The 57,313-nt window shown below is 63.7% G+C and carries 50 protein-coding genes (2 of these 50 only partly in view); 33 read left to right on the top strand and 17 right to left on the bottom strand.

Annotated elements, in window-relative coordinates; translation table 11 throughout:
* The 12 genes from GEV01_RS13650 to GEV01_RS13595 all read left to right on the top strand — a co-directional run.
* A protein-coding gene (locus tag GEV01_RS13650) for a UDP-N-acetylmuramoyl-L-alanyl-D-glutamate--2,6-diaminopimelate ligase (protein WP_328595515.1) crosses the window boundary here: on the top strand, positions 1-831 show its 3' portion. It extends 726 nt beyond the left edge of the window; only the last 831 of its 1,557 coding nucleotides appear in the window; the start codon falls outside the window, past its left edge; the stop codon is at positions 829-831.
* Positions 831-2,228, top strand: a complete 1,398-nt coding sequence (locus GEV01_RS13645; RefSeq protein WP_152805084.1) for a UDP-N-acetylmuramoyl-tripeptide--D-alanyl-D-alanine ligase — start codon at positions 831-833, stop codon at positions 2,226-2,228. The genes GEV01_RS13650 and GEV01_RS13645 overlap by 1 nt, the downstream gene beginning before the upstream one ends.
* Positions 2,229-2,230: 2 nt before the next feature.
* Entirely contained in the window at positions 2,231-3,400 is a 1,170-nt protein-coding gene (mraY, locus tag GEV01_RS13640; protein WP_152805082.1) for a phospho-N-acetylmuramoyl-pentapeptide-transferase, read from the top strand.
* Positions 3,400-4,908 carry a UDP-N-acetylmuramoyl-L-alanine--D-glutamate ligase gene (murD, locus tag GEV01_RS13635; RefSeq protein ID WP_152805080.1) on the top strand — a complete coding sequence of 503 codons (1,509 nt, stop codon included), beginning with the start codon at positions 3,400-3,402 and terminating at the stop codon, positions 4,906-4,908. The genes mraY and murD overlap by 1 nt, the downstream gene beginning before the upstream one ends.
* Positions 4,908-6,128, top strand: coding sequence for a putative lipid II flippase FtsW (gene ftsW, locus GEV01_RS13630; RefSeq protein WP_008445434.1), 1,221 nt, complete (start codon positions 4,908-4,910; stop codon positions 6,126-6,128). The genes murD and ftsW overlap by 1 nt, the downstream gene beginning before the upstream one ends.
* Entirely contained in the window at positions 6,125-7,192 is a 1,068-nt protein-coding gene (murG, locus tag GEV01_RS13625) for an undecaprenyldiphospho-muramoylpentapeptide beta-N-acetylglucosaminyltransferase (protein ID WP_235914351.1), read from the top strand. The genes ftsW and murG overlap by 4 nt, the downstream gene beginning before the upstream one ends.
* Positions 7,189-8,580 carry a UDP-N-acetylmuramate--L-alanine ligase gene (murC, locus tag GEV01_RS13620; RefSeq protein WP_152805078.1) on the top strand — a complete coding sequence of 464 codons (1,392 nt, stop codon included), beginning with the start codon at positions 7,189-7,191 and terminating at the stop codon, positions 8,578-8,580. Before murG ends, murC begins: the two co-directional genes overlap by 4 nt.
* A gap of 2 nt (positions 8,581-8,582) precedes the next feature.
* On the top strand, positions 8,583-9,557 hold the full coding sequence (locus GEV01_RS13615; RefSeq protein WP_328595514.1) for a D-alanine--D-alanine ligase: 975 nt from the start codon (positions 8,583-8,585) through the stop codon (positions 9,555-9,557).
* A gap of 8 nt (positions 9,558-9,565) precedes the next feature.
* A complete protein-coding gene (locus GEV01_RS13610; protein WP_070267205.1) occupies positions 9,566-10,357 on the top strand; it encodes a cell division protein FtsQ/DivIB in 792 nt (263 codons plus the stop codon).
* A 10-nt stretch (positions 10,358-10,367) separates the two neighbouring features.
* The gene (ftsA, locus tag GEV01_RS13605) at positions 10,368-11,600 is read left to right on the top strand and encodes a cell division protein FtsA (RefSeq protein ID WP_008445439.1); all 1,233 of its coding nucleotides are present in this window, start codon (positions 10,368-10,370) and stop codon (positions 11,598-11,600) included.
* Between the two features lie 109 nt (positions 11,601-11,709).
* Entirely contained in the window at positions 11,710-12,936 is a 1,227-nt protein-coding gene (gene ftsZ, locus GEV01_RS13600) for a cell division protein FtsZ (protein ID WP_152805074.1), read from the top strand.
* A gap of 82 nt (positions 12,937-13,018) precedes the next feature.
* Positions 13,019-13,522: a peroxiredoxin gene (locus GEV01_RS13595; RefSeq protein ID WP_008445441.1), complete on the top strand. Its 504-nt coding sequence runs from the start codon at positions 13,019-13,021 to the stop codon at positions 13,520-13,522.
* A gap of 83 nt (positions 13,523-13,605) precedes the next feature.
* On the opposite strand, the gene GEV01_RS13590 is transcribed toward GEV01_RS13595, so the two are convergent.
* Entirely contained in the window at positions 13,606-14,070 is a 465-nt protein-coding gene (locus GEV01_RS13590) for a DUF2244 domain-containing protein (RefSeq protein ID WP_152805071.1), read from the bottom strand.
* Positions 14,071-14,132: 62 nt separating this feature from the next.
* Positions 14,133-14,909 carry a class I SAM-dependent methyltransferase gene (locus GEV01_RS13585; RefSeq protein WP_152805069.1) on the bottom strand — a complete coding sequence of 259 codons (777 nt, stop codon included), beginning with the start codon at positions 14,907-14,909 and terminating at the stop codon, positions 14,133-14,135.
* Positions 14,910-14,999: 90 nt separating this feature from the next.
* Here GEV01_RS13585 and GEV01_RS13580 point away from each other — a divergent pair, with 90 nt between their 5' ends.
* The 5 genes from GEV01_RS13580 to lpxC all read left to right on the top strand — a co-directional run bounded on the left by GEV01_RS13580 (position 15,000) and on the right by lpxC (position 18,823).
* Complete coding sequence (locus GEV01_RS13580) at positions 15,000-15,770, top strand: helix-turn-helix transcriptional regulator (RefSeq protein WP_152805067.1); 771 nt, start codon at positions 15,000-15,002, stop codon at positions 15,768-15,770.
* A gap of 55 nt (positions 15,771-15,825) precedes the next feature.
* The gene (locus tag GEV01_RS13575) at positions 15,826-16,269 is read left to right on the top strand and encodes a hypothetical protein (protein WP_217428395.1); all 444 of its coding nucleotides are present in this window, start codon (positions 15,826-15,828) and stop codon (positions 16,267-16,269) included.
* 71 nt (positions 16,270-16,340) lie between these two features.
* Entirely contained in the window at positions 16,341-16,808 is a 468-nt protein-coding gene (locus GEV01_RS13570) for a hypothetical protein (protein WP_152805063.1), read from the top strand.
* 182 nt (positions 16,809-16,990) lie between these two features.
* The gene (locus tag GEV01_RS13565) at positions 16,991-17,833 is read left to right on the top strand and encodes a DMT family transporter (protein ID WP_152805061.1); all 843 of its coding nucleotides are present in this window, start codon (positions 16,991-16,993) and stop codon (positions 17,831-17,833) included.
* A gap of 54 nt (positions 17,834-17,887) precedes the next feature.
* Complete coding sequence (gene lpxC, locus GEV01_RS13560; RefSeq protein ID WP_152805059.1) at positions 17,888-18,823, top strand: UDP-3-O-acyl-N-acetylglucosamine deacetylase; 936 nt, start codon at positions 17,888-17,890, stop codon at positions 18,821-18,823.
* Position 18,824: 1 nt separating this feature from the next.
* On the opposite strand, the gene GEV01_RS13555 is transcribed toward lpxC, so the two are convergent.
* Positions 18,825-19,304, bottom strand: a complete 480-nt coding sequence (locus GEV01_RS13555) for a DciA family protein (protein ID WP_235914350.1) — start codon at positions 19,302-19,304, stop codon at positions 18,825-18,827.
* Between the two features lie 223 nt (positions 19,305-19,527).
* Between GEV01_RS13555 and secA the strand changes: the two genes are divergently transcribed.
* Entirely contained in the window at positions 19,528-22,314 is a 2,787-nt protein-coding gene (secA, locus tag GEV01_RS13550) for a preprotein translocase subunit SecA (RefSeq protein ID WP_152805055.1), read from the top strand.
* Between the two features lie 39 nt (positions 22,315-22,353).
* Here secA and GEV01_RS13545 read toward each other — a convergent pair whose 3' ends face one another.
* Both GEV01_RS13545 and GEV01_RS13540 read right to left on the bottom strand, forming a co-directional pair.
* The gene (locus tag GEV01_RS13545) at positions 22,354-24,378 is read right to left on the bottom strand and encodes a TonB-dependent receptor plug domain-containing protein (RefSeq protein ID WP_152805053.1); all 2,025 of its coding nucleotides are present in this window, start codon (positions 24,376-24,378) and stop codon (positions 22,354-22,356) included.
* 472 nt (positions 24,379-24,850) lie between these two features.
* The gene (locus GEV01_RS13540; RefSeq protein ID WP_152805051.1) at positions 24,851-25,405 is read right to left on the bottom strand and encodes a PEP-CTERM sorting domain-containing protein; all 555 of its coding nucleotides are present in this window, start codon (positions 25,403-25,405) and stop codon (positions 24,851-24,853) included.
* A gap of 218 nt (positions 25,406-25,623) precedes the next feature.
* Between GEV01_RS13540 and GEV01_RS13535 the strand changes: the two genes are divergently transcribed.
* Together GEV01_RS13535 and GEV01_RS13530 are read left to right on the top strand one after the other, a co-directional pair.
* A complete protein-coding gene (locus tag GEV01_RS13535; protein WP_152805049.1) occupies positions 25,624-26,736 on the top strand; it encodes a sensor histidine kinase in 1,113 nt (370 codons plus the stop codon).
* 5 nt (positions 26,737-26,741) lie between these two features.
* Entirely contained in the window at positions 26,742-27,494 is a 753-nt protein-coding gene (locus GEV01_RS13530) for a LytR/AlgR family response regulator transcription factor (RefSeq protein WP_152805048.1), read from the top strand.
* A 9-nt stretch (positions 27,495-27,503) separates the two neighbouring features.
* Here GEV01_RS13530 and GEV01_RS13525 read toward each other — a convergent pair whose 3' ends face one another.
* Genes GEV01_RS13525 through GEV01_RS13515 form a run of 3 tightly spaced genes read right to left on the bottom strand, consistent with a single transcriptional unit; the run spans position 27,504 to position 31,185 of the window.
* Positions 27,504-29,504 carry a sensor histidine kinase gene (locus GEV01_RS13525; protein WP_152805045.1) on the bottom strand — a complete coding sequence of 667 codons (2,001 nt, stop codon included), beginning with the start codon at positions 29,502-29,504 and terminating at the stop codon, positions 27,504-27,506.
* A 50-nt stretch (positions 29,505-29,554) separates the two neighbouring features.
* Entirely contained in the window at positions 29,555-29,956 is a 402-nt protein-coding gene (locus GEV01_RS13520; protein WP_152805043.1) for a type 2 periplasmic-binding domain-containing protein, read from the bottom strand.
* A gap of 14 nt (positions 29,957-29,970) precedes the next feature.
* Positions 29,971-31,185 carry a porin gene (locus GEV01_RS13515; protein ID WP_152805041.1) on the bottom strand — a complete coding sequence of 405 codons (1,215 nt, stop codon included), beginning with the start codon at positions 31,183-31,185 and terminating at the stop codon, positions 29,971-29,973.
* A gap of 381 nt (positions 31,186-31,566) precedes the next feature.
* Between GEV01_RS13515 and argJ the strand changes: the two genes are divergently transcribed.
* The 5 genes from argJ to GEV01_RS13490 all read left to right on the top strand — a co-directional run bounded on the left by argJ (position 31,567) and on the right by GEV01_RS13490 (position 35,491).
* Positions 31,567-32,805 (top strand): bifunctional glutamate N-acetyltransferase/amino-acid acetyltransferase ArgJ, encoded by a 1,239-nt coding sequence (gene argJ, locus GEV01_RS13510; RefSeq protein ID WP_008445468.1) that lies wholly within the window; start codon positions 31,567-31,569, stop codon positions 32,803-32,805.
* A gap of 1 nt (position 32,806) precedes the next feature.
* A complete protein-coding gene (locus GEV01_RS13505; protein ID WP_070267226.1) occupies positions 32,807-33,679 on the top strand; it encodes an ATP-binding protein in 873 nt (290 codons plus the stop codon).
* Entirely contained in the window at positions 33,676-34,092 is a 417-nt protein-coding gene (locus GEV01_RS13500; protein WP_152805039.1) for an NUDIX domain-containing protein, read from the top strand. Before GEV01_RS13505 ends, GEV01_RS13500 begins: the two co-directional genes overlap by 4 nt.
* Positions 34,092-34,538 carry an anti-sigma factor gene (locus tag GEV01_RS13495; RefSeq protein ID WP_152805037.1) on the top strand — a complete coding sequence of 149 codons (447 nt, stop codon included), beginning with the start codon at positions 34,092-34,094 and terminating at the stop codon, positions 34,536-34,538. Before GEV01_RS13500 ends, GEV01_RS13495 begins: the two co-directional genes overlap by 1 nt.
* A 65-nt stretch (positions 34,539-34,603) precedes the next feature.
* Entirely contained in the window at positions 34,604-35,491 is an 888-nt protein-coding gene (locus tag GEV01_RS13490) for a DUF3667 domain-containing protein (protein WP_152805036.1), read from the top strand.
* 7 nt (positions 35,492-35,498) lie between these two features.
* Here GEV01_RS13490 and yacG read toward each other — a convergent pair whose 3' ends face one another.
* From yacG to GEV01_RS13470, 4 genes are all read right to left on the bottom strand, one after another.
* Entirely contained in the window at positions 35,499-35,672 is a 174-nt protein-coding gene (gene yacG, locus GEV01_RS13485; RefSeq protein ID WP_152805033.1) for a DNA gyrase inhibitor YacG, read from the bottom strand.
* 9 nt (positions 35,673-35,681) lie between these two features.
* Positions 35,682-36,437: a cell division protein ZapD gene (gene zapD / locus GEV01_RS13480; protein ID WP_008445477.1), complete on the bottom strand. Its 756-nt coding sequence runs from the start codon at positions 36,435-36,437 to the stop codon at positions 35,682-35,684.
* 106 nt (positions 36,438-36,543) lie between these two features.
* Entirely contained in the window at positions 36,544-37,155 is a 612-nt protein-coding gene (gene coaE / locus GEV01_RS13475; RefSeq protein WP_152805031.1) for a dephospho-CoA kinase, read from the bottom strand.
* A gap of 6 nt (positions 37,156-37,161) precedes the next feature.
* Positions 37,162-38,037, bottom strand: a complete 876-nt coding sequence (locus GEV01_RS13470) for a prepilin peptidase (protein ID WP_152805029.1) — start codon at positions 38,035-38,037, stop codon at positions 37,162-37,164.
* A gap of 175 nt (positions 38,038-38,212) precedes the next feature.
* Between GEV01_RS13470 and GEV01_RS13465 the strand changes: the two genes are divergently transcribed.
* The gene (locus GEV01_RS13465) at positions 38,213-39,016 is read left to right on the top strand and encodes a sensor histidine kinase (protein ID WP_152805027.1); all 804 of its coding nucleotides are present in this window, start codon (positions 38,213-38,215) and stop codon (positions 39,014-39,016) included.
* Positions 39,017-39,022: 6 nt separating this feature from the next.
* Here GEV01_RS13465 and GEV01_RS13460 read toward each other — a convergent pair whose 3' ends face one another.
* The 5 genes from GEV01_RS13460 to uraH all read right to left on the bottom strand — a co-directional run bounded on the left by GEV01_RS13460 (position 39,023) and on the right by uraH (position 45,552).
* A complete protein-coding gene (locus tag GEV01_RS13460) occupies positions 39,023-40,246 on the bottom strand; it encodes a type II secretion system F family protein (protein WP_070267232.1) in 1,224 nt (407 codons plus the stop codon).
* A gap of 10 nt (positions 40,247-40,256) precedes the next feature.
* The gene (gene pilB / locus GEV01_RS13455; protein ID WP_152805025.1) at positions 40,257-41,990 is read right to left on the bottom strand and encodes a type IV-A pilus assembly ATPase PilB; all 1,734 of its coding nucleotides are present in this window, start codon (positions 41,988-41,990) and stop codon (positions 40,257-40,259) included.
* Positions 41,991-42,122: 132 nt separating this feature from the next.
* Positions 42,123-43,412, bottom strand: a complete 1,290-nt coding sequence (locus GEV01_RS13450) for an HlyC/CorC family transporter (RefSeq protein ID WP_043479782.1) — start codon at positions 43,410-43,412, stop codon at positions 42,123-42,125.
* A gap of 213 nt (positions 43,413-43,625) precedes the next feature.
* Positions 43,626-45,155, bottom strand: coding sequence for a tetratricopeptide repeat protein (locus GEV01_RS13445; RefSeq protein WP_152805023.1), 1,530 nt, complete (start codon positions 45,153-45,155; stop codon positions 43,626-43,628).
* Positions 45,156-45,198: 43 nt separating this feature from the next.
* Positions 45,199-45,552, bottom strand: coding sequence for a hydroxyisourate hydrolase (uraH, locus tag GEV01_RS13440; RefSeq protein ID WP_152805021.1), 354 nt, complete (start codon positions 45,550-45,552; stop codon positions 45,199-45,201).
* A 109-nt stretch (positions 45,553-45,661) separates the two neighbouring features.
* On the opposite strand from uraH, the gene puuE reads away from it, so the two are divergent.
* The 7 genes from puuE to GEV01_RS13405 form a co-directional block, all read left to right on the top strand.
* Complete coding sequence (gene puuE / locus GEV01_RS13435) at positions 45,662-46,615, top strand: allantoinase PuuE (RefSeq protein ID WP_152805019.1); 954 nt, start codon at positions 45,662-45,664, stop codon at positions 46,613-46,615.
* A gap of 7 nt (positions 46,616-46,622) precedes the next feature.
* A complete protein-coding gene (gene xdhA / locus GEV01_RS13430; protein WP_152805017.1) occupies positions 46,623-48,092 on the top strand; it encodes a xanthine dehydrogenase small subunit in 1,470 nt (489 codons plus the stop codon).
* Between the two features lie 11 nt (positions 48,093-48,103).
* Complete coding sequence (xdhB, locus tag GEV01_RS13425) at positions 48,104-50,437, top strand: xanthine dehydrogenase molybdopterin binding subunit (protein ID WP_152805015.1); 2,334 nt, start codon at positions 48,104-48,106, stop codon at positions 50,435-50,437.
* Between the two features lie 10 nt (positions 50,438-50,447).
* The gene (gene xdhC, locus GEV01_RS13420) at positions 50,448-51,515 is read left to right on the top strand and encodes a xanthine dehydrogenase accessory protein XdhC (RefSeq protein WP_152805013.1); all 1,068 of its coding nucleotides are present in this window, start codon (positions 50,448-50,450) and stop codon (positions 51,513-51,515) included.
* A 28-nt stretch (positions 51,516-51,543) separates the two neighbouring features.
* On the top strand, positions 51,544-52,860 hold the full coding sequence (gene guaD, locus GEV01_RS13415) for a guanine deaminase (RefSeq protein WP_152805011.1): 1,317 nt from the start codon (positions 51,544-51,546) through the stop codon (positions 52,858-52,860).
* A gap of 16 nt (positions 52,861-52,876) precedes the next feature.
* A complete protein-coding gene (locus tag GEV01_RS13410; RefSeq protein WP_152805009.1) occupies positions 52,877-54,352 on the top strand; it encodes an adenosine deaminase family protein in 1,476 nt (491 codons plus the stop codon).
* 602 nt (positions 54,353-54,954) lie between these two features.
* On the top strand, positions 54,955-57,313 hold the 5' portion of the coding sequence (locus GEV01_RS13405) for a TonB-dependent receptor (RefSeq protein WP_152805007.1). 35 nt of this gene lie beyond the right edge of the window; the window shows 2,359 of its 2,394 coding nt (coding positions 1-2,359); the start codon lies at positions 54,955-54,957; its stop codon lies beyond the right edge, outside the window.

Here is a 57,313-nt window from a genome sequence, read left to right as displayed (position 1 = left end):
GACCCGATGGGCCTGCGCCTGATCGCCCACCTGCAGGCGCGCGCGCCGCTGGCCGGCACGATCCCGCTGATCGGCTACACGCTGCAGGACGCCGTCGCGCAACCGGACATCGCCGGTGTGCTGATGCTGCGCGCCAGCCAGTTCCGCAGCAGCCGCAACGCCGGCACCGAATTCCACCTGGAGTGCGCGCTGGGCGTGGCGCTGGTCAAGACTCACCTGGTCGGCAACTTCAACATCAGCAACGCGCTGGGCGTGATGGGCGCGATGCTGGCCAAGGGCCTGGGCCTGCGCGCCGCCATCGAAGCGGTCGAAGCGCTGCTGCCTGCCCCGGGCCGCATGCAGCAGGTCGGCGGCCAGGACGCGCCGATGATCGTCATCGACTACGCGCACACGCCGGACGCGCTGGAAAAAACCCTGGCCGCACTGCGCCCTGTGGCCACCGACCGCGGCGGCCAGCTGTGGTGCGTGTTCGGCTGCGGCGGCGACCGCGATCCGGGCAAGCGTCCGCAGATGGGCAAGATCGCGCAGATGGCCGACCACGTGCTGGTCACCAGCGACAATCCGCGCAGCGAAGATCCGCACTCGATCATCGAGCAGATCGTCGCCGGCATGGACCGCAACAACCCGGCATCGACGGTGCAGACGCTGGACGACCGCGCCGCCGCCATCCTGTCCGCGATCAAGCACGCCGGCAAGCCGGACGTGATCCTGCTGGCCGGTAAAGGCCACGAGCCGTACCAGGAAATCAAGGGCAAGAAACTGCCATTCTCCGACGCCGACCACGCGCAGCTGGCGCTGTCGGCCCGCTTAACCATGATGAGGACGAATTGATGCGTGCAGCACTCGCACAGATTCTGCCTTCTGTGTCCGGCGCCGAGTTGATCGGCTCCGGTGAAATTGTATTCAACGGCGTCTCCACCGACAGCCGTAGCGTATCCGCAGGTTCGCTGTTCGTCGCCTTGCGCGGCGAGGTTTTCGACGCCCACAACTTCCTGGCGCAAGTCGCGGAGAAGGGCGTCGCCGCTGTCGTTGTCGAAGAACTGCCGGAAGGCTGGACCGCATCGACCGGTATCGCGGCCATCGTCGTGCCTAACACGCTGGTGGCCCTGGGCCAGATCGCCAACTACTGGCGCCGCCAGTTCGCCATGCCTGTCATCGGCGTCACCGGCAGCAACGGCAAGACCACGGTCAAGGAAATGATCTCCGCCGTCCTGGCAGCAGCCCACGGCGAAGAAGGCCGCCTGGCCACGCGCGGCAACCTGAATAACGAAATCGGCGTGCCATTGACGCTGTTCCGCATGGACGCGCAGCAGCAGTCGGCCGTGGTGGAACTGGGCATGAACCATCCCGGCGAGATCGGCCGCCTGAGCGCCATCGCCGCACCGACCATCGCCATGGTCAACAACGCCCAGCGCGAACACCAGGAATTCATGCACACCGTGGAAGCGGTGGCGCGTGAGAACGGCGCCGTGCTGGCCAGCCTGCCCTCCGACGGCGTGGCCGTATTCCCGCATGGCGACGAGTTCACGCCGATCTGGGAAGAACTGTCGGCCGGCCGCCGCGTGCTGCGCTTCGGCCTGACCAAGGATGCGGAAGTAAGCTGCACCTTCCGCGCCAACGATTTCGGCAACGAGATGTTCGTCACCATCCGCGAGGGCGACGCTGAACCCGAACAGTTCTTCGTCAATCTGCAAGCGGCGGGCGAGCACAATGTGCGCAACGCGCTGGCCGCCGTGGCTTGTACGTACGCCGCCGGCATCGCGCTGGACAAGATCAAACTGGGCCTCGACACCTTCGCACCGGTCAACGGCCGTCTGCAAAAGAAGGCCGCGGCCAACGGCGCCGTCGTCATCGACGACAGCTACAACGCCAACCCGGACTCGGTGCGCGCCGCCATCGACGTGCTGTCCAAGGCCGCCGCCCCGCGCGTGCTGGTGCTGGGCGACATGGGCGAAGTCGGCACCCAGGGCCGCGAGTTTCACGAAGAAATCGGCGCGTATGCGCAGATCAAAGGCATCGAACAGGTGCTGGTAACCGGCGAGCTGGCCGCGCATATGCATGGCGCGACCATCCGTCATTTTGAAAACTTCGGCGATTTGCTGGCTGCTGTCGAAGCAGCCGTCACGCCGGATGCAACCGTATTAATCAAGGGCTCCCGCTTCATGAAAATGGAACGGGTCGTGCAGCATTTGATTGGATCGCAACAAGCTAACAAGGAAAGTCACTAATCATGCTGCTCTGGCTCGCTCAGTATTTTCAGCAGGACCTCGGGCCACTCCGGGTCTTCAACTTCATCACCTTCCGCGCGGTGTTCGCCACCGCGACCGCGCTGCTGATCGGCCTTTCGGCCGGCCCGGCCGTGATCCGCAAACTGACCGCCATGAAGTACGGCCAGGCCGTGCGCACCGACGGTCCGCAGACCCACTTGAAAAAACACGGCACCCCGACTATGGGCGGTGTGCTGCTGCTGATCGCCATCGGCGTCTCCACGCTGCTGTGGTGCGACCTGTCGAACCGCCTGATCTGGCCTGTGCTGATCGTCACGCTGGGCTTCGGCGCCGTCGGCTGGGTCGACGACTACCGCAAGGTGGTGCGCCAGGATCCTGAAGGCATGCGCTCGGCGGAAAAATACTTCTGGCAGTCGCTGGTCGGCATCGGCGCCGCGCTCTACCTGGCGTTCTCGGTGTCCGCACCCAATGCCGGCAAGGTGTTCGAGCTGTTCTTCGCCTGGGTACAGTCGGGTTTCTCGATGGACCTGCCGCCGAAGGCCGACCTGATCGTACCGTTCTTCAAGACCATCAGCTACCCGCTGGGCGTGTGGGGCTTCATCGCGCTGACCTACTGTGTCATCGTCGGCACCAGCAACGCCGTTAACTTCACGGACGGCCTGGATGGCCTGGCGATCATGCCGACGATTATGGTCGGCTCCGCGCTCGGCCTGTTCGCCTACCTGACCGGTAGCGCCACGTATTCGAAGTACCTGTTCATCCCGCACATTCCTGGCGCTGGCGAACTGATTATCTTCTGCGGCGCGCTGGCCGGCGCTGGCCTGGCCTTCCTGTGGTTTAACACCCACCCGGCACAGGTGTTCATGGGCGACGTCGGCGCACTGGCGCTGGGCGGCGCGCTGGGCACCATCGCCGTCATCGTGCGCCAGGAAATCGTCCTGTTCATCATGGGCGGCATCTTCGTCGCCGAGACGGTGTCGGTGATTATCCAGGTGGGCTGGTTCAAGATCACCAAGAAGCGCTACGGCGTTGGCCGCCGCGTATTCCTGATGGCGCCCTTGCACCACCACTTTGAACAAAAAGGCTGGAAAGAGACCCAGGTCGTCGTGCGCTTCTGGATTATCACGATGATGCTGGTGCTGATTGGTCTCTCTACTTTGAAACTGCGCTGATGATCTACGAAGGCAAAAACGCACTGGTACTGGGACTGGGTGAATCCGGTCTGGCGATGGCGCTGTGGCTCGCCCGCAGCGGCGCGCGCGTGCGCGTGGCCGATACCCGTGAAGCGCCCGAGCGCCTGCCGGCGCTGCGCCTGGCTGTGCCGGACGCGGAGTTCGTCGCAGGCCCGTTCGGCGCATCGTTGCTGGACGGCGTGGACTTTGTCGCCGTCAGCCCGGGCCTGGCGCCGTACCGCGAACTGGCCGAGATCGCGCCTGCCGCTGCCGCCGCCGGCGTGCCGGTATGGGGCGAGATCGAACTGTTCGCGCAGGCGCTGGAAGCGCTGGAACAAGAACGTGGCTACACACCGAAGATCATCGCCATCACCGGCACCAACGGCAAGACCACCGTCACCACCCTGGTCGGCCAGCTGTGCGAACGCGCCGGCAAGACCGTGCGTGTGGCCGGCAACATCAGCCCCGCCGCGCTCGACGTGCTGCGCGAAGTGATGGACGCCGGCACGCTGCCGGAAGTGTGGGTACTGGAGCTGTCGTCCTTCCAGCTGCAAACCACCTTCACGCTGGAAGCCGACGCCGCCACCGTATTGAACGTGACCCAGGACCATCTGGACTGGCACGGCGACATGCCGTCCTACGCGGCCGCCAAACACCGCATCTTCGCGGCCGACACCGTGCGCGTATTGAACCGCGACGACGCCACCGTGATGCGCATGGCCAGCGCCACCGGCCAGAACGTCACCTTCGGCACCGACGCGCCGACCCTGCGCGACGACCTGGGCCTGAACAGCGAACGCGGCGTGCTGTGGCTTGCCACCGCCGTTCCGGCCGAGGAAGAGGGCGAACCGAAGAAACGCAAGAAGAACGATCCGCCGCCACCGCCGGTCGAGTGCATGGTCAAGAACCTGATGCCGGCCGACGCGCTGCAGATCCGCGGCGTGCACAACGCCGCCAACGCGCTGGCCGTGCTGGCCCTGTGCCGCGCCATCGACCTGCCACTGGCGCCGCTGCTGCACGGCCTGCGCGAATATCGCGGCCAGCCGCACCGCGTGGAACTGGTCAGCGCCATCAACGACGTTGAGTACTACGACGACAGCAAGGGCACCAATGTCGGCGCCACCGTGGCCGCCTTGAACGGCTTGGGCAAGGCCTTCACCGGCGCCAACCAGCGCCTGGTGGTCATCATGGGCGGCGACGGCAAGGGCCAGGATTTCTCGCCGCTGGCCGAGCCGGTATCGCGCTACGTGCGCGCCGTGCTGCTGATCGGCCGCGACGCGCCGCAGCTGCGCGCCGCGCTGGCGCCGTCCGGTGTCGATCTGGAAGACTGCGGCACCGACCTGCCGCAAGCCGTCAAGCGCGCCAGCGAACTGGCGCAAGCCGGCGACGCCGTGCTGCTGTCCCCGGCCTGCGCCAGCATGGACATGTTCAAGAACTACGCGCATCGCGCCCAGGTGTTCATCGACACCGTGCGCGAGATCGCCCTCGATGCAGGACAGGAGCTCTGATGGCCTTCCAGATGCCGTTCCGCTTTGCTGACAAGTCGACGCCACCGTCGATGGACAGCCGCGCGCGGCAATCGAAGATGATGGAGTACGACCAGCCGCTGGTCTGGGTCACGCTGCTGTTGATGCTGCTCGGGATGGTGATGGTGTACTCGGCCTCGATCTCGCTGCCGGATTCGCCCAAGTTCGCCAACTACGTACGCTGGCAGAACACCTACTTCCTGCAACGGCAGGCGATGTTCATCGGCGTCTCGCTGCTGGCCGGCCTGTTCGTGTTCCGCATCCGCATCTGCGACCTGCAGAAGGCCGCGCCCTATCTGTTCATCGGCACCCTGGTGCTGCTGGTGATGGTGCTGATCCCCGGCCTCGGCGTGGTGGTCAACGGCGGCCGCCGCTGGCTGTCGCTCAAGGTATTCAACGTGCAGCCGTCGGAGCTGATGAAAGTGGTCGCCGTGCTGTACGCCGCCGATTACACCGTGCGCAAGCAGGAATACATGCACAAGCTGACCAAGGGCTTCATGCCGATGGCGGCGGCGGTCGGCTTCGTCGGCCTGTTGCTGTTGCTGGAGCCCGACCTGGGCGCCTTCGGCGTGATCGTCTGCATCGCCATGGGCATCCTGTTCCTGGGCGGGATCAACGCCATCTGGTTCGGCGGTATCGGCGCGGTGCTGGTGGTGATCTTCGGTTCCATCATCGCGCTGTCGAAGTTCCGCCGCGAGCGCTACTTCGCCTACCTGAACCCGTGGGAAGAAGACAACGCATTGAACAAGGCCTACCAGCTGACCCACTCGCTGATCGCTTTCGGGCGCGGCGAGATTTTTGGCGTTGGCCTGGGCGGCAGCGTGGAAAAGCTGCACTACCTGCCGGAAGCGCATACCGACTTCCTGCTGGCGGTGATCGGCGAAGAACTCGGCCTGGCCGGCGTGCTGGTGGTGATCGCGCTGTTCTACTGGCTGATCAAGCGCGCCTTCGACATCGGCCGCCAGGCCATCGCCATCGACCAGACCTTTGCCGGCCTGACGGCCAAGGGCATCGGCATCTGGATCGGTGTGCAGACGTTTATTAACATGGGTGTCAACCTTGGCCTGCTGCCGACCAAGGGCTTGACCTTGCCGCTGATGAGCTATGGCGGCACGGGTGTAGTGATTAACTGCGTCGGACTCGCGATCCTGCTCCGGATCGACTACGAGAACCGGGTTCTGATGCGTGGTGGCAGATTATGAAACGATTGATGATTATGGCGGCCGGCACCGGCGGCCACATTTTCCCCGGCCTGGCGATTGCGCAGACGCTGCGCGCGCGCGGCTGGGAAGTAACGTGGCTGGGCACCGCCGCCGGCATGGAACAGGACCTGGTGCCCAAGCACGGCATCGCGATGGACAGCATCGACTTCACCGGCATGCGCGGCAAGGGCTTGAAGCACACGCTGGGCGGCGCGCTGAAGATGGTCAAGGCCTTCGCCGCCTGCTTCGGCTATATCGGCAGCCGCAAGCCGGACGTGGTGCTGGGCATGGGCGGCTACGTCACCGTGCCGGGCGGCCTGATGGCGCGCATGCGCGGCGTGCCGCTGGTGCTGGTCAATGCCGACGCCGCGCTGCTGCTGTCGAATAAAACGCTGGTGCCGTTCGCCGAACGCGTGTGCTTCGGCTTCCCGGCCAATTTCGGCAAGGCCGCCAGCAAGGCCGTCGTCACCGGCAACCCGGTGCGCAAGGAGATCCTGGACATGACCACGCCGGCCGAGCGTTTCGCCGGCCGCGAAGGTCCGCTGCGCATCCTGGTGGTGGGCGGCAGCCTGGGTGCGAAAGCGCTGAACGACAACCTGCCGGCCGCACTGGCGCTGATCCCTGCCGCGCAGCGTCCGCAGGTGACGCACCAGTCGGGCAAGAAGAACATCGATGCGCTGCGTGCGGCGTATGCGCAGGCTGGCGTGCAAGCCAATGTGGTCGACTTCATCGACGACATGGCCGCCGCCTACAGCCACGCGGACGTGGTGATCTGCCGCGCCGGCGCCATCACCGTGTCGGAGCTGACCGCCGCCGGCGTGGCCAGCGTGCTGGTGCCCCTGGTCGCATCGACCACCAGCCACCAGCGCGACAACGCGCAGTGGATGGCGAAACAAAACGCGGCGATCCACATGCCGCAATCGGAAATGAGCGCGCAGAGTGTAGCGACGCTGTTGGAAACGCTGACCCGCGGCGCCTGCCAGACCATGGCAACGGCGGCGCGCAGTGTCGGCAAACGCGATTCGAACGACGCTATCGCACAGGTATTGGAACAACTAGCATGAAGCACAAAGTACAGAATATTCACTTCGTCGGCATCGGCGGCAGCGGCATGAGCGGCATCGCCGAAGTGCTGCTGACGCTTGGCTACACCGTGTCCGGTTCGGACCTGGGCAGCAACGCCGTCACCCAGCGCCTGGCCGACATGGGCGCCACCGTATTCCAGGGCCACGACGCCGCCAACATTGGCGAAGCCGACGCTGTCGTCACCTCGACCGCCGTCCAGCAGGATAATCCTGAAGTCGTGGCTGCGCGCAGCCGCAAGATTCCTATCGTTCCGCGCGCCGTGATGCTGGGCGAGTTGATGCGCCTGAAGCGCGGCATCGCCATCGCCGGCACGCACGGCAAGACCACCACCACCAGCCTGGTCGCATCGGTGCTGGCGCAGGGCGGTCTCGATCCGACCTTCGTCATCGGCGGCCGCCTGACCGCCGCCGGCGCCAACGCCAAGCTGGGCACCGGCGAGTACCTCGTGGCCGAAGCCGACGAATCGGACGCCTCCTTCCTGAACCTGACGCCGATGATCGAAGTGATCACCAACATCGACGCCGACCACATGGAAACCTACGAGCACGATTTCGAAAAGCTCAAGCAGGCCTTCGTCAACTTCACGCACCGCCTGCCGTTCTACGGCCGCGCCATGTTGTGCATCGACGATCCGCACGTGCGCGCCATCCTGCCGCAAGTGACCAAGCCCGTGACCACCTACGGCTTCCATGAGGAGGCGGAAGTGCGCGCCGTGAACGCCCGTGCCGTCGGCGTGGAGATGCACTTCACCGTGATCCAGGAAGGCTACCCTGATCTGGACGTGGTGCTGAACCAGCCCGGCCTGCATAACGTGCAGAATGCTTGCTCGGCCATCGCCATCGCACGCGAAATCGGCATCGAAGACAAAGATACGCAAGCCGGCCTGGCCGCCTTCGCCGGCGTCGGCCGCCGCTTCACCAAATACGGCGATGTCGCCATCCCAGGCGGCGGAACGTTCACGCTGGTGGACGATTTCGGCCACCACCCGCTGGAGATGGACGTAACCACCGCCGCCGCGCGCGCCGCCTATCCCGGCCGCCGCCTGGTGCTGGCCTTCCAGCCGCACCGCTACAGCCGCACGCGCGACCTGTTTGAAGATTTCGTCAAGGTGCTGGGCACCGTCGACGTGCTGGTGCTGGCGGAAGTCTACGCCGCCGGCGAAGCGCCTATCGTGGCCGCGGACGGCCGCGCGCTGGCGCATGCGCTGCGCGCACGCGGCAAGACCGAACCGATTTTTGTTGAGGCGATCGGCGATATGCCGGAAACCATCATGGGTGTGGTACGCGACGGCGACGTCGTCATGACCATGGGCGCAGGCTCGATCAGCGGCGTCCCTGCCAAACTGACTAACTATCCAAAGGTCTGAAAGTGAATCACCTTACTCCTGTTGACGCAAAAGCTTTCGGCAAAGTCGGCGTGCTGTACGGCGGTCGTTCCGCCGAGCGCGACGTGTCCATCATGTCCGGCAACGGCGTGCTGAAGGCCCTGCAAAGCAAGGGCGTGGACGCCCACCTGTTCGACACCGGCGTGCGCACGCTGGCCGAACTGGCCGCAGAAAAATTCGACCGCGTGTTCATCGCGCTGCACGGCCGCTTCGGCGAAGACGGCAGCCTGCAGGGCGCGCTGGAACTGCTGGGCATTCCGTACACCGGCAGCGGCGTCATGGCCAGCTCGGTGGGCATGGACAAGATCACCACCAAGATCGTCTGGCTGGCGGCCGGCCTGCCGACGCCGCGCTACGCGGTGATCAATGCGGGCTCCGACCTGGACGCCGTGGCGGCCGACCTGGGCCTGCCGCTGATCGTCAAGCCGCCGCATGAAGGCTCGACCATCGGCATCACCAAGGTCAGCGCCGCCAATGAATTCAAGGCCGCCTTCGATATCGCCGCCGCGCTGGACGACTCGGTGCTGGCCGAGGAATTCGTCACCGGCCGCGAGTTCACGGTAGCCATGCTGGGTTCGGGCGCCAATGCGCGTCCGCTGCCGGTGGTGGAGATCGTGGCCCCGCAAGGCAATTACGATTACCAGAACAAGTACTTCACCGACGACACCCAGTACTTCTGCCCGGCCGTGCTGCCGGAAGCGCTGACGCAGGAGATGCAGCGCCTGGCCGTGCTGGCCTATCGCGCCATCGGCTGCGAGGGTTGGGGCCGGGTCGACTTCCTGCTGCGCGAAAGCGACCAGAAGCCGTTCCTGCTGGAGGTGAACACCTCGCCCGGCATGACTGGGCACTCGCTGGTGCCGATGGCGGCGCGCGCGGAAGGCATCAGCTATGAAGACCTGTGCGTGGAAATCCTGCGCACGGCGCGCCTGAAGTTAGCTCAACCTCAGATGAAGGGTTAAGCAAGGAGATGTGGCAAGACGCTAAAGCTTTGAATGCGACCGCCAGTGGCATTTTCGCCTTGACGGTATTGGCATCCATCGCCGCAGGCGTGTGGTGGGTAGCGCAACGGCCGATGTTCAACCTGCGCACCATCCGTATCGAGACGATCGGGCAGGACGAGTTAAAGCATGTGAATCACCTGACGCTGCGCAGCAACGCGTTGGGCCGCATCAAGGGCAACTTCTTCACGACGAATCTGGATGCGGTACGCCAGGCGTTTGAATCGGTGCCCTGGGTGCGCCGCGCAACGGTGCGCCGCGAGTGGCCGGACCAGCTGATCGTGGCGCTGGAAGAGCATGAGGCGCTGGGCACGTGGGGCGAGGACGGCAAGCTGCTGTCGACCAAGGGCGATGTGTTCACCGCCAACCTGGCCGAAGCTGAAGAGGATCACACGCTGCCGGAGTTCGATGGACCGGACGGCAGCGAGAAGGAAGTACTGTCGCGTTACGACGAGCTGCGCACCTGGTTTGCGCCGCTCAAGCTGGTGCCCGAGTCGTTGTCGCTGTCGGGACGCTATGCATGGACGGTGCGGCTGAATAACGGCATGAGCGTGGCGCTGGGGCGGGAACAGACCAGCACCACGTTGAAGGAAAGGGTGGACCGCCTGATGGGAATTTATCCGCAGCTGGTGGAGCACTTGCAGAACATCGAGACCATCGATATGCGTTACCAGAACGGGCTGGCCCTGAGCGCGACGGGATTGAAGATTCCGGCCGAGGGAGCCAAGCCAAAACCGATCGTGAAGAAAAAAATACAGTAGGCAGAGATAAATGACTAAAGACGCTAAAAACCTGATCGTTGGCCTCGACATCGGCACCTCGAAAGTGGTGGCCGTGGTGGCCGAGGTGATGGGCGATGGACGCCACGAAGTGATCGGGCTGGGCCAGCACGAATCGAAAGGCCTGAAGAAGGGCGTGGTGGTCAACATCGAAGCGACCGTCGAATCGATCCAGCGCGCGCTGGAAGAGGCGGAGCTGATGGCCGACTGCAAGATCCGCAATGTCTACGCCGGCATCGCGGGCAGCCATATCCGCAGCTTCAATTCCAGCGGCATGGTGGCCATCAAGGACAAGGAAGTCACGGCCACCGACGTGGCGCGCGTCATCGAAACGGCAAAAGCGGTTAACATCCCGACCGACCAGCAGCTGCTGCATACGGTACCGCAGGAATTCATCGTCGACAGCCAGGAAGACGTGCGCGAACCGATCGGCATGAGCGGCATCCGCCTGGAAGTCAAAGTCCATATCGTCACCGGCGCCGTGTCGGCGGTGCAGAACATCGTCAAGTGCGTGCGCCGTTGCGGCCTCGAAGTGTCGGACCTGATCCTGCAGCCGATGGCATCGGCCGACGCCGTGCTGACGCCCGATGAAAAAGAACTGGGCGTGGTGTTGATCGACATCGGCGGCGGCACCACCGACGTCGCGGTGTTCTCCGACGGCGCGATTCGCCACACGGCCGTGATCCCGATCGCCGGCGACCAGATCACCAACGACATCGCGATGGCGCTGCGCACGCCGACCTCGGAAGCGGAAGAGATCAAGATCCGCTACGGCGTGGCCAAGCAGGTGCTGGCCGATCCGGGCGAGACGCTGGAAGTGCCGGGCCTGGGCGACCGCGGTCCGCGCAACCTGTCGCGCCAGGCGCTGGCCGCCGTGATCGAGCCGCGCGTCGAAGAGCTTTTCGCCATGGTGCACCAGGTGGTGCGCGAGTCGGGCTACGAAGGCGTGCTGTCCTCGGGCATCGTGCTGACCGGCGGCACCGCGATCATGCCGGGCATGGTCGAGATGGCGGAAGACATATTCCTCAAGCCGGCGCGCCTGGGCACGCCGGACTACCGTGGCCAGCTGGCCGACGTGGTGCGCAGTCCGCGCTACGCGACCGTGCTTGGCCTGTTGTTGGAAGCGAAAAAGCAGTACCTGCGTGGCCATATCGTTACGCGGCAGGATGGTTCGGTGAAGGCAGTATGGCAGCGCATGAAAGAATGGTTCTTGGGTAATTTTTAAGCTTATTTTTCTAAACTATTTATATTAAAACCGCAGTTTTCAATCCCCAGTTCTTCTAACGATATGAGGACTGGCGCTTGAAAACCGCATTCTGATAGGGAGTCACATCATGGAGTTTGATATGGTCGATAACGCAGCTTTGGGCACCGTCATCAAGGTCGTCGGAGTCGGCGGCGCAGGTGGCAATGCAGTTCAACACATGATTAACAAAGGTATGGTCGGCGTAGAGTTCATCGCCGCCAATACCGATGCCCAGGCGCTGTCGACCTCCAAGGCCGACAACGTGATCCAGATCGGCGAGACCGGCCTGGGTGCGGGGATGAAGCCTGACGTCGGCCGCAAGCTGGCCGAGGAATCGCGCCAGCGCATCGAAGACTCGCTGCGCGGCGCGCACATGGTCTTCATCGCCGCCGGCATGGGCGGCGGCACCGGCACCGGCGCCGCACCGATCGTGGCGGAAATCGCCAAGTCGCTGGGCGCGCTGACCGTGGCCGTGGTGTCGAAGCCGTTCTCGCACGAAGGCCAGAAGTGCATGGACATCGCCGACGAAGGCCTGGAGCAGCTGTCGGCCAACGTCGACTCGCTGATCGTGATCCTGAACGAGAAGCTGGAAGAGATCTACGAAGACGAATCGCTGATCGAGTGGCTGCAGCACGCCGACGATGTGCTGAACAACGCCGTCGCCGGTATCGCCGAGATCATCAACGTGCCGGGCCATATCAACGTCGACTTCAACGACGTCAAGACCATCATGGGCGAGCAGGGCAAGGCCATGATGGGCACCGCGACCGCGTCCGGCGTCGACCGCGCGCGCATCGCCGCCGAGCAGGCCGTGGCTTCGCCGCTGCTGGACGGCGTCGACCTGTCGGGTGCACGCGGCGTGCTGGTCAACGTGACCGCGTCGCGCGGCCTGAAAGGTAAAGAGATCAAGGAAGTCATGGCCGCCGTGCGCGCCTTCGCCGCGCCGGATGCGTCGATCGCCCAGGGTATCGCCTACGACGACAACATGGGCGACGACATCCGCGTCACCGTGGTCGCCACCGGCCTGGGCAAGGCCAAGAAGCACGTGCAGCTGGTTCCTCAGCAGATGCTGCGCACCGGCACCCACAACAGCCCGATGATGCCATCGGCTGCACTGGGCGGCGGCGCGGCTTCGTCGTCGGTCTCGATGGGCGCGACCAGCGGCATGGGCGGCGGTGCATCGCCAGCCTTCGACGGCATGAAGGCGCCGGCCGTATGGCGTCGCGAGTCCGCTTCCGAGCAGGTGCGCGCGATGGAAAAGAATGGCATGGAAACGTACGACATTCCTGCCTTCCTGCGCAAGCAGGCGGATTAAGGCATACTGCTGGCTCTAAGCCGGTGAAAGCCGCGCCTGGCGCGGCTTTTTTACGTTCAACATTTTATAAAAGGAGTCATCCATGACCATCAAGATTGGCGACACCCTGCCAGAAGGCACCCTGTCCGAATTCATCGAAACCGAAACCGAAGGCTGCTCGCTGGGCCCGAACACGTTCAACGTACAAGACCTGGTCAAGGGCAAGAAGATCGCGATCTTCGGCCTGCCAGGCGCCTACACCCCGACCTGCTCGGCACAGCATGTGCCAGGCTACGTCAAGCACGCCGCCGACCTGAAAGCCAAGGGCGTCGACGAAATCTGGTGCATCTCGGTCAATGACGCCTTCGTCATGGGCGCGTGGGGCCGCGACCAGAAAGCCACCGGCATCGTCCGCATGATGGCCGACGGCAACGCCGCTTACTCCAAGGCCCTGGGCCTGGACGCCGACTTCAGCAAGTTCGGCATGGGCACCCGCTCGCAGCGCTACTCGCTGCTGGTCGACAACGGTGTTGTGACCCAGCTGAACATCGAACAAGGCGGCAAGTTCGAAGTCTCGAACGCCGAAACCCTGCTGGCCCAGGCGTAATCGCCGGACTGGTTGGATGCAGTAACGAAACGGCGCCATGAGGCGCCGTTTTTGTCTTGGCCGGTCGCGTTGTAAAGCGAGGATCAGTAACCCTGCACGCGCAGGCACAGGGCCAGTTCGTCGGCCAGCCGGCGCCGCTGGGCCGCGCCGATGAAGCGGCCGACTTCGATTTGCTCGCCGCAGTCTTCAAGATGAATGAGGTCGCCGTCGCGCCGGGGCGGCAGCAGGCGGGTGGTGCGTGGACGCAGACTGCGCTCGCTGCGCTTGCGTCCCCGGCATTGCTCCACCACGATGGCGCCGGGCGAAATCGCGATGCGGTCGTAATCGCCCCGGTGGCGCGCGCAGTAGTGCAGGCAGGCCGCCAGCGCAGCCTGCTCCAGCGTGGCGTAGACCAGCACATACCAGTACCCCTGCCACAGGAAGGCCAGCGCCACCAGCGCCGACGGCACGCACAGCGTCACGAACACCAGCACCAGTTGGCGCTGGGTCAGTGTGCAGCGGCGCTCCAACAGCCAGCTGCGCGGTTCCGATGGCACATCGCGCGGCATCGCCTGCTCCCGGGATAGCAAGCCTCAAGTATATCCCCGTTCACAGGCGTGGCGCCGCTACGTCAGTAGATGTCGCCGAAATCGTGCTTGGCCTTGAACAGGGTCGAGTCGATGGAAAACGAGCAGTCGGCCTGCACGGCGAAGTATTTCAAGGTCTCTTCGGGCGCGGTCGCGAACAGGCTGCGGATGGCTGTCACGCGTTCGGCCGGCGTGCGCATGCGGGCCGTCCAATCGTCGAATTTCATTTCCAGCTTCCAGTCGCCGGCGCGCTCGCAGGTGAAGCCGGCGTCCGCCAGCATCGCCAGCCATTCGGACGGCCGGTAGTCGCGCACGTGCGATGCGTCGCGCAGCAGTTCGACCGCCTGCAAGGTGGTGTCGTGCAGCGCGTTCTCCGGCGCGGTGATGTCGATGACGACCAGCACGCCGCCTTTCTTCAGTACCCGCTTCACTTCGCGCAGCGCGGCCGGCACGTCCAGCCAGTGGTGCGCCGAGAAGCGCGTGACCACCATGCAGAACGAGGCGTCCGCAAACGGCAGGCTGGCGACGTTGCCCTGTTGCGTGGCGATGTTGTCCAGCCCCCGCTCGGAGGCGGCGCCGCGCACCACGGCCAGCATCTGCTCCGACAGGTCGAACGCTGTCACGGACTTCGCCACCGGCGCCACGGCGAAGCTGGCGTGGCCGGCGCCGCAGCCCAGGTCCAGCACCGTCGGATGCGGTCCCAGCAGGCGGACGACCTCGCGCAGCGCGGCCAGGTCGGCGCCTTGCGCGTGGACGGTGCTGGTCAGGTAGGCGCTGGCGGTATTGCCGAACTGCTCGGCGACGACGGCTTGCTGTTTCATGTTTTTCTCCTGGAATGGGCGAGTCAGGGCAGAATAGGCGTATTTTTATCCTGTAACAAGACAAGTACTTATCCTGGTATAAGAACTACCATGCACAGCAAACTCGGCGAATTTATCCGCGCCCATCGCGAGCGCACACTGCCCGACAGCGTCGGCCTGCCCGGTGGCGGACGGCGCCGCACGCCCGGCCTGCGGCGCGAAGAGCTGGCGCAGCTGTGCGATGTCAGTCCGACCTGGCTGACGTGGCTGGAGCAGGGCAGGGAAGTGCAGGCGTCCGGCAAGATGCTGGCGCGGCTGGCGGAAGTGCTGCATCTGTCGGCCGCCGAGCGCGCCTACCTGTTCAGCCTGGCCGACCGGCTCGACCCGCATCACGACGACGACGGCGGCAGCGCTGAGGAGGCGCTGGACGCGATCGTCGCGGCCATCGACGCGCCGGCCTACATCCTGGACCGGCAATGGGATGCGGTAGCGTGGAATCCGCAGGCGGAGCGGCTGCTTGCCGGCTGGCTGTCGCCGTCACCGCAGTCACGGCCGAATCTGTTGCGCTACATGTTCCTCAGCGCGGCGGCGCGCGAGCTGATCGTCGATTGGCCGGAGCGCGCGCGGCGTCTGGTGGCCGAGTTTCGCGCGGACATCGGCCGGCACGCCAGCGAGCAGGTGCTGGCCGGGCTGATCGTTGAACTGTCCGACGCCAGCGCGACCTTCGCCGAACTGTGGACCTTGCAGGACGTGGTCGGCAGGGAAGGCGGCCTGCGCCGCTTCCGCCATCCGCGGCGGGGCGATCTGGACTTCAACCAGGTGACGCTGCACCTGGCCAAGCGCCATGATCTGAAGCTGGTGATGCTGCTGCCGCAGACTTGACAGGCCTGACAGCGATGACAGGAATTTGATGTTATAGTTTCTGCATCATTGCGCCTTGAGCGAAGGCCGGGCGGCTTGGCATCTTCAAGGTCTACCGCACCAGCGCAACCGAGATTTTTATCGCGCCCATGCACCGCATGGTCATCAAAGCCAGCCTGCGCCGTGCTGCGCAGATCGGCTGGCCTGGCATTTTTCAGGATGGAAGTGGATGGATGATCTGATCAGGGGCGAGATACTTTCCTTGGCGCGCACTGCGCATGGTTTAACCGAACTGTCCTATCAAAATGATCCAGCCCGGCGAGGCGAGTCGGGATGGAATGAAAAGCAGAGGGTGCTCCTCGCCGATATGGCGCTCCATTTGCTGCAAACTTCGCTCGGCCGCGGCGAGCTTTCAGAAGCCGATCTAAAAAGAAATCTGTTTTCAATTCTGACGATTTCAGATCAGTTGATGCCGGACCATGGTTTGAAAGCTGTTGCTGAGGAGTTGTATTCCTCCTAGCCTCTGAGCATAGACCTTGCGCTGTTTGATTGGAACGGTGCGTGCGGACTTGGCACTTTATAATGCCGGGCATGAAACCTTTGATCGCACTGGTATTTGCCGCGCTGTCGAGCTCGTCGGCACTGACCTGCCAGACACCAACCCCGGACAGCCTGCGCGCCGCCTGGATCACCTGGCGGGCGGCCGCGCTGAAAGACGAGCCGGGCACGTCGGCGCGGCTGTACAAATTCCCCTTCCTGCTGCTGTCCGCCTATCAGGGCGACCGGCCGCTGCGCGTGACCAAGGCCGGCTTCAACGACAACTACATCGACCTGTTCGGCGCGGAGCTGCAATTCCGCCAGGAGCTGAAGCAAACCACGGACAACGAGCACGTCGGAAAAATCGATTTCGACGACAAGGCCTGCAAGCTCAAATTCCCGGTCCGCATCCACGACACCAACTTCACCTACGACCAGAAGGCCGGCTGGCTGGTGCAGTCGATCTACATGCCGGGGGCCTACGGCATCTTCAACAAAGGCGACACCGAAGGCATACGCTGAATCGGCCTGCCTTCTGCAAGGAAAGTAGCCCCTTGCTATAATCGACACGACCGGGCACGGCCTGCCGGTCCTGGCTCCGGACGTCGCCATGATGACGTTCCCAGTGGTCCGCACGGACCTGTCGCAAGGAGCTTCCCCTGTCCACCGCCACCCGCTCAGAAAACCTGCGCAGCATCTACGCCATGCTGGCCGCAGTCGCCATGTTCTCTTTCATGGACACCACCATGAAAGTGCTGTCGTCCCACTATCCCGCCACGCAAGTGACCGCCATGCGCGCGCTCAGTTCGCTGCCGCTGCTGTGCGGCTACATGCTGTACCGCGGCGCCTTCCGCGGCATCTTCCGCGTGCGCTGGGGCATGCACATCTTCCGCAGCCTGCTGGGCATCGCCATGCTGACCTCGTTCGCCTACGGCCTCAAGGCGCTGTCGCTGGCCGAGGCGTATTCGATCTTCTTCATCGCGCCATCGCTGATCACGGCGCTGTCGGTGTTCATCCTGAAGGAGAAGGTCGGCACCGGCCAGTGGGTCGCCATCGTGGTCGGCCTGCTCGGCGTGCTGGTGGTGCTGCGGCCCGAAGGTACGGGCTTCCTGACCTTGGGCGGGCTGGCCTTGCTCGGCTCGGCCGCCTGTTACGCGATGGCCGCGATCACCAGCCGCGTGCTGGCCCGCACCGACAGCAACGAGTCGATGATGTTCTGGTATCTGCTGCTGATGGCGGCCGGCGGCCTGGCGATGTCGGCCAGCCACTGGGTGCCGGTGCGCGCCGAGGATGGCTGGGTGCTGCTGGCGCTGGCGCTGAGCGGCTTCCTCGGCCAGCTGGCGATCACGCGCGCGTTCAGCTCCGGCAAGGCCTCGGTGGTGGCGCCGTTCGAATACTCGGCGCTGGCCTGGGGCGTGGCGATCGACTGGCTGCTGTGGCACACGCTGCCGGACGGCTACACGCTGCTGGGCGCCGGCATCATCATCGCCAGCGGCATCTACCTGGTGCGGCGCGAATCGGTCCACGCCGAGGCCGAGCATCCTTGATTGTGGGAAACCCCGCCGGCAGCGCGGCGGACCCAACTTCGCTATAATCGTCGGATGTTAAAACAACGCACTATCAAAGAACTGGTCCGCACCACGGGTGTCGGCCTGCACTCCGGCACCAAGGTCGAGCTGACCTTGCGCCCGGCCGCGCCGGACACCGGCATCGTGTTCCGCCGCGTCGACCTGACGCCGGTGGTGGAGTTCCCCGCCAGCGCCATGGCCGTGGGCGATACCCGCATGGCCTCGGTGCTGGTCAAGGACGGCGCCCGCGTGTCGACCGTCGAGCACCTGATGTCGGCCTGCGCCGGCCTCGGCCTGGACAATCTGTACATCGAAGTGAGCGCCGAAGAAATCCCCATCATGGACGGCTCGGCGTCGTCGTTCGTGTATTTATTGCAACAGGCTGGCGTGCAGGAGCAGCCGGTGCCGAAAAAATTCATCCGCGTGCTGAAGCCGGTGGAAATCCGCGAAGGCACGGGCGAGAAGGAAAAATGGGCCCGTTTGACCCCGTACAACGGCTTCAAGCTGGACTTTTTCATTGAGTTCAATCATCCGGCCGTCGACGGCACCCAGCAGCGCGCCCATGTGGACTTCGGTGACGTCTCCTACGTGCACGACGTGGCCCGCGCCCGCACCTTCGGCTTCATGCAGGACGTGGAAATGCTGCGCGGCATAGGCCTGGCGCGCGGCGGTTCGCTGGAAAACGCCATCGTGATGGACGAGTACCGCATCCTCAATTCGGACGGGCTGCGCTATGACGACGAATTCGTGCGCCACAAGATTCTGGACGCCATCGGCGACCTGTACCTGGTCGGCCATCCGCTGCTGGCCAGCTACGAGGCGCACAAATCCGGCCACGCGCTGAACAACCAGCTGCTGCTGGAGCTGCTCAAGCATCCGGATGCCTATGAAATCGTCTCGTTCGAGACCAATGAAGTCGCGCCGCCGTCCTACCTGCGCCAGATGGCGCGCGAGTGGGCGCTCACCTAAGCTAGATTGGCCGGCGCTTGGCCACCATCGCCTTGAGCGCCGCGATCAGCGTGGCGTTCTGCGGCGTGTCCTCCAGCGCATCGCCGAGCTCGTCGAAGGCCGTCACGGCCGCTTCGGTCAGGGACAGGGCGCGCATCTGCTCCTTGATCTCGGCCGGTTTGCTCATCTGCACCTTCAATTTCACGCCATGCACCTGCCAGCCGCGCCGCGCCAGCGTGTCCTGCAGCTTGGGCAGCTGCTGCTTGAGCTTGGCCGCCAGGGCGGCATTCGGCAGCGACAAGGTCAATTGCCCATCCTCGAACGCCAGGATCTCGCAGTACTTGAACATGGCGGGCAGGGCCGCCGCGCAGTCTTTTTGCAGGGCGGCCATGCGCTCGATGGCCGGCAGCAGGGCCGCCATTTTGTCGTCGCGGCGCAGGAAATCGGTCGCGCCGATGGGAGTGCGGCGCGTGATGGACAGGTTGGAGGAGTTGAATCGCATGCGCAACAACATATCACAGCGGCAAAAAAACGTCACCACCGGTTAAAATAGCTTAATTTTGTGACATTGTTCACTCTTGGGCTATTGTTAAACAGGTCAATAACCCAATGTAGGCGCGGACGCATGATAAAATCACCGTCTTTTGCCATAGTCGAACTCCGTGCGGTAAGGCGTTTTTCACCTACAGAGCTTTTTTTAACGGCGTTTTTTCAAGAATTCAAGCATGTCATTACTGACCCAGATTTTCGGCAGCCGCAACCAGCGGCTGCTCAAGCAATACCAAAAAACGGTACGCGAGATCAATGCGCTCGAGCCGGCGATGGAAAAACTGTCCGACGCCGAGCTGCAAGCGAAGACGCCTGCATTCAAGGAACGCATCGCCAATGGCGAGTCGCTCGATGCGCTCCTGCCTGAGGCGTTTGCCGTCTGCCGCGAAGCAAGCAAGCGCGTCTTCAAGATGCGTCACTTCGACGTGCAGCTGATCGGCGGCATGGTTCTGCACTACGGCAAGATCGCCGAAATGGGCACCGGCGAGGGCAAAACCCTGACCGCGACCCTGCCGGCCTATCTGAATGCGCTGTCGGGCAAGGGCGTGCACATCGTGACCGTCAATGATTACCTGGCGCAGCGCGATGCGGAAACCATGGCCAAGCTGTACAGCTGGCTGGGCTTGACGACCGGTATCAACCTGTCGCAGATGGAACACGCGACCAAGCAGAAGGCTTACGCGTCGGACATCACCTACGGCACCAACAACGAATTCGGTTTCGACTACCTGCGCGACAACATGGTATTCGAAGCCCGCGACCGCGTGCAGCGCGTGCTGAACTTCGGCATCGTCGATGAAGTCGACTCGATCCTGATCGACGAAGCCCGCACCCCGCTGATCATCTCCGGCCAGGCCGAGAACCACACGGACCTGTACTACAAGATCAACGAGCTGCCAGGCATGCTGACGCTGCAGGTCGGCGAAGAAACCCCGGACGGCAAGGGCAAGGTTGACGTTCCTGGCGATTACACCAAGGACGAAAAAGCCCACCAGGTGCTGCTGACCGAAGCCGGTCACGAAAAAGCCGAAGCGATCCTGACCAAAATGGGTCTGCTGCCGGAAGGCGCCTCGCTGTACGACTCGGCCAACATCACGCTGGTGCACCACCTGTACGCGGCGCTGCGCGCGCACGCGCTGTACTTCAAGGATCAGCACTACGTGGTGCAGAACAATGAAGTGGTGATCGTCGACGAATTCACCGGCCGCATGATGACGGGCCGCCGCTGGTCCGACGGCCTGCACCAGGCAGTCGAAGCGAAAGAGGGCGTGAAGATCCAGAACGAGAACCAGACCCTGGCCTCGATCACCTTCCAGAACTACTTCCGCATGTATTCGAAGCTGGCCGGCATGACCGGTACCGCCGATACCGAAGCCTACGAGTTCCAGGAAATCTACGGCCTCGAAACCGTGGTGATCCCGCCTAACCGTCCTTCGCAGCGCAAGGACCGTCAGGACCAGGTCTACAAATCGTCGGCCGAGAAGTACAACGCCATGATGCTGGAAATCCGCGAATGCTACGACCGCGGCCAACCGGTGCTGGTGGGTACGACCTCGATCGAAAACTCGGAACTGCTGTCGGGCATCCTGACCAAGGGCGGCCTGCCGCACAACGTCCTGAACGCGAAACAGCACGCCCGTGAAGCGGAAATCATCGCCCAGGCAGGTAGCCCGAAAGCGATCACCATCGCCACCAACATGGCCGGTCGCGGTACCGACATCGTCTTGGGCGGTAACGTCGAGAAGCAGATCCAGTTCGTTGAAGCCAACGCTGAACTGAGCGACGCCGACAAGGCAGCGCAATCGAAGGCACTGCGCGACGGCTGGCAGGCATTGCACGAGCAGGTGGTTGCTGCCGGCGGCCTGCATATCGTCGGCACCGAACGCCACGAATCGCGCCGCGTCGACAACCAGCTGCGCGGCCGCGCAGCACGTCAGGGCGATCCTGGCATGTCGCGCTTCTTCCTGTCGCTGGACGACCAGCTGCTGCGCATCTTCGCGGGCGACCGCGTGCGCGCCATCATGGACCGTCTGAAGATGCCGGAAGGCGAGCCGATTGAAGCGGGCATCGTTTCGCGTTCGATCGAATCCGCACAGCGCAAGGTCGAGGCACGCAACTTCGATATCCGTAAGCAGCTGCTGGAGTACGACGACGTCGCCAACGACCAGCGCAAAGTGATCTACCAGCAGCGTAACGAGCTGCTGGAAGCGACCGACATTTCGGAACTGATCGAGTCCCTGCGCCACGGCGCCTTCACCGACCTGGTGCGCGAATACGTGCCGGCGGAATCGGTCGAAGAGCAGTGGAACATCAAGGGCCTGGAAGCGGCGCTGGCTGCGGAATGGCAGATCGACCTGCCGCTGCGCGAGATGCTGGAAAAAGAACAGAACCTGAACGACGAAGACATCCTGGAGCGCGTGATCGCTGCGGCCGATGCGCTGTATCAGTCGAAGATCGATATCGTCGGCAAGGAATCGTTCGGCGGCTTCGAACGCAACGTCATGCTGCAAAGCGTGGACAGCCACTGGCGCGAGCACCTGGCGGCGCTGGACCACCTGCGTCAGGGTATCCACCTGCGCGGCTACGCCCAGAAGAATCCGAAGCAGGAATACAAGCGCGAAGCGTTCGAGCTGTTCGGCCAGATGCTGGACATGATCAAGAACGAAGTGGTCAAGCTGATCATGACGGTCCGTATCCAGTCGCGCGAAGAGATCGATGCGGCGGAAGCGGCGATGCAGCAGTCGCACGTGGAAAACGTGAGCTACCAGCACGCCGACTTCAACCCTAACGCAGCGCCGGAAGACCTGCTGGCGCCATCGCCTTCGCTGGCCGGCCTGCCGCCAGAGCTGCAAGGCCTGAGCGGCGAGCAGCTGATGGAGCTGGGCCTGAAGGTCGGACGCAACGACCCATGCCCATGCGGCAGCGGCAAGAAGTACAAAGCCTGCCACGGCAAGCTGGCATAACAAAAAACCGGAGCTAGTCTCCGGTTTTTTTATTCTGGTTTAAAGCTGGCGTTCGTAGACGGCGCGGATGCCGGTGCGGGTTGGCGTGCTGGAGGTGCGCGCCGTGCTGGAGCTGCTGTCGGCGTAGAACTGGCCGAGCAGCTGGTCCTGATGCAGCGCGTTCAGTAGCGATATACGCAGTCGCGATTTGCTGTCGAACTTCCACAGCGCGTAGGCGTCGACGGTACGCGTGACGCCGGTGTAGCTGGCCAGCCTGTCGCTGATGCGGACCATGCCGCCGGTCTGCAGGCCGGCGTTGAAGCCCAGCGTCAGCGCGCCAGCGGGGCGGTAGTCCAGGCCCACGTTGGCGCTGAAGGGGATCTGCGCGCTGAGGCGATTGTCCGGCCCCGGCACCGCGTCGAGCCGAGACCAGTTGCGTGACGCATTCAAGCGCACGTCAGCCGGCCATGCGTTCAGCGGGAATTTGGCGTCGAACTCGATGCCGGCCACCTTGGCCTTGCCGCCGTTGTACGGCGTCGTCACCCACGATCCATTTTGCTCGAACAGCCGCTGCACCGTCACGTCGCGGATGCGCCGCGCATAGGCGGAGATGCTCGCCGAACCTTCCTTGCCGAAGTACGATTCGTACGCCGCGTCCAATCCCCACGCCAGTTCCGGCCGCAGATCGGGATTGCCCTGCACGTCCGGGTTGGTGGGGCCGTTGTCGTTGTTGATGGTGTAGCGGCGCGGCAGCAGGTCTCGCGTCGGCGGCGCTTTGTAGGTGCGGGCGAGGGCCAGTCTTATCTGGTCGCGCTCCTGGTTCGGCAGCTTCCACATCATCTGCGCCACCGGACTGAAAACGCTGGAGCGGTTTTGCACCGCCGCCAGCATGGCGCCGTCGGTGCGCGTGTCCAGCCCTTCCCAGCGCAGACCCAGGTAGGCTTGCAGGCGCGGCGTCACGTCCCACTCGTCCTGGGCGAAGAGGGCGATGCGGCGTACGCGCGCCTCGTACTCTTGCAGCAGCTGGCCCAGCGCCGCGCCGCTGGCCGCGCTGTCGTCCTGGCGGCGCATCTCGCTGCGGCGCGTGTCGGCGCCATCCCAGCCGATGGCGAGATTGTGCGCTTCGCGCAGGCGGGCCAGGTATTTGCCGCTGGTGGTGATGCTGTCGTCGTCGGCGTTCGACTTGACTGCGCGCGTGAACAGCGGCGTGCCGTCCGCGCTGGCGCCGTGAAAGGCGTAGTCGGTGTTGCGGTGGTTGTAGTCGTAGCCCAGCTTGACGCTTAGTTTTCCGTCGGCGCCGACCGTGTGCGTCCACGTCAAGCCGCTGCGCAGGAAGACCGTGTGCGACTGCGCTCGCCAGTCGTTGTCAGGATAGGCGGTCGATGCGCCGTAGATGCTGGTTTCGCGGGAGTCCCCGTGGCTGCGGGTGCGGTACAGGTCCAGCAGGTTTTGCCAGGCCAGCGTATCGCCGTTTTCCAGCGTCCAGTTCAGGCGCGGCGCCAGATTCAGCTTGGTCTGCTGCGATGTATTCAGCTCGGTGAAGGTGCGCAGCGCCGCCGCGCCTTCCACGCGCTCGGTGGTGGCGGGCGTGTTGCGGAAGCCGGTGTCGCTCAGCGTGCCGGCCAGTCCGTACGACAGCGTGCCGGCGCGGTCGGCGATCTGCATGGTGGCCGAAGAACCGTTCACGCCCTGCAGGTTCTCCATGCCCAGCTTGATGTCGCGTTGCGCGCGGCTGCCTTTGCGTAGTACCACGTTGATGCTGCCCGCCAGCGCCTGCGCGCTGTATTCGGCCGATGCGGTACGCAGTATCTCGATGCGTTCTATCAGCTCCGGCGAGATGGCGTCGATGGACATACCCTGCGGCGCAGGCTCGCCGTTGATCAGCAATTGCGTGTAGCCCGCACCCAGCCCGCGCATGCGCACCTCGCCGCCGGCCACGGAGATGCCGGGTTGGCGCTTGAGCAGGGCGGAGAGCGTGGTGTCGCCATACAGGTCGATGTCGGCGCGGCCGACGACGATCTTGGCGGCGGTGTCGTTGCGGCGCAGGGCTTGTGCGGCGGAGCCGGCGATTTCCACGCGCTGCATGTCTGCGGCTTCTTGAGCGATGGCGTTTGCGCTCGCCGCGAGGCAGAGCAGTAGGATAGGTTTCATGAGGAGGGCTTGAGTTGGTCCGGCGCAGAGTATCGCGCCCGCCAAGGCAGCGCAGGCCTCCTTTGTGACGAGCGCCCGGAATGCCGTGACGACGTCCCGCCGCAGCGCAAGCAGGTTTTGCCAGGCCAGTGTGTCGCCGTTGTTCAGGGCCCTGTTCAGGCGCGGCGCCAGATTCAGCTTGGTCTGCTGCGATACATTCGGTTCGGCGAAGCCGTGTAGCGCCGCCGGGCTTGCCTCGCGCTCAATCGTTGTGGGCGTGTTGCGGAAGATGGTGTCGCTCAGCGTGCCTCGGCCAGCGCCCTGGGGGGGGCTGGCCGGTCTTCGGCGTGGCGGTGGCGGTGTCCACGCTGATGGTGGCGCGCATGACGCGCCGCTTCAGCAACCGCCAGATCTGGGCAGGCTTAAATCAAGCCTGTTTGCGGCGGCGCGCTGCGAAGCCGAGCAGGCCCAGGCCGGCACCGAGCATGGCGTAGGTGGCTGGTTCCGGTACCGCGTGGGCGATCGACTGCACGCCGATGTACTGGTGCACGACCAGGGCGCCGTTGACTCTCCAGTCGGACGCCGAGTAGGCGCCGCCGCAGCCGCCGCTGGACGAGTCCAGGCACCAATAGTTCCGGCCCGAACCGATGTTAGGATTCTGGAACAGGGCCATTTTGCCTGTGCCGGAGAAGTCGAACGACAGATCGGTGCTCGATGCGATCCAGCTCGACGGGCCATATATCTGGGAGTTGCCATGGTTCAAGGTAAAGCTGCTGATACCGTCATTGAGGACCAGATTCCAGTCCAGCATATCGCCAGAGCCGATGTTGCCCACGCTGCCGTTGGTGGTGATGTAACCGGTGATCGAGGCCGCGCCTTCTTGCTGATTGACGAGGTACTGGGTGACGGCATGGGCGTTGCCTGCCAACGCGAGGAGGGTGCCGGCGCCGAGCAGGACGCGGGAGAGTAAACTAATGGTCATGGGAAGCCTTTATGATGTAAGGGAAGAGAAATTAATTAACTATCATTGCTATCTTCACATCAATAATTGCATTATTGGTTGTTAAAGTGACACATGATAAAAATACTCTTGCCGGCTTCAGGCGAGCGGGTCGCCTTTGTGATGAGCGCCCGGAATGCCGTGACGATGCCCCGCCGCAGCGCATTTTGACCATGCAGGCGACTGATATACTCGCCGTCATGGATCAACCCTCCCTTACATGGCGCGAAGCGCGCAACACCTTGCTGGTCAACCTGCTGGTCTGGGGCGTGCTGTGCGCGGTTGGCGCGGCCGGCGTCTACAGCGACGTGCTGCGCCAGGGCGGCACCCGGAGCTATGGCCGCGTGCTGCTGAACTGGGATTTGAATCACGCGTTGATGCTCACGCTCAGCGTCAGCCTGTACCTGATCTTCCGCCGCTGGCCCGCGCTGACCGCCAGCGCGCGCGCCATCGCCCGCAGCTACGGGCTGGTGCTGTTCATCTTCGTGCCGCTGCAGATGTTCTATCTGGCGGTGCTGGACGCGGCGCGCGCCGATCAGCCGCTGGACCTGGCACACGTCTGGCAGTTGTTCATCACGCCGCACGGGTTTGATGTATTCCTCGAATTCGCCTGGACCACCGGTACCTTCACCGCAGTCGCCGCGGCCTGCATCTGGCGCGGCAGCCAGGCGCGGGACCGGGCGTGGCAGCAGGCGCTGACCGACAATCTGAATCTCAACCTCGAACTGGAGCGCCAGCGCATGCTGGCCTTGCGCGCGCAGCTGGAGCCGCATTTCATCTTCAACGCCCTGAACGCGATCAGCGCGCTGGTGCGCACCAGCGATGGCGACCTGGCGCTGAACGGCATCAATCGCCTGAGCGACCTGCTGCGCTACGCACTCACGGCCAGCAGTCGCGATTGGGTCACGGTCGGCGAGGAGTTGGCCTTCGTCGGCGACTATCTGGCCTTGCAGCGCCTGCGCTACAAGGCGCGCTTGCAGGTGGCAATGGACGTAGGCGATGTGCAGGGCGGCGATTGTCCGCCGCTGCTGCTGCAACCGCTGATCGAGAACGCCCTGCGCCACGACCTGGATTGCCACGAAGGGCAGAGCGACATCCGCATCACCGTGCAGCGCGACGGCGGGCAGCTGCACATCAGCATCAGCAATCCAGTAACGGCGGGCGCCACGCCCAATCCCGGCCTCGGGCTTGGGCTGGCCAACACGCGGGCGCGCTTGCAGCTGGCTTATCGCGGCGCGGCCTCGCTGCACAGCGCCGCGCGCGACGGCCGCTTTGAAGTCGAGATCCGTATGCCTTTCCACGCACAGGAGTGACAGCGATGCGCGTCTTGCTGGTCGATGACGAGGAACCGGGCCGCATCAACCTGCGCTACGCGCTGGCGCGGCATCCGCAGTGGCAGGTGGTGGCCGAATGCGCCAGCGCCGCCGCCGCGCGCGAGCTGCTGGCGCAGCAGGAAGTGGATTTGGTTTTCCTGGATGTGCAGATGCCCAGGGAATCGGGCATCGACCTGGCGCGCAGCCTGAGTGCGATGGCGGAACCGCCGCTGATCGTGTTCGTCACTGCCTACAACGTCTACGCGATAGAGGCGTTCGAAGTGCACGCGATGGACTACCTGCTCAAGCCCTTCGACGATGCACGGCTGGCGCAGACGCTGGAGCGCGCCGCAGCGATGCTGGCGCAACGCCAGCTGGCGGGCTTCGCGCCGGCGCTGCGGGCCTATGTCGCCCCGCCTTCCGGCTACTGGCAACAGGTCAGCGTGCGCTCGATCGGGCGCATCGAATGCATACGGCTGGAGGATGTGCAGTGGATGGAGGCGGACGGCAACTACGTCAAGCTGCACCTCGCCAAGCGCTGCGTGTTGTACCGCATCCCGCTCAGCCGCCTTGAGGAACATCTCGATCCTGCTCGCTTCATTCGCGTGCATCGCCGCGCCATCGTCGCGGCGGAGCAGTGCGCCACGCTGTCCGTGGTGGGCGATGGCAGCTATCTGCTGGCGCTGCGCTGCGGCGATACTGTCGCCGTCAGCGAGCGCCATGTGGAGCCGGTGCGCGCCCGCCTGGCCGAAGCCTAGGGCCTGTACCTACGCCTGGCGCGCAGGCTCGCGCTGCGGCGCCACGCGCGGCAGCAGCATGCGCACCGCCGTCCCCACGCCCGGAGCCGAGTCGATGGTGATGCGTCCACCCAGCACGCCGGTGACGATGTTGTAGACGATGTTCATCCCCAACCCCGTGCCGCCCTGGCCCATCTTGGTCGTGAAGAAGGGATCGAACACGCGCCGCAACACGTCTTCCGGCATGCCGGCGCCGTCGTCGCTGAACATCAGCTCGACGATGTCGTCGTCCACCGTCTCCGCGCGCACGGTGATGGTGCCGCCCTTTTGGTGCTCGAAAGCGTGGGTCAGCGTGTTGTTCACCAGGTTGTTCAAGACCTGGTACAGCGCGCCCGGATAGGAATCGAAAATCAGGTGCTCGGGTATCTGCATCACCACTTCGCATTCGGCGCGGCGCAGGCGCGGCATGTAGGTGGCCATGGTGTCGTGCACCGCCGAGAGCATGTCGAATTCGCGGCGCTGGTCGTTGGTCTGGTCGACGGCGATCTGCTTGAAGGACGAGATCAGCTCCGCCGCCTTGTGCAGCGAGCCGGATATCAGCTGGCTGGCCATGCGCACTTCTTCCAGATGCGCGGTCAGCTCCGAACGCCGCAGCGCGCCCGCCGCCACATGCTTGTCGAATTCCACCACGCGGTCGCGCAGCGCGGTGGAGGCCAGCAGGCTGTTGCCGATCGGCGTATTGAGTTCGTGCGCGATGCCGGCCACCAGCGATCCGAGCGACGCCATCTTCTCCGCCGCCAGCAGTTCGTCCTGCGTGCGCTGCAGGGTCTCCAGCGCGGCACTCAGGTCGGCGTTGGCGCGTTCCAGCGCGGCCGAACGGTCGCGCACGCGGGTCTCCAGCGATACGTTCAAGTCCTTCAGCTCACGCTTGGCGTTGAGTTCCTCGGTCAGGTCCAGCAGCGCCCAGATGATGGAGTCGTTGCCGTCCAGCGTCAGCGAAGACGACCAGATCGCCACGCTGCCTACGCTGCCGTCCGGCAGCAGCACGCCGGCGATGGCGCCGTGCACCGCGCCGTCGGTCTGGTACATTTTCCAGATGCGGTCGCGCTCCAGCGTGCTGGCCCAGAACGGCACCTCGTCGCTGCGCTTGCCGATCAACTTGGCCGCGCCGGCGCCGAAGGTGTGCGTGACGGCGCGGTTGGCGGCGACGATGCGGCCGTCGCGGTCCGACACCGTCAGCGGCAGCGGCGCCATGTCGAACAGGGTCTTGAAGCGCGCCTCCGATTCCGACAGCCGCTTTTGCGATTGTTCCAGCTGGTCGATGCGCTCGCGCAGCGCCGCGCTCATGGCGTTGAGCGCGCGCGTGAAGACGGCGATTTCGTCGTCGCCTTCGACCGGCAGCGCCTTGCTGTAATCGCCCAGCGTCATCTGGTGCGACTGGCCGGTCAGCGCGCTGAGGCGCCGTCCGATGCCGTGGGTGAAGGCGTAGAACAGCACCACGCCCAGCGCCAGGCCGACCAGCGAGATCACGCCGCCCTGCAGCATCACCTCGTCGCGGGCCTGCTTCAAGTCCTTGGTGGTGAGGCCGAAATTGATCGAGCCGACGCGGTTATCGCGCAGCAGCAGCGGCGAGCGCGCGTGCAGCGTGCTGTCTTCGATGATGGTGCGTACGCCTTTGAAACTGGTGCCGCCGCCTTGCCGCAGGATCTCGGGCAGGGGCATGTCGCGCTTGCCGGCTTCGATGATGGGCTTTTCGTCCTGGTCGAGGATGACCAGGTAGCGCAGAAAACTGTCGTCGGGATCGGCCAGCATTTCGGCCAGATAGCCGGTCAGTTCGGGCAGGCGGCCGCGCGTGGCGTAGGGACTGAGGGAGAGATTGAGCGTGACCGCGTACTCTTGGGCGACGCGTTCGGCGTTGGTGCTGACGGCGTGGTTCATCAGGCGCAGGCTGTTCCAGATCAGCAGGCCAACCACCAGCGCCTGGATGACGGCGCTCAGCAGCAGAAATTTCGCGCGCAGCGATAGACTCAAAACGTGCTCTCCTCAGGGCATAGCCAGGAGAGCACGGGGCTACCTGGAAGTTAAGGCAGGGTCAGAATCACTTTGACGGTGTCGTCTACTGCCGACTTGTCAATATAACCGATCGCCTTAGGATCGGCAGCAACTGCTTTCTTCACCTCGGTGTTGTTCGGGTATTCCTTCGGTGGCGTGGCTTTGCCGGTAAACACCAGCTTGGACCACAGCGCCTTTACCTGTGCGGGATCCTTCTCCGCGACCTTCTGGTAGAAGTCGGCGCGGATGTGCGAACCTTCGGCCTGGTCGACCGGCGTGAACAGGTTGGATTTACCCAGGAAGAATTGCGAAGCCTGTTCCGAGAACATGCGGGTCGCCGGGTTCTTCTGGCTGACGATGACAACGGTCTCCGCCGATGCGCCGGCCGCGGCCAGCGACGACAGCAATGCAGCGATAATGATTTTTTTCATTGTGGACTCCGGAATTAGAAGACGAAATCGACCGCTGCGGCGACGACGGTGACGTTGTTGTTGAAGCCAGGCTGCACGAAGATCAGCGAGCCGGCTTTGGTCTTAGGCTTGACGCGGTCGATTTGTACTTTCAGGGCCATCGATTTGGCGAAGTCCCAACGCACGCCGATCAGGTCCGAGGTCTGTTCCGGCGATGGCAGCAGGCCGTAGACGGCTGCGCCCAGTGGGCTGTTCTTCGGCAGGGCCGCAGGCGGCGTGACCGAGCTGCCGGCGTCCTTGTAGGAAGCGTGCGAGTAGTAAGGCAGTACTTTGCCGACGCGGTAGCCGACCATGGTGTACCAGGCGTTGGTGTCCGGGATGTAGACGGCTTCCTTGGCGCGGCGCTGTGCGTATTCGGTCTGGACGACGATGTTGTTCCAGTCCATGGTGCCGCCGATCGAGGTGAAGGCGATCTTCTTGCCGGTGGTCAGACCGAGGTCGTTGGCCAGCTGGGTGAAGCCGAACTGGGTCAGCGTGCCGGTCAGGCTGTTGATCGGGGCCAGGTCGTTGATCTTCATGTCGGCGCGGGCGTGGCCGACGCGGACCAGGAAGGGACCGTATTCGCCGGTGAAGCTGATGCCGGCCGCTGGTGCGCGGTAGGTGGCGACCGAACCGGCGCCGGTAGGCACGAACAGCTTGCCGCGGCTGACGCCGACGAAGGCCTGGGTGGTGAAGTTGATGTCGCCGAAGGCGTGCTGGTAGTTGATGTCCGCGCCGTCGACGTTTTCGATCGGAGCCTGGCCGTACATTTCAATCGGAGGACGCATCATGGTGTTGGCGTAGCCAACGTTCTGGTAGTCCGAGATCAGGAAGGTCGGCAGCACCACGCGGCCAACGCGCACGCTGGTCTCGTCGTTGATGCGGGCTTTCAGGAAGGCCCAGGTCAGGTCGGTGGTGAAGGTCGGGCTGGTGTTCTTGCGGGTCAGGATCTGCGCGGTGCCGGACAGCCAGTCGTTGATCTTGTAGGTCGCTTGCAGGCCCAGGTTGGTGTCGAGGCCGATCTTGGCCTTGTCGGACACGCCTTCAGCCTGGTTGTAGCGGGCGAATTGGGCTTGGTCGGTGTTGCTCTTGGCGACGCCCAACGTGCCGAAGCCGCTGATGCTCAGGTTCTCGTCGCCCATGGTGCCTGCCTGTGCCTGCATGGCGGCGGTGGCGGCAAATACGGCAGCTACTAGAAGTTGCTTTTTCATGTGGTCTGTTTCCTTAGATTTGTTGTCTGGTTTTTTACTGCTATCGACGATCGTGTCGCCTGTTTTGTCTCGTGACATGCGGGGATGCGGCATTCGGGCTACACCTTAAACTAATTTCCGTACGGCATGAAATTGTTTTTTAGAAATTAGATCGAACGTTCTAAAATCTTGTCGTTTTTGCGCTGAATTTCGTGATTTTCCCAACAAATTCATGGGGTTGTATGACATCCTTCTAGTGCTTTTTGAGCAAATTTGAGCTTAAAGCATGCCTTGGGGAAAATCGATGGATTTATAACTATTGGTGGCTATGATGCGATGCGCCAATTTGGCCGTCAGGTATTACAATAGCGGCTCCCACTTTCCACTCACGAGAACACTCATATGGCCGTCAATTCCCCTCTGCCCGTCGCCTCCGCACTGAAGCCTGTAGCCGGCATCGAAATCGGCTTTGCCGAAGCCGGTATCAAAAAGCCGAACCGCAAGGACGTGCTGGTGATGAAAGTGGCGCCGACCGCCACCGTGTCCGGCGTGTTCACGCTGAACCGCTTCTGCGCCGCGCCGGTGCAGATCGCCAAGGCCCACCTGGCGGCGGCCAAGGAAAGCGGCAAGCCGATCGCCGCGCTGCTGATCAACACCGGCAACGCCAACGCCGGCACCGGCGAACTGGGTCTGTCGCTGGCCAATGAAACTTGCGCCGCGCTGGCCGCGCAGCTGGGCTGCGACGCCTCGCAGATCCTGCCGTTTTCCACTGGCGTGATCCTGGAGCCGCTGCCGGCCGCCAAAGTCATCGCCGGCCTGCCGCAAGCCGTGGCCGGCCTGAAGGCCGACAACTGGTACAACGCCGCCGAAGCCATCATGACCACCGACACGCAGCCGAAAGCCGGTTCGCGCACCGTCACCATCGGCGGCCACACCGTCACCATGAGTGGCATCAGCAAGGGCGCCGGCATGATCAAGCCGAACATGGCGACCATGCTGGGCTACCTGGCGTTCGACGCCAAGGTGGCGCAGCCGGTGCTGGACGTGCTGGTCAAGCAGGTGGCCGACAAGTCGTTCAACTGCATCACCATCGATGGCGACACCTCGACCAACGATTCCTTCATGCTGATCGCCACCGGCGCCGGTTCGCTGGAAATCACCTCGGTCGATACGCCTGAATACGCCCAACTGGCGGCCGCCGTGACCGAGCTGTCGCTGTTCCTGGCGCAGGCCATCGTGCGCGACGGTGAGGGCGCGACCAAGTTCATCACCATCACCGTGGAAGACGGCGCCAGTGTGGAAGAGTGCCGCAAGATCGCCTACTCGATCGGCCACTCGCCGCTGGTCAAGACCGCCTTCTTCGCTTCCGACCCTAACCTGGGCCGCATCCTGGCCGCCATCGGCTACGCCGGTGTCGACGACCTCGATGTCAGCAAACTCAATCTGTACCTGGACGATGTGTGGGTCGCCAAGAACGGCGGCCGCAATCCGGACTACAAGGAAGAAGACGGCCAGCGCGTGATGAAGCAGAGCGAGATCCTGGTGCGCGTGAAGCTGGCGCGCGGCGCGGCTGCGGCCACCGTCTACACCTGCGACCTGTCGCACGACTACGTGAGCATCAACGCCGACTACCGTTCCTAAGATGGCGACGCCTCTCGAACAATTCCTGGTGCGCGCCGAAGCCTTGCTGGCGCGCGTGGAGGCGGTGCTGCCGCAGGCGCCGCGCGAGCCGGACTGGAAGCTGGGCTTTGCTTTCCGCTGGCGCAAGCGCAATGGCGGCGGCGCCAGTTATCTGCAAGCGGTGGCCCATGTGTCGCCGATCGCGCTGGACGACTTGCAGCACATCGGCCCGCAGAAAGAGCAGATCGAGCAGAACACCCGCCAGTTCGTGCAGGGCAAGCCGGCCAACAACGTGCTGTTGACCGGCGCGCGCGGCACCGGCAAGTCCTCGCTGATCAAGGCTTGTCTGAACCAGTTCGGCAAGGACGGCCTGCGCCTGATTGAGGTTGATAAGGCCGACCTGGCCGAGCTGCCCGACATCGTCGACATCGTGGCGGGCCGGCCGGAGCGCTTCATCATCTTCTGCGACGACCTGTCGTTCGAGGAAGGGGAGAGCGGCTACAAGGCGCTGAAGGTGGCGCTGGACGGCAGCATCTCGGCGCAGTCGGACAATGTGCTGATCTACGCCACCTCCAACCGCCGCCACCTGATGCCGGAGCGTATGTCCGACAACATGAGCTACAAGCACGACGAGGATGGCGATCTGCATCCGGGCGAGACGGTGGAAGAGAAGATTTCGCTGTCCGAGCGCTTCGGCCTGTGGCTGACTTTTTATCCGTTCAAGCAGGACGACTACCTGGCCATCGTCGGCCACTGGCTGTCGTCGCTGGGTTGCAGCGAGGCGCAGATTGAAGCCTCGCGCGCCGATGCATTGCGCTGGGCCTTGCAGCGCGGCTCGCGTTCGGGCCGCGTGGCCTGGCAGTTCGCCAAGGACTTCGCGGGGAAGCAGGCATGAGCGGCGCCGAAGTGAAGGTCAAACCGGTCGATGTCTCGGTCGGTATCCTGATGAAGCCGAATGGCGACGTGCTGCTGGGCCAGCGCCCGGCCGGCAAGCCGTACGAAGGTTATTGGGAATTCCCCGGCGGTAAAGTCGATCCGGGCGAGACGGTGCTGGAGGCGCTCAAGCGCGAGTTCGTCGAAGAGCTGGGCCTGACCATCAACAGCGCCGAGGAGTGGTGCGGCATCGAGCATGTGTACGAGCACGCGCACGTGCGGCTGCATTTCTTCATCAGCCGCGACTGGAGTGGCGAGCCGCAAAGCCTGGAAGGCCAGGCCTTTGCCTGGCAGGGTGCGGTCGGCGTCGAACCGCTGCTGCCGGCCACCATTCCGCTGCTGGAGTGGCTGGACATGGTGCGTTACGGATCGTGATGGCGCGCTGGTGGCATAGCGTCGGCGCCTGGCGCGGCTTGGCCGGCGTCGCGCTGGCTGGCTGCGTGGGCCTGGGCGCGCTGCTGGTGCTGCGCCCGGAGCCGCCGGGTCCGGCCTGGATGGCGGTGCTGTCGGCGCCGCAGGATAACAGCGCCGCCTGGGTGGCGCTGGTGAGCGCGGAGCGCCAATTGACGCTGACGCCCTTGCACGATACCGTCGTCGCCAACCGCAAGGCGTTGCAACTGTGGCTGTCCGCACCGGACGGCGGCGCGTCCGTGTCGCTGGGTTTGCTGGAGCAGGACCGCCAGTCCAAACTATCGCTGGACCAGCTGCCGCCGCTGCAAGCCGGCATGCACTTCGCGATCACGCTGGAACCGGCAACCGGTTCGTCCTCGCCGACAGGGCCGGTGTTGTACGCAGGCCAAGCAGTCAAGCCGCGACAGTAATTGTTGTTTGACTAAGTTTGCCGCTCTGCCTATGATGGCTGCCTGTTTCCCGATCCCGCTCGTCAATGAAATTGTTCAGTCTTGGCCCGCAAGCCCATGAAGTACGTCCGCGCCACGCGGGTTCCTGCCACGATTGCGCCGCCCCGGTAGACGGCAAGTATTGCAGCCGGTGCGGCCAGAGCAGCCATGTGCATGTGGCTTCGGCGGGCGAATTCATCCATCACTTCATCGGCCATTTCATCGCTGCGGAAAGCAAGCTGTGGCGCACCTTTGGCGATCTGCTTCGGCGTCCGGGCCAACTGACGGTCGATTTCATCTGCGGCCGCCGCATGCGCCATATCGATCCGCTGCGCCTGCTGTTGACGGTGTCGATGCTGGTGTTCGGCGCGCTGAAGCTGCAGACCCACCTGGTCGAAAACAATCAGCATGAGAGCAAACCGGCCACGGCGCAAACGCAGGATGCGAAGCCTTCGGAAAAGCCGTTGACGACGAAACTGACGGTGGCGGTGTTTGAGCGGTTGAGCCCGACATTTCGCACACATCTGGACGAGTACGAGGCGCTGCCTGAGGAAAAAAAGAGCAGTGTCTTGTGGCATAACTGGCTGAAGCTCGGGCCGACGCTGATACTGTGCCTGATTCCAGTGGTCGCGCTCTTCCTCAAGCTGCTCAATGCGGGGACCGGCTGGCGCTATGGCGAGCATCTGGTATTTTCGATGCACCTGCAGACCTTCGCCCTGCTGGATTTCCTGGCCTGGATGCTGCTGGCGGAAGTGACGGAGTATGCCGCACCGATAGCCCTGCTGGCGCTGGCGGTGTACATGATGTTCGCCATGCGCCGTATGTACGGCGGCAGCTGGCTGGTGCTGGCGGTGCGCTGGGGAGCGTTGGTGTATCTGGAAGTGAAGGCTTTCCTGCTGATGAGCCTGATCGCCTTCTTTATTTCCCTGATGTGAGCCGGGCTTACTCTTCGTCGTTCGGGTCGACTGGCGGCGCGGCGGGGATGGTGTACTTTTCCTCGGCCCAGGCGCCGAGATCGATTTGTTTGCAGCGTTCCGAGCAGAACGGGCGATACTTATTTTCTTCCTTCCACTCCACTTTGGCGGAGCAGGTAGGGCAGTCAACTACGGTGGCCATGATCTATCTTTAGAAGTTACAGAGGGTGAGCTCGAATGGTACATCATCTTCCAGCGGCTTGGGTTTCAAGTCGCCGCCCTGCGAGGTGAAACGCACCCACAACATGTACTTGTTGGCCGAGATCTCCGGGATCGCGCCCAGCGATTCGTCCAGCGTCAAACGCAGCATCTGGTAGACCTTGCCCTGCAACATCTGCTGATAACTGCCGGCCACGGCGATCATCTTGACCGGGCCGCCGGAATCGCGCAGCAGGCGCAGCACCAGGCCCAGCGCGTCGAACAGCGGCGCCAGCGGCGCGAACCAGGTGGCGATGTCGTTGAAGCGCTGCTCGGCCGGGCGCTTTTGCCAGGCGTAGTAGGACGGCAAGTCGAATTCGCAGGCGCCGCCGGGAATGATGGTGCGGCCGCGTATGCTCATCAGCCACTCGTTGTCGCGCACGTTCTGGCCGGTCTTGCCCTGGGCCGCGACCAAGGCGCTGCTCACGCCGTCCAGCTCGGCCAAGATGGCGTCCAGCGTTTCCGCCTGGACGTTCGGGTTCATGCGGTAGCCCAGCAGCGATTGGCGCTGGCGTTCCAGTTCTTGCAACAGGTCGGATTTCAAGTCGGCGCGGCCGGCCACCTCCAGCATGTCGAAGATGGTCGCCAGTGCGACGTGGTGCTGCATAGGATGTTCTTGATGCACAAAGAACTTGAATTTCTCGTACAGATCCTCTAATCGCAACAACGTGCGGATGCGCTCGTTGAAAGGATATTCGTAGACAATCAAAATAACATCCCTCTGTAGGTGGACTTGCGATTAATTCCCGTGATTTTGAAGCAAGCCAAGCAAAATTACAAACGTTGCGAGAGTATTGTCACCGTTCTTTTCGAAATTACGACCGCATTTGCAAATATAAATCGTGCAGGCGGGCGATTTGGGGCTCCAAAGCCTCGATCCCGCCGCCGTTTTCGATAATGTCGTCCGCCGCGGCCAGGCGCTGCTGGCGGCTCGCCTGCGTCGCCATGATGGCGCGGACTTGCGTTTCCGGCAAATTGTTACGCGCCATGACGCGGGCAATTTGCACTTCCTCCGGGCAGTCTACCGCCAGCACGCGCGTTACCCGCGCACGCCAGCTGCCCGATTCGACCAGCAGCGGCACGGCGAACATCACATAGCTGCCGGTGGCCGCCTCGGCCGCGGCCAGCGCGGTGTCGCGGATGCGCGGGTGCAGGATGGCTTCCAGCCGGATCTTGGCGCCGGGATCGGCAAACACCAGCGCGCGCATGCGGGCGCGGTCGAGCGCGCCGTTGGCGTCGGCGAACTCGGCGCCGAACTCGGCGACGATGGCCGGCATGGCCGCGCCGCCGGGCGCCGTCAGGCTGTGGGCGATCTGGTCGGTGTCGACAATGCTGGCGCCGCGCGCGGCGAACAGGTCGGCCACCGTGCTCTTGCCGCTGCCGATGCCGCCGGTCAGGCCGATGGAGAAGGGCAGTGTGCTGTTCATCGGGACTTAGAAATAGGGATAGACGGAACGGGTAAAGGCCATGATGGGCTCGCCGTACAGGAAGGCGATCAGGCCGGCCGCCGCCAGATAGGGGCCGAACGGGATCTGGTACTCCAGGCCCTTGCGGTTGACGATCATCAGCACGATGCCGACCACCGAGCCCACCAGCGACGACATCAGCACGATGGCCGGCAGCATCGCCCAGCCCATCCACGCGCCCAGCGCGGCCAGCAGCTTGAAGTCGCCGTAGCCCATGCCTTCGCGCCCGCGCACGAGTTTATACGCCCAATACACGCTCCACAGCGCCAGGTAGCCGGCCGCCGCGCCGATCACCGAGTCCTGCAGCGATACATAGGTGTGGTTGACGTTGAGCAGCAGCCCGGCCCAGATCAGCGGATAGGTCAGGTCGTCCGGCAGCAGCTGGGTGTCGGCGTCGATGAAGGTCATGGCGATCAGCGAGTACAGGAAGAACAGACCGCCCAGTCCTTGCCAGCCGCTGCCGTAATGCCAGACCACGGCCACCGTCAGCGCGCCGGTCAGCAGTTCGATGGCCGGGTAGCGCGGCGAGATCGGCGCCTTGCAGCTGCTGCACTTGCCGCGCAGGACCAGGTAGCTGACCACCGGGATGTTTTCCAGCGCGCCGATCTGGTGATTGCAGTGCGGGCAGGCCGAGCGCGGCACGACCAGGTTGTAGCGCTCGGTGTGCGGCTCGTCCTTGCCGGCTTCGACGGCGCAGTAGTTGTCCGACTCGCGCTGCATCATTTTCGGCAGGCGGTGGATCACCACGTTCAGGAAGCTGCCGAACAGCAGGCCGAACAGGCCGGCGATCAGGCTGATGGCGAGGTCGCCGGCGGGCGCAAACAACAGGGTCGGTTCAGGCATGGCAGGTCGGGCCGGTAGATGATCACAGAGGCCCATATTAAAGCATTACAGCAACATTGCGGGACGGTTTTTCAGCGTGCGCGACCGCCGTCAAGACCCTCCTTGGGGATATGGGAAGGCCGCGGAGAGTGTGGCAAGGTGGAGAACCTGCCATCTTTCGCCACCGAGTCCGCGATTGTCCTCTCTTACCCCGACCCCGCTGCTGTTGTTATCGGGCCTGTTGCTGGCGTGCCTGGCGCTGGGCGGCGTGCTGCTGGCCTGCCTGCGCGGCGCCGAACGCCGCCACCAGCACCGGCTGGCGCGGATGGCCGAGCGCGAGCAGGCCGCCTATGCCTTGCAGGACATGCTGCTGCAAAATATGCAGGGCATGATCCTGCGCTTCCAGGGCGTGGGCCACCGGCTGCCGGACGGCAGCGCCGAGCGCGCCACCATCGAAACCATACTCGACCAGGCCGACGAGACGCTGGCCGAGGGCCGCCAGCGCATCCTCGCGCTGCGCGTGCCGGCGGTGCGCGGCGACAACCTGAGCCAGGCGTTCGCGGCGCTGGGGCAGTCGCTGCAGCAGAGTTTCAATACCGGATTCCACCTGATCGTCAGCGCCGCGCCGGTGCCGTTGAAGGCTGAACTGAGCGAGGAAATCTACCGCATCGTGCGCGAGGCGCTGTACAACGCCTTTCAGCACGCGGGCGCCGCGCAGATCGAGCTGGAGCTGGTGTATGGCTGCGAATTTTTCTCGCTGTACGTGCGCGACGACGGCAAGGGCATGGCGCTGCGGCCGCCGTCCGGCTACCGCGGCGTGGCGGCGATGCGCGCGCGCGCCGAGCTGCTGGGCGGCAGCGTCGAAGTGTTGAGCCTGGAAGAGCAGGGGACCGAGGTGATCCTCAAAGTCCCCGCGCGGGTGTGCTACCAGCAGCCGAACCGCGCCGGTTGGCAGCGCCGGCTGGCGACCTGGCTGGGCCGCGCCGACAATGTGGGCTGAAGCCCGCTAGACCACCGAACCGAGCTTGAAGATAGGCAGGTACATCGCCACCACCAGGCCGCCGATCAGCACGCCCAGGATGACCATGATGGCCGGTTCCATCAGGCTCGACAGCGAGGCGACGGCTTCGTCCACTTCTTCCTCGTAGAAGTCGGCCACCTTGCCCAGCATGGCGTCCAGCGAGCCGGATTCTTCGCCGATGGCGACCATCTGCGTCACCATGTTCGGGAACACGTCGGCGCTCTGCATCGCCACCGTCAGGCTGGTGCCGGTGCTGACCTCGTTCTGGATCTTGCGGGTGGCGTCCAGGTAGACCGCGTTGCCGGCCGCGCCGCCCACCGAGTCGAGCGATTCCACCAGCGGCACGCCGGCGGCGAACATGGTGGCCAGCGTGCGGGTCCAGCGGGCGATGGTGGCTTTGCGGATGACGTCGCCGAACACCGGCAGGCGCAGCAGCAGGCGGTCCATGAAGCGCTGCATTTGCAGCGAACGCTGCCACGCTCGGAAGAAGAAGTAGATGGCGCCGAAGATGCCGCCGAAAATCAGATACCACCAGGCCACGAAGAATTCCGACAGCGCCATCACGAACAGCGTCGGCGCCGGCAGGTTGGCGCCGAAGCTCTTGAACACTTCCTTGAACGCCGGCACCACCCAGATCATGATCACCGCCGTGACGATGAAGGCTACCGCCAGGATGGACACCGGATACATCAGCGCCGACTTGATCTTGGCCTTCATGGCCAGCGTCTTTTCCTTGTAGATCGCCAGCCGCGTCAGCAGGTCTTCCAGGATACCGGCCTGTTCGCCCGCGCCCACCAGGTTGCAGAACAGCGGATCGAAGTACAGCGGGAACTTGCGGAACGCCTGGTTCAGGCTGGTGCCGGTCTCGATATCGGCGCGCAAGTCCATCACCAGCTTGGATACCGAGGGATTGGAGTGGCCCTTGCCGACGATGTCGAACGATTGCAGCAGCGGCACGCCGGCCTTCATCATCGTCGCCAGCTGGCGCGTGAACAGCGAGATATCCTTGTCGGTGATCTTCTTGCCGCTGCGGTAGGCTTTTTTCTTAACCTTCGTCACCATGATGCCCTGGCGGCGCAGGGTCACGTTGACCACGGCCTCGCCGCCGGCGCGCAGCTCGCCGCGCACCGTCTTGCCGCTCTTGTCCTTGCCCTCCCAGGCGAAGATCGATTCCTTGACCTGGTTGCCCGCGTTGCCAGAAGTCGCCATGGGTTATGTCCTATTCGTTGGTACAGCCGAGCACTTCTTCCAGGCTGGTCAGGCCGTTCCTGACCTTCACCAGGCCGGACTGGCGCAGCGACTTCACGCCTTCCTCTTCCGATTTGGCGGCGATCTCCATCGAGTTGCCGTGCGCCAGAATGATGCTCTCAATGGCGGGGCTGATCGGCATGATCTGGTAGATGCCGACCCGGCCCTTGTAGCCGCCGCCGTTGCAGCGCTCGCAGCCGACCGGGCCGTAGGGCTTCCAGCTGCCGTCCAGCTCATGCGCCTTGAAGCCGGCCTTGAGCAGCAGCTCGTTGGAGATCTCCACCGGCTGCTTGCAGGTGCACAGCCGCCGCGCCAGGCGCTGCGCGGTAATCAGGATCACCGACGAGGCGATGTTGAACGGCGCCACGCCCATGTTCATCAAGCGCGTCAGCGTCGACGGCGCGTCGTTGGTGTGCAGCGTGGAGAACACCATGTGCCCGGTCTGCGCCGCCTTGATGGCGATGTCGGCCGTTTCCAGGTCGCGGATCTCGCCGACCATGATGATGTCCGGATCCTGGCGCAGGAAGGACTTCAGCGCCACCGGGAAGGTCAGGCCGGCGCGGTCGTTGACGTTGACCTGGTTCACGCCGGGCAGGTTGATCTCGGCCGGGTCTTCGGCGGTGGAAATGTTGATGCCCGGCTTGTTGATGACGTTCAGGCAGGTGTACAGCGACACCGTCTTGCCCGAGCCGGTCGGCCCCGTCACCAGCACCATGCCGTAGGGGCGCTGGATGGCGTCGAGCAGCAGCTCCTTCTGGTCCGGGTCGTAGCCGAGCGCGTCGATGCCCATCTGCGCCTGGGTGGCGTCGAGGATACGCATCACGGTTTTCTCGCCGAACAAGGTCGGCAGCGTGGAGATGCGCAGGTCGATGGTCTTGGTCGGCGACACGATCAGGCGCATGCGGCCATCCTGCGGGATGCGCTTTTCCGAGATGTCCAGCTTGGCCAGCACCTTGATGCGCGACACCAGTTTTTCCTTGATCGAGATCGGCGGCTGGGCATGCTCCATCAGCACGCCGTCGACGCGGAAGCGCACGCGGTAGAATTTTTCGAACGGTTCGAAGTGCAAGTCCGAGGCGCCCATGTTGACGGCGTCCATCAGCATCTTGTTCAGGAAGCGCACCACCGGGGCGTCCTCGACATCGTTGGCGCCGGGATCGGCGGCGGCGTCGGCGGCCGGGGCTTCTTCCTCGGCGAACTGGATGTCCGATTCGTCGCCGCCGAGGTCGTTGATGGCCTGCTCGCTGTCCTTGTTGAGCCGCGCCAGCAGTTGCAGCAGCGCGTCATGGGCGACGATGACCGGTTCGACCGTGGATTCGGTCTGGAACTTGATCTGGTCCAGCGCCTGGGTATTGGTCGGGTCGGATATCGCCACCGACATCTTGTTGCCGCGCTTGGCCAGCGCGATCACGCGCTGCGCCTGCATCAGCTTGTTGTCGATGATCTTGGCCGGCAGCGCATCGATGTTGAGCGCCTGCACATCCATCATCGGATAGGCGAAGGTTTCGGAGCAGAACATGGCAAGCGCGCGGGCGTCGATGGCGCCGCTGGCCAGCAGCACATCGATGAAGGCGTGCTTGTCGGTGACGGCTTTTTTTTGCAGCATGTCGGCCTGGGCCGCGGAGAGGCGGCCGGCTTGCATCAATGCCCTCGCCAGCCCCGGCATCGGGGCGCCTGGCGCGGCGTTCGGTAGGACTGCTGCCATAGATGCGTCTGCTGGATGGAGGGGGCTGGATCACGGAATGATGCTCTCAGGCATCATATTTGTAAAGCCGTTTGTCCTCCCACGGAAACGATTGTACTCCCCACTGTTGCGTTTGCCGCAGCAGTGCGCGGTTTAGTGGACGCGCTTTCCGGAGGGGCGTATCAATTTGACGACTTTGATCGCCTGGTCGTGCACCTGGACCACTTCGATGATGCAGTTGGCAACTTTGATGCTGATCGGCGCGTCTGGTATTTCCTGCAACAGCTCCAGCATCAGGCCGTTCAGCGTCTTGGGGCCGTCCAGCGGGAAGGCCAGGCCGAGGCGCTTGTTGATGTCGCGCAGCGCGGTCGAGCCTTCCAGCAGGCACTCGCCCTGTTCGGACCAGCCGAAGCTGTCGGCGCGGGCCGCGCCGGGCATCGATGTCGTAAATTCACCGATCATTTCCTCGATGATATCGTCCAGCGTGACCAGGCCCTGCACCTCGCCGTATTCGTCGACGATGATGCCCAGGCGTTCCTTGTTCTCCTGGAAGTACTGGAGCTGGGTGAAGACGCCGGTGTCCTGCGGGATGAAGTAGGGCGTGGTCAGCAGTTCGCGGAAGTGTTCGACGGTCAGTTCGTCTTCCTGGTTCAGCAGCGCCACGGCCTTGCGCACGTGCAGGATGCCGATGATGCGGTTGATCTCGCCTTCGTAGACGGGCAGCTTGTTGTGGTAGCAGGTGGTCAGCTCGCGCTTGATTTCCTCGACCGTCAGTTCCAGGTTCAGCGCCTCGATCTGCGAGCGCGGCGTCATGATGTCCTCGACCGAGATGGTTTCCAGGTCGAACAGGTTGAGCAGGATGCTTTTGTGTTTTTGCGGGATGAAGTTGCCGCCTTCGAGCACGATGGAGCGCAGCTCTTCCGGCGACAGGCGGGCATCGTGCGCGTGGGCGCCGGCCTTGATGCGGAACAGCTTGAGCACCAGCGTGACGAACAGGTTGACGAACCAGATCACCGGCTTGGCCAGCGCCATCAGCGGTTTCAGCACCATGCTGGTGGGCAGGGCGATTTTTTCCGGGAAGGTGGCGCCGATGACCTTGGGCGAGATCTCGGCGAACACGATCAGCAGGAAGGCGACCACGCCGGTGGAGATGGTGATGACGTTGTCGTCATGGCCGAAGGACTGGATGGCGATGGCCGTCACCAGCGCGGTGGCCATGGCGTTGATCAGGGTATTGGCGATGAGGACCAGCGACAGCAGCTTATCGGTGCGGTCGAGCAGCCACAGGGTGGTGATGGCGCGGCGGCTGCCACGCTTGGCCATATGGCGCAGGCGATAGCGATTGGCCGCCATCAGCGCGGTTTCGGCCATGGCGAAGAAGGCCGAGCACAGTATCAGGAGAGCGAGCGCAAGAAGTTGCGCCCAAAACGGCACGGTATCCAAGAGTCACCGTAAAGAATCTTGCATGGGAAACTGGTCGGCCTGATCACTGCACCGGCCCAGACGGCATGGCCCAAAACGCAGCCACAGAGCTTCGAATTCTAAGGCAAGCCCGCCGCCGATGCAAGTTTGCCTATTTTAACTGGGGGTCAAGTCTGACATTCGGACACGAGCCCGGCCGTAGGGCTAGCCTAGTGCTGAGTTCGTGTCCGAATGTCAGACTTGACCCCAGGGTTTTTGCAGCATGACGGCCAATGCGGCGGTGGGGGCGCCGTTTTCCTGGCGGGCGGTTAGGGGTTCGGCGGCCTTCACCCGGAAACCCGTGGCGGCGGCCAGGCGTTCTATGTATTGCTGTGTGTGGGCGTAGCGGTTCGATGGGCGCAGGGTGTAGTCGGCGCCTTCGCCAGCTTCCACCGAGAAGCAGAAGTGGCCGCCGTCGCGCAGCGCGCGGTGCACGGCCGCGAAGACCGGCGCCAGGTCGCCGATGTAGACGAAGACGTCGGCTGCTACCGCCAGGTCGCAGTCGCCATCGTGGCTGGACAGGTAGGAGACCAGGTCGGCGCAGGCCAGCGTGTCGTACAGGCCGCGTTCGGCCGCCTTGTCCAGCATCTGCTGCGACAGGTCGATGCCCGCCAGGCTGCGTGAGTATGCCCGCAGATACGGGCCGCACAGGCCCGTGCCGCAGCCAAGGTCCAGTGTGTCCAGGCTATTTTCCAGCGTATCGGCGGCTATCGTGCGGCGTATCAGCCCATCCAGATAGGACGGCGTCTGGTAGTCCAGCACTTCCACCAGATGCTGGTCGAAGTGATTCGCGTACTGGTCGAACAGCGAGCGCACGTATTCCTGCGGTAGCACGGCAGGCGTCTCGCCCGCGCCCACCGAGGCTAGCGCGAAGGCGATGGTTTCGGGATTGTCGCCATGCGCCAGCGCGGCGCGATAGGCGGCGACGGCTTCCTCGTTGCGCTGCATCGAGCGCAGCGTGTTGCCGCGTGCGTAGTGAGCCAGCGCGTAGTCCGGCTTGAGTGCCAGCGCCTGGTCATAACTGTCCAGCGCCGCATCGAAGATGCCCAGCCGCTGCAAGACCGCGCCCTGGCCGTTGTAAGCCTCGGCCCATTGCGGCCGGAGATGGATGGCTCGGTCGAAGCTCTCAATCGCCTCCGGCAGGATGCGCAGGCAGTACAGCGCGTTGCCGCGCGCGAACCAGGCGTCGGCGTAGCGGTCCTTGATACGCAGGGCGTCTTCGGCCGCGCTCAACGCGTCCAGGTAGCGCCCCTGATCTTGCAGCACGATGGCACGGTTGCAGTGGGCTTCGGCATAGGAGGGTTGGATAGCCAGCGCGCGCTGATAACTGAGCAGCGCTTCGTCGAGCCGCCCAAGCCGGAGCAGCGCGTTGCCGCGATTGCTCCAGGCCATGGCGTAGTTTTCCTGCAAAGCGATGGCGCGTTCATGGCTGGCCAGTGCCTCGTCGGCGCGGCCGGCGTCGAGCAGCGCCACACCCAGATTGCAGTGCGCCTTGGCTTGCGCGCCATCGACTTCGATGGCCTGCGAGATCAGCGCGATGGCCGTCTGTGCGTCGCCTTGCTGGCGCGCGATCACGCCCAGCAGATGCAGTGCATCGAACTGGCGCGGTTCAAGTTCCAACACCTGGCGGTACAGGGCTTGTGCAGGCTGAAGCCGTCCCTGCTGGTGCAGTTCGACGGCTTGTTGCAGAAAGGACGCGGTCAGCGCTGAAGTGGATTCATTCATGGTGCGCGCATCTTAGCCGATGCGGCACCCGAACGGCTGAAAATCAGCTGCCGCGATAGGTCGAATACGCCCACGGCGAGACGACCAGCGGCACGTGGTAGTTCTGGTCCGCGCTGGCGATGCCGAAAGCCAGCGTCACCTCGTCGATGAAGCGCGGCTCAGGCAAGTCCACGCCCTGCGCCGCGAAGTAGGCGCCGGCGCCGAACACCAGCTCGTACTTGCCCGGCTTCATGGTGTCGCCTTCAAGCAGCGGCACGGCGCAGCGGCCGTCGGCGTTGGTGACGTCGGTTTTCAGCAACTCGCGGCCCTGCGCCGTGACGGCGTACAAAGCCACCTTGACGCCGACGCCAGGTTTGCCGACAGTGATATCGAGAACGTGTGTACTAAGCTTGCCCATGGTAAGTCCTATATCGGTAGGTAATAAGTATCTATTGGACAAATCATATACCGATGCCGTTCTACGCATATATGATTGCAGATATATTCCTCATAGACTAGCCAGCGCCATGACCAACTACGACAACTACCCGCGCGACCTGATCGGCTACGGCCCGAAGCCGCCTCACGCCCAGTGGCCCAACCGTGCCCGCGTGGCCCTGCAATTCGTCCTGAACTACGAAGAGGGCGGCGAAAACAATGTGCTGCACGGCGATGCCGGCTCCGAGACTTTCCTGTCCGAGATCATCGGCGCCGCCTCCTTCAGCAACCGCCACATGAGCATGGAATCGATCTACGAGTACGGCTCGCGCGCCGGCCTGTGGCGATTGCTGCGCATGTTCGAGGAACGCAAGCTGCCGTTGACGGTCTTCGGCGTAGCGATGGCGCTCAAGCGCCACCCGGAGGCGGTTGCCGCCTTCCAGGAACTCGGCCACGAAATCGCCTGCCACGGCCTGCGCTGGATCACCTACCAGAACATGGACGAAGCCACCGAGCGTGCCCACATGAAGGAAGCGGTGCAGATCATCCGCGAGCTGACCGGCAGCGCGCCGCAGGGCTGGTACACCGGCCGCGATTCGCCGCAGACCAAGCGCCTGGTGGTGGAACACGGCGGCTTCCGCTACGACGCCGATAACTACAGCGACGACCTGCCGTTCTGGCAAAAGGTCGATTACACGGACGCCGGCGGCAATGCAGCCACCGCGCCGCAACTGATCGTGCCGTACACGCTGGACACCAACGATATGCGCTTCGCCGCCGCGCAAGGCTTCAACTCGGGCACGCAGTTCTTCGACTACCTGAAGGACGCCTTCGACGTGTTGTACGCCGAGGGCGACCCGGCCGGCTTGAACCAGCCGAAGATGCTGTCGATCGGTCTGCACTGCCGCATCGTCGGCCGCCCGGCGCGCGCCGCGGCGCTGGCGCGCTTCCTCGATTACGTGCAAAAGCACGATAATGTGTGGATCACCCGCCGCATCGATATCGCCGAGCACTGGCGCAAAACCCATCCATACGCAGGCTGAGGTCACGATGTCCGAACCGATACGCTTTTACTACCGTGGCGCAGTACAGGAAATCTCCGGCGCCGCACCTACGCGCACCGTGCTCCAGCACCTGCGCGAGGATCTGCATTGCACCGGCACCAAGGAAGGCTGCGCCGAAGGCGATTGCGGCGCCTGCACCGTGGTGGTCGGCAGCCTGAACGCCGCCGGCCAGTTGGAGATGAAGGCCGTGAACTCCTGCATCCAGTTCGCGCCCACGCTGGACGGCAAAGCCTTGTTCACCGTGGAAGACCTGCAGCAGCCCGACGGCACGCTGCACCCGGTGCAGCAGGCGATGGTGGAATGCCACGGCTCGCAATGCGGCTTCTGTACGCCGGGCTTTGTCATGTCGCTGTGGGGCATGTACCTCGACAAGGACGGCCAGCCCGCACAGCGCAAGGAGATAGACGATTGCCTGTCCGGTAATCTGTGCCGCTGCACCGGATACCGTCCCATCATCGACGCCGCGCACCGCATGACCGAACTGCCGAAGGCCGGCTTCGACCGCGCCGCGCTGGCCGCGCAGCTGCGCGCATTGCAGCGCGATGCCGGCAGCAGCTACACCGCGCACGGCCAAAGCTTCCATGCGCCGCGCACATTGGACGAGCTGGTGGCGCTGCGCGCCGCGCATCCGAAAGCCACGCTGCTGTCGGGTTCCACCGACGTCGGCCTGTGGGTGACGAAGCAGATGCGCGATCTGGGCGACATCATTTATCTCGGCCACGTGAGCGCGCTGCAAACCGTCGTTGAAGCGGACGGCATGCTGCACATCGGCGCGGGCGTTACGCTCAACGATGCGTACGAAGCCTTGTGCCGCCTGTATCCGTCGCAATTGAGCGAGATGTGGCAGCGCTTCGCGTCGCTGCCGATCCGTAACGCCGGCACGCTGGGCGGCAACGTCGCCAACGGTTCGCCGATCGGCGATTCGATGCCGTGGATGATCGCCGTCGGCAGCGAAGTGGTGCTGCGCGGCCCGGCCGGCGAGCGCGTGATGCCGCTGGAAGCGTTCTATCTCGATTATCAGAAAAAGGATATGCGGCCCGACGAATTCGTGGCCGCCGTGCGCGTGCCGCTGCCGCGCGAGGGCGTGCAGTTCCGCACCTACAAGCTGGCCAAGCGCTTCGACCAGGATATCTCGGCCGTCTGCGCGGCCTTCGCGTTCAAGCTCGATGGCGATCTGGTCGTCGATGCTCGCATCGCTTTCGGCGGCATGGCCGCCACGCCGCGCCGTGCACCGCGAGCGGAAGCCGCGTTGAACGGCCTGCGCTGGAACGAAGCCAATCTGCGTGTGGCGATGGACATGCTGGCGCAGGATTTCGCGCCGCTGTCGGACATGCGCGCCTCCAGCACCTACCGCATGCAAACGGCGCAGAATCTGCTGCGCCGCTTTTGGTTCGAAACCCGCGCCGACGCGCCGCTGGCGGCCGATGCCGTCAACGCCTTCGCCTGCCGCGCTTGAAAGGAGCCATCATGAATCAACCAGTCGCTCCCTCGCTGCTTGCTGCGCAGGCGTGGAAGGCGGTCGGCGTCGCCCGTCCGCACGAATCGGCCGAGCTGCACGTGCTCGGACAAGCCACCTACACCGACGATATCCCGGAACTGCAAGGCACGCTGCACGCGGCGCTGGGCCTGTCGTCCAAGGCGCATGCGCGCATCAATGCAATGGACTTGACGCCGGTACGCAATTCGCCCGGCGTGATGGCGGTCTACACCGCCGAAGATATTGTCGGCACCAACGATTGCGGCCCGATCATCCATGACGATCCTATCCTGAGCGCGGGCGAGGTGATGTATGTCGGCCAGCCGATCTTCATCGTCGTCGCGGATACGCACGACAATGCCCGCCGCGCCGCTCGCCGCGCAGTGATCGCCTACGACGAACTGCCGGCCATCTTCACGCCGCAGGAAGCCAAGGCGGCGCAGTCGTATGTGCTGCCGCCGATGCACCTCAAGCGCGGCGATTATCAGGCAGCGTTCGAAAGCGCGCCCAATGTGGTCAAGGGCCAGCTGTTCGTCGGCGGCCAGGAGCAGTTCTACCTGGAAGGCCAGATCGCCTACGCGATCCCGAAGGAAGATAACGGCATGCTGGTGCAATGCTCGACCCAGCATCCAAGCGAGATGCAGCACGTGGTCGCCCATGCGCTGGGCGTGCATGCGCACAAGGTGCTGGTCGAGTGCCGCCGCATGGGCGGTGGTTTCGGCGGCAAGGAATCGCAGTCGGCCCTGTGGGCGGCGTCGGCCAGCATCGCTGCGGCCAAGTTGCGCCGTCCGGTCAAGCTGCGCGCCGACCGCGATGACGACATGCTCGTCACCGGCAAGCGTCACTGCTTCTTCTACGAGTACGAAGTCGGCTACGACGACAGCGGAAAAATCGTCGCCGCCAAGGTGGACATGACCTTGCGCGCCGGCTTCTCGGCCGACTTGTCCGGCCCCGTGGCGACGCGCGCGGTCTGCCACTTCGACAATGCCTACTACCTGTCGGACGTGGACATTCGCGCCGGCTGCGGCAAAACCAACACGCAATCGAATACTGCCTTCCGTGGCTTCGGCGGCCCGCAGGGCGCGATTGCGATCGAGTACATCATCGACGAAATCGCCCGCAACCTGGGCCGCGACGCGCTCGATATCCGACGTCTGAATTTCTACGGCAAGACGGAGCGCAATGTCACGCCCTACGGCCAGGAGATCGTCGACAACGTGATCGAGGCGCTGACGGCGGAGCTGGAGCAGTCCAGCGAATACCGCACGCGCCGCGCCGCCGTCGAAGCCTACAACGCCACCAGTCCCGTGCTGAAGAAAGGGTTGGCGCTGACGCCGCTGAAGTTCGGCATCGCCTTCAACGTCACGCACCTGAACCAGGCGGGCGCGCTGGTGCATGTGTATGTGGACGGTTCGGTGCTGGTCAATCACGGCGGCACGGAGATGGGGCAGGGCATCAACACCAAGGTGATGCAGGTGGTGGCGCATGAACTGGGCCTGGACCTGGATCACGTGCGCGCCACCGCCACCGACACCAGCAAGGTCGCCAACACGTCTGCGACGGCAGCTTCCACCGGCGCGGACCTGAACGGCAAGGCGGCGCAGGATGCCGCGCGCCAGATCCGCGAACGCCTGACCGCCTTCGCCATCAAGCTGTATGGCGAGGAGGATGGCGTACCGGTGCAGTTCTTCGACAACGCCGTGCACGTGAATGGCCATGTGGTGCCGTTCCCTGAACTGGTGCAGAAGGCTTATCTGGCGCGGGTGCAGCTGTGGTCCGACGGCTTCTATGCCACGCCTGGACTGCACTGGGATCCGAAGACGATGAACGGTCATCCGTTCTCCTACTACGCTTATGGCGCCGCCGTGTCCGAAGTGGTGGTCGATACGCTGACCGGCGAATGGAAGCTGCTGCGCGCCGACGCTTTGTACGACGCGGGCCGTTCGCTCAATCCCGCCATCGATCTGGGGCAGGTGGAAGGCGCGTTCATACAGGGCATGGGCTGGCTGACCACCGAGCAGTTGTGGTGGAACCCGGCCGGCAAGCTGATGACGCATGCGCCGTCGACGTACAAGATTCCCGGCGTGTCCGACTGCCCTGAGGACTTCCGCGTGCGGCTGTTCGACAACGGCAACGTCGAGGACAGCATCCACCGCTCCAAGGCCGTCGGCGAGCCGCCGCTGCTGCTGCCGTTCTCGGTGTTCTTTGCGATACGCGATGCGATTTCCAGCGTCGGCGGACATCGCGTGAATCCACCGCTGAATGCTCCTGCCACCAGCGAGGAAATCCTGCGCGCCGTGGCCGTCGTGGAAATGGCGGCTTGAGGATATCGACATGAACGAGTGGCTGACAACCGTGATGGCGGAACCGGCGGTGCTGGTGACGGTGGCTATCGTCGAGGGCTCCGGTCCTCGCGAGCCCGGCGCGCGCATGTTGGTCACGGCTGGCGGCCAGGTCGATACCATCGGCGGCGGTCATCTGGAGATGTGTGCGGTCGATGTCGGCCGCAGCATGTTGAAAAGCGCGGCCAGGACGGACGAGGGCGTGCCTGCGCGGCTGGAGCGTTACGCGCTCGGGCCGACGCTGGGCCAGTGCTGCGGCGGCGTGGTGCACCTCGCTTTCGAATTGATCGACGCATCCCTGGCCGACGTCATGGCCAGCCTGCGCAAGCGCTGGCGTGAAGACAGCTGGCGTCTCAGCGCCATCGATGGCACACCCGTGTCGCTGCTGCTCGACGCCGATGGCGCCGTGGTCGCGGGCGATGCTGCCACCTCCGGCGATGCTGCGGCATTCGGCCCCGCGTTCCCCGTCATCGATCATCAACGCGGCACCCACATCCTGCGCGACACCGCCGGCCGCCGCTGGCTGGCCGATCCCTGCCTGGCGCCGCGTGCGCACCTGCTGCTGTTCGGCGCTGGCCATGTTGGCGCGGCCATCGTGCGCATGCTGGGCGAGCTGCCCTGCACCGTCACGTGGATCGACGAACGCGAGGACATGTTCCCTCAATCGATACCGGCCAACGTCACCGTCGAAGCCACCGACGCGCCGGAAGCCCTGGTGGCCGCGGCCCCCGCTGGCGCCAGCTATCTGGTCATGACCCACAGCCACGCGCTGGACCAGCGCTTGAGCGAAGCGATCCTGTCGCGTGCCGATGTCGGCTGGTTCGGCCTGATCGGCTCGCAGACCAAGCGCGTGCAGTTCGAACGCCGCATGGCCGCGCGCGGCCTGCCGCAAGAACGCATAGCCGCCATGGTCTGCCCGATCGGCATCGCCGGCATCACCAACAAGCTGCCCGCCGCGATAGCCGCCTCCGTCTGCGCGCAATTGCTGATGGTGTGGGAAGCGCAGCAGATCGCCGCGCTCGACGTAACCGTGCCGGTGCGCCTGGCCGCATCGCGTTAGAATCAGCATTCCTCTTCAGGACATCGTTATGCCTAACACTTTGCAAGCCTACCGCGGCAGCTTGCTGCACTTTCTCGCCGATCCGGCGTTCAGCGCAGGGCCGAACGACTCGCATGTCTGGCATGAAGACGGCCTGCTGATCGTCGCCGACGGCAAAGTGCAGGCGGCCGGCGACTACGCCACGCTGCACGCGACGCTGCCGCCCGGCACCGAGCTGCACGACTACAGCGGCAAGCTGCTGATGCCCGGCTTTATCGACACCCACGTACACTACCCGCAGACAGACATGATCGCCTCGCCGGCGGAAGGCCTGCTGCCATGGCTGGAGACCTACACCTTCCCGACCGAGCGTCAGTTCGAAGACCCAAGCCACGCGGCAGGCGTGGCCGACTTCTTCCTCGACGAGCTGCTACGCTGCGGCACCACCACCGCCATGGTCTACTGCACCGTGCATCCGCAATCGGTGGACGCCTTCTTCGCCGCCAGCGAACAGCGCGGCCTGCGCATGGTGGCGGGGAAGGTGATGATGGACCGGAACTGCCCGGACTTCCTGCGCGATACCGCCGAAACCGGCGCCCGCGATACCGAAGCGCTGATCCGGCGCTGGCACAAGCGCGGCCGCGCGCTGTACGCGATCACGCCGCGCTTCGCGCCAACGTCCACCGAGGCGCAACTGCATCTGGCCGGCGAACTGGCACGCTCCTATCCCGATACCTACATCCAGACCCACGTCTCCGAAAACGAAGCCGAGTGCGCGTGGGTGCGCGAGCTGTTCCCCAACTCGCGCAGCTACATCGACGTGTACGACAGCTACGGCATGCTGCGGCCGCGCGCGATGTACGGCCACTGCATCTGGCTCAATGAACAGGACCGCGTACGCATGGCCGAAACGCAGTCGGCCGCCGCCATCTGCCCGACCTCTAATCTGTTCCTCGGCAGCGGCCTGTTCGACTTCGAACGCGCCGACCAGGCGGGCGTGCTGCTGTCGCTGGCGACCGATGTGGGCGGCGGCACTTCGTTCTCGATGTTGCAAACGATGAATGAAGCCTATAAAGTAGCGCGACTGAAGGGCAGTTACCTGCCGGCCTTGCGGATGTTCTACCTGGCCACCCTGGGCGCCGCCCGCAGCATGCAGCTGGAAGGCACGATCGGCAATTTCGCCGTCGGCGCCGAGGCGGATTTCATCGTGCTCGATCCGCAGGCCACGCCGCTGCTGCAACGGCGCACCGCGCGCGGTGTGAGCCTGGAGGAGCTGCTGTTCGCGCTCGCGCTGCTGGGCGACGACCGTGCGGTGGCGGCGACCTATTCGGCCGGCCGCCAGGTGCACGCCCGCGTAATGACTTAATCACATTGGAAGACTCATGCAAAAAAATATCGCCAGCCTGAAGGCCGTTGCCATCGCCGCCGCCCTGTTCTGCGCCTTGCCGCACGGCGCGCAAGCGGCCAGCAACGAGGAGAGCGCCAAGCGCCAGTTCGCCGCGCTGGTTGCGGGCCCGGAGCCGAAGACGGCCGAGCTGACGATGTTCCTGACCATGATGCCCAAGGGCGGCGATCTGCACCACCACTACTCGGGCGCGATCTACGCCGAGCAGTATCTGGAGTGGGTGGACAAGGAAGGCTTTTGCGTCAACAAGAACACCTACCTGATCGATACCAACAAGGCCGACACCGCCGCCGAGCAGGCCAAGCCGCTGGCGGACCGCGTCTGCCTGTCCGGCCAGGATGTGATGAACAATAACAGCGTGCTGGCCAACCTGCTGCAGCGCTGGTCCGACAAGGACTTCTACAACCACGGCGCGCTGCAATCGCCGCCGGACCGCCAGTTCTTCGATACCTTCGGCTTCTTCGGCCCGGTGGCCTCGACCAACGCGGCCGACGGCCTGCAGCGCTTGAAGCAGCGCGCCATCCAGGAAAACCTGGGCTATATCGAGACCATCTACGAGATCGCGCCTATGGCGCAGGATGCGGACTTCGACCGCAAGGCCGCAGCCGGCGGCATCACCGACGCCGACCTGGCCAGCTACGCCGCCAAGCTGGAGACCAACGGCGCCTTCCAGGGCTGGATCAAGTCCTACCTGGACAACGTCAACACCGCCAGCGTCGGCATCGACGACGACAACTTCACTATGCGCTACCAGCCGTTCGCGCTGCGCTTCCTGACGCCGTCGCAGGTGTTTTCGCAGATGGTGTCGAGCTTCAAGCTGGCCACTTCGCATCCGAAGATCGTTGGCGTCAACATTGTCGGCCAGGAGAGCGTCAACGTCTCGATGCACGACTACGCGCTGCACATGCAGATGTTTAAATTCCTGAAAACCAGGCAGCCGGGCGTGAAACTGGCGCTGCATGCGGGCGAATTGGCGCTCGGCGTGGTGCCGCCGGAAGGCCTGACCTTCCACATCAAGGACGCCATCGACGTCGCCGGCGCCAGCCGCATCGGCCACGGCATCGACATCGCCCACGAGACCGGCTCGCTGGCGACCATGAAAAAAATGCATGACAAGCAGATTCCGGTCGAGGTGAACCTGACCAGCAACCAGTTCATCCTGGGCGTCAAGGGCGAGGCCCATCCTGTCACGCTGTACCGCAAATACGGCGTGCCCTTCGTGCTGTCCACCGACGATGCCGGCGTGTCGCGCAACAACCTGTCCGGCGAATATGTGCTGTACGCCGCCCGCTACAAGCCGGACTATGCCGAGATCAAGAAACTGTCTTACGACAGCATCCGCTATTCCTTCCTCGCGGATGCCGATAAACAACGTTTATTGAAGGCATTGGACGGCAAGTTCGCCAAATTCGAGGCAGCGATCGCCGCCGCCCCGATCGCCAAGGGCCGCTGAGTCCGCTCCGGGGCCGGCGCGGCCGGTCCCGGATGTTGCGCTGCCGCGACGAGCAAATTAGTGTTACAAATCTAATTCCCCCTTAAGCCGCTTTTCGCGCGGCTTGTCATCTTTGTCATACTCCTGCTAAAGTGTGGCAACATTGCGACATCTGCGGGCAAGCCCGCACCAGCTTTGTGCGTTTTCCGAATGAATTTATTTCAAGCGGTGAACCGTCAACTATAATGCTCCCCTTAAAGATGCGCCTCGCTTACAGAGCGAAACCTGCGCGGTTCAGCGCCCCATTTATATCGCTTTCGTATAAATCCCTAAAGTAAATCGTATTTGTCACGCATTTTTTGCTGATGCATAGTTGCTTGATATGCTTACAAACTGCCAACTTTGTCGCAGTTTTGCGGGTGTTGCATGCAGATGTCAGTCAGACAAGGTCGTGACAGTCTGATCAACTGACTTCTTGTCATGTTGATGAAATATTTACTGGTTACAATTTTGTGATGTCATGGGCACTTTGTGTCAAGAATGTGACCGAAGGCCACAAGCCCGTCCGGTTCAGGCATCGAAGAACACAATAAATTTTTTTACATAAACTGGGAGTTCCCTTAATGCAATCCGCCGTTAAACACAATCCGAAGCTGCGTCTGAGCCTGGTCGCTCTGGCCTGCCAGATGGTCTGCATGGGCGCCGCGTTCGCACAGTCCGACGCCGCTCCGGCCGCCAAGCCAGCCACCGAAACCGTGACCATTACCGGCCGCAAAGTCGGTATGGGCCTGATGGTGCAGGAAGACGTGCCAAAAGCACGTTCGACCGTTACCGCCGAGGAACTGGCGAAACAGCGTCCTACCGGCAACGCCTACGACGCTCTGGCCCTGCTGCCAGCAGTGAACACCTACAGCTACGATTCGACCGGCCTGTTCGGCGGCGGTCTGACCCTGCGCGGCTTCAACAGCGACCAGATCGGTGCGACCATTAACGGCGTTCCAGTGAACGACTCGGGTAACTTCGCTGTATTCCCACAAGAATACGTCGACCAGGAAAACACCTGCACCACCTTCGTGACCCAGGGTTCGACCGACGTCGACTCCCCACAAGTTGGCGCCACCGGCGGTAACTTCGGCATCACCACCTGCGAACCGGAAGACAAGCAGCGCTTCCGCGTGGCCCAGACGCTGGGTGAGCTGAGCATGTTCAAAACCTACCTGCGCTACGACACCGGCCGCTTCTGGAACAACAAGGCCAAGGTCTTCGTTTCGGTTTCGCAAGCCAAGTCGGACAAGTGGAAGGGTGCAGGCGAAGCCAATCGCAAGCACATGGACATCGGCTTCAACTACGATTGGGACCGCTTCAACTACATCCACGGTACCGTGCTGTATAACCGCGCCGTCAACAACAACTTCAGCACCTTCAACCTGGCTGACCTGGCGAAGAACGGTTATTACTACGACTACACCACTTCCTTCATCGGCCACGCACCAGCGAGCCCAGGCAAGGCAGTGAGCGATCCGGCACAGAACAACGCCGACTCCTTCTACAAGCTGGCACTGAACCCGTTCGAAAACGTGATCGCTTCGGCGACCGCCAAGTTCCGCATCGGCGAAAACACCGACATCAAGTTCCTGCCTTACTTCTGGTACGGCTACGGCACCGGCGGCGTGCAGCAGAAACTGCAACAGGAAAATGCATTCCTGAACCCGGCCACCGGCAAATTCGTCGGCGTCGACCTGAACGGCGACGGCGACACCCTGGACAAAGTCTGGGTCTACAGCGGTTCGATCACCCGTACCCAGCGTCCAGGCGCTTCGGTATCCGTGACCCACAACTGGAACAACCACCAGATCCTGGCGGGCTTCTGGTATGAGCGCGCTACCCACAAGCAAACCGGCCCGATGGAAAAAATCGGCGCCAATGGCGAGCCTAGCGATGTCTGGCTGCGCGACAACCTGGTGACCCGTCCTGACGGTTCGCTGTACGAATCGCGCGACTGGAAGAGCATCTCGACCGCCTTCCAGGGCTTCGTGCAAGACACCGCCACCTTCATCGACGACAAGTTGACCGTCAACGTAGGCCTGCGTACTCCGCACGTCAAACGCGACTTCACCAACTACGCCAACGAAGGCAACAGCCAGACCGCGCCGAACTCGGGCATCACCTACAACTACCAGAAGACCTACTCGACTCTGCTGCCACAGTTGGGTCTGCGTTATCGCATCACCAACGACGACCAGCTGTTCGCCAGCCTGGCCAAGAACATGAAGGCGCCACCTAACTTCGTGTACTCGACCACCAACGGCAACCTGTCGCTGATCAACAACCTGCCGACCCTGCTGGGCGACGTGCGTCAAGAAACCTCGATGAACCTGGACATGGGCTACCGTCACCAGACGACCGCCATCACCACCCAGGCCACCATCTTCTTCAGCGACTTCAAGGATCGCCAGGCAACCGCCTTCGACCCGAACTCGCAAACCTCCACGCTGACCAACGTCGGCAAGGTGAAGAACAAGGGCTTCGAAGTTGAAGCGGGTAACACCCCGGTCAACGGCTGGTCGTTCTACGCTTCGCTGGGTTACAGCAGCAGCGAGATCCAGGAAAACCTGCAAGCCGGTAAAGGCATCTACCTGCCAACCAAGGGCAACCAGTTCCCACTGACCCCGAAATGGAAGGGCGGCCTGTCGGCTTCGTACGAGACCAACAGCTGGTACACCCGTCTGAAAGCTAAAGTCACCAGCAACCAGCAGGCGACCCTGGCCAACGACGAACTGGTTCCTGGCTACACCACCGTCGACTTCGACGCTGGCTACCAGTTCCCAAGCGGCGAATTCTTCAAGAATCCTAAGCTGACCCTGAACGTGTCGAACCTGCTGGATCGTCAGTACCGCAACCCATCGTCGCAGTCCGTGACCAACGCCACCGCCTATCCAGGCGTCACGGCTAAGGGCGTGTTCTACTACCTGGGCGCTCCAC

It is taken from the genome of Rugamonas rivuli (assembly GCF_009380165.1).
GTDB lineage: Bacteria > Pseudomonadota > Gammaproteobacteria > Burkholderiales > Burkholderiaceae_D > Rugamonas > Rugamonas rivuli.
Note: the sequence above shows the minus strand (reverse complement) of the source record. Positions and strands in the feature narration are given on the sequence as shown.

What these genes read in the sequence shown, in the direction of transcription:
- xdhB (WP_152805015.1), top strand. Translation starts at nt 48,104, where the DNA reads ATGAATCAACCAGTCGCTCCCTCGCTGCTTGCTGCGCAGGCGTGGAAG.
- GEV01_RS13590 (WP_152805071.1), bottom strand. Translation starts at nt 14,070, where the DNA reads ATGCCGCGCGATGTGCCATCGGAACCGCGCAGCTGGCTGTTGGAGCGC.
- secA (WP_152805055.1), top strand. Translation starts at nt 19,528, where the DNA reads ATGTCATTACTGACCCAGATTTTCGGCAGCCGCAACCAGCGGCTGCTC.
- GEV01_RS13595 (WP_008445441.1), top strand. Translation starts at nt 13,019, where the DNA reads ATGACCATCAAGATTGGCGACACCCTGCCAGAAGGCACCCTGTCCGAA.
- GEV01_RS13540 (WP_152805051.1), bottom strand. Translation starts at nt 25,405, where the DNA reads ATGACCATTAGTTTACTCTCCCGCGTCCTGCTCGGCGCCGGCACCCTC.
- GEV01_RS13505 (WP_070267226.1), top strand. Translation starts at nt 32,807, where the DNA reads ATGGCGACGCCTCTCGAACAATTCCTGGTGCGCGCCGAAGCCTTGCTG.
- GEV01_RS13610 (WP_070267205.1), top strand. Translation starts at nt 9,566, where the DNA reads ATGTGGCAAGACGCTAAAGCTTTGAATGCGACCGCCAGTGGCATTTTC.
- GEV01_RS13495 (WP_152805037.1), top strand. Translation starts at nt 34,092, where the DNA reads ATGGCGCGCTGGTGGCATAGCGTCGGCGCCTGGCGCGGCTTGGCCGGC.
- puuE (WP_152805019.1), top strand. Translation starts at nt 45,662, where the DNA reads ATGACCAACTACGACAACTACCCGCGCGACCTGATCGGCTACGGCCCG.
- murD (WP_152805080.1), top strand. Translation starts at nt 3,400, where the DNA reads ATGATCTACGAAGGCAAAAACGCACTGGTACTGGGACTGGGTGAATCC.
- GEV01_RS13490 (WP_152805036.1), top strand. Translation starts at nt 34,604, where the DNA reads ATGAAATTGTTCAGTCTTGGCCCGCAAGCCCATGAAGTACGTCCGCGC.
- GEV01_RS13535 (WP_152805049.1), top strand. Translation starts at nt 25,624, where the DNA reads ATGGATCAACCCTCCCTTACATGGCGCGAAGCGCGCAACACCTTGCTG.
- uraH (WP_152805021.1), bottom strand. Translation starts at nt 45,552, where the DNA reads ATGGGCAAGCTTAGTACACACGTTCTCGATATCACTGTCGGCAAACCT.
- ftsA (WP_008445439.1), top strand. Translation starts at nt 10,368, where the DNA reads ATGACTAAAGACGCTAAAAACCTGATCGTTGGCCTCGACATCGGCACC.
- GEV01_RS13645 (WP_152805084.1), top strand. Translation starts at nt 831, where the DNA reads ATGCGTGCAGCACTCGCACAGATTCTGCCTTCTGTGTCCGGCGCCGAG.
- GEV01_RS13515 (WP_152805041.1), bottom strand. Translation starts at nt 31,185, where the DNA reads ATGAAAAAGCAACTTCTAGTAGCTGCCGTATTTGCCGCCACCGCCGCC.
- GEV01_RS13580 (WP_152805067.1), top strand. Translation starts at nt 15,000, where the DNA reads ATGCACAGCAAACTCGGCGAATTTATCCGCGCCCATCGCGAGCGCACA.
- GEV01_RS13460 (WP_070267232.1), bottom strand. Translation starts at nt 40,246, where the DNA reads ATGGCGACTTCTGGCAACGCGGGCAACCAGGTCAAGGAATCGATCTTC.
- GEV01_RS13500 (WP_152805039.1), top strand. Translation starts at nt 33,676, where the DNA reads ATGAGCGGCGCCGAAGTGAAGGTCAAACCGGTCGATGTCTCGGTCGGT.
- xdhA (WP_152805017.1), top strand. Translation starts at nt 46,623, where the DNA reads ATGTCCGAACCGATACGCTTTTACTACCGTGGCGCAGTACAGGAAATC.
- mraY (WP_152805082.1), top strand. Translation starts at nt 2,231, where the DNA reads ATGCTGCTCTGGCTCGCTCAGTATTTTCAGCAGGACCTCGGGCCACTC.
- coaE (WP_152805031.1), bottom strand. Translation starts at nt 37,155, where the DNA reads ATGAACAGCACACTGCCCTTCTCCATCGGCCTGACCGGCGGCATCGGC.
- argJ (WP_008445468.1), top strand. Translation starts at nt 31,567, where the DNA reads ATGGCCGTCAATTCCCCTCTGCCCGTCGCCTCCGCACTGAAGCCTGTA.
- murG (WP_235914351.1), top strand. Translation starts at nt 6,125, where the DNA reads ATGAAACGATTGATGATTATGGCGGCCGGCACCGGCGGCCACATTTTC.
- murC (WP_152805078.1), top strand. Translation starts at nt 7,189, where the DNA reads ATGAAGCACAAAGTACAGAATATTCACTTCGTCGGCATCGGCGGCAGC.
- GEV01_RS13585 (WP_152805069.1), bottom strand. Translation starts at nt 14,909, where the DNA reads ATGAAACAGCAAGCCGTCGTCGCCGAGCAGTTCGGCAATACCGCCAGC.
- GEV01_RS13470 (WP_152805029.1), bottom strand. Translation starts at nt 38,037, where the DNA reads ATGCCTGAACCGACCCTGTTGTTTGCGCCCGCCGGCGACCTCGCCATC.
- GEV01_RS13530 (WP_152805048.1), top strand. Translation starts at nt 26,742, where the DNA reads ATGCGCGTCTTGCTGGTCGATGACGAGGAACCGGGCCGCATCAACCTG.
- GEV01_RS13520 (WP_152805043.1), bottom strand. Translation starts at nt 29,956, where the DNA reads ATGAAAAAAATCATTATCGCTGCATTGCTGTCGTCGCTGGCCGCGGCC.
- ftsW (WP_008445434.1), top strand. Translation starts at nt 4,908, where the DNA reads ATGGCCTTCCAGATGCCGTTCCGCTTTGCTGACAAGTCGACGCCACCG.
- GEV01_RS13555 (WP_235914350.1), bottom strand. Translation starts at nt 19,304, where the DNA reads ATGCGATTCAACTCCTCCAACCTGTCCATCACGCGCCGCACTCCCATC.
- GEV01_RS13545 (WP_152805053.1), bottom strand. Translation starts at nt 24,378, where the DNA reads ATGCAGCGCGTGGAAATCGCCGGCTCCGCCGCACAAGCCCTGCGCCGC.
- yacG (WP_152805033.1), bottom strand. Translation starts at nt 35,672, where the DNA reads ATGGCCACCGTAGTTGACTGCCCTACCTGCTCCGCCAAAGTGGAGTGG.
- GEV01_RS13410 (WP_152805009.1), top strand. Translation starts at nt 52,877, where the DNA reads ATGCAAAAAAATATCGCCAGCCTGAAGGCCGTTGCCATCGCCGCCGCC.
- GEV01_RS13565 (WP_152805061.1), top strand. Translation starts at nt 16,991, where the DNA reads ATGCTGGCCGCAGTCGCCATGTTCTCTTTCATGGACACCACCATGAAA.
- lpxC (WP_152805059.1), top strand. Translation starts at nt 17,888, where the DNA reads ATGTTAAAACAACGCACTATCAAAGAACTGGTCCGCACCACGGGTGTC.
- guaD (WP_152805011.1), top strand. Translation starts at nt 51,544, where the DNA reads ATGCCTAACACTTTGCAAGCCTACCGCGGCAGCTTGCTGCACTTTCTC.
- ftsZ (WP_152805074.1), top strand. Translation starts at nt 11,710, where the DNA reads ATGGAGTTTGATATGGTCGATAACGCAGCTTTGGGCACCGTCATCAAG.
- GEV01_RS13445 (WP_152805023.1), bottom strand. Translation starts at nt 45,155, where the DNA reads ATGAATGAATCCACTTCAGCGCTGACCGCGTCCTTTCTGCAACAAGCC.
- GEV01_RS13570 (WP_152805063.1), top strand. Translation starts at nt 16,341, where the DNA reads ATGAAACCTTTGATCGCACTGGTATTTGCCGCGCTGTCGAGCTCGTCG.
- pilB (WP_152805025.1), bottom strand. Translation starts at nt 41,990, where the DNA reads ATGGCAGCAGTCCTACCGAACGCCGCGCCAGGCGCCCCGATGCCGGGG.
- xdhC (WP_152805013.1), top strand. Translation starts at nt 50,448, where the DNA reads ATGAACGAGTGGCTGACAACCGTGATGGCGGAACCGGCGGTGCTGGTG.